47 protein-coding genes and 4 pseudogenes (1 of these 51 running past the window's edge) are annotated in these 57176 nt (G+C 71.9%); 17 read left to right on the top strand and 34 right to left on the bottom strand.

Annotation, left to right across the window (positions count from 1 at the left end; all coding sequences use genetic code 11):
* The 8 genes and pseudogenes from QMZ92_RS29280 to rimP form a co-directional block, all read right to left on the bottom strand.
* On the bottom strand, positions 1 to 129 hold the start of the coding sequence (locus QMZ92_RS29280; RefSeq protein WP_283300577.1) for a serine protease. Its footprint begins 3642 nt before the window's first position; only the first 129 of its 3771 coding nucleotides appear in the window; its start codon is at positions 127 to 129; its stop codon lies beyond the left edge, outside the window.
* 217 nt (positions 130 to 346) lie between these two features.
* Entirely contained in the window at positions 347 to 1276 is a 930-nt protein-coding gene (truB, locus tag QMZ92_RS29275; RefSeq protein WP_283300576.1) for a tRNA pseudouridine(55) synthase TruB, read from the bottom strand.
* Positions 1273 to 1725 carry a 30S ribosome-binding factor RbfA gene (gene rbfA, locus QMZ92_RS29270; protein ID WP_283300575.1) on the bottom strand — a complete coding sequence of 151 codons (453 nt, stop codon included), beginning with the start codon at positions 1723 to 1725 and terminating at the stop codon, positions 1273 to 1275. The genes truB and rbfA overlap by 4 nt, the downstream gene beginning before the upstream one ends.
* A gap of 55 nt (positions 1726 to 1780) precedes the next feature.
* Positions 1781 to 2074: a DUF503 domain-containing protein gene (locus QMZ92_RS29265; RefSeq protein WP_138052797.1), complete on the bottom strand. Its 294-nt coding sequence runs from the start codon at positions 2072 to 2074 to the stop codon at positions 1781 to 1783.
* A gap of 157 nt (positions 2075 to 2231) precedes the next feature.
* Positions 2232 to 5481: pseudogene (infB, locus tag QMZ92_RS36130) on the bottom strand (translation initiation factor IF-2).
* A 154-nt stretch (positions 5482 to 5635) separates the two neighbouring features.
* On the bottom strand, positions 5636 to 5926 hold the full coding sequence (locus tag QMZ92_RS29245) for a YlxR family protein (RefSeq protein ID WP_283300572.1): 291 nt from the start codon (positions 5924 to 5926) through the stop codon (positions 5636 to 5638).
* 210 nt (positions 5927 to 6136) lie between these two features.
* Positions 6137 to 7132, bottom strand: a complete 996-nt coding sequence (gene nusA / locus QMZ92_RS29240; protein WP_283300571.1) for a transcription termination factor NusA — start codon at positions 7130 to 7132, stop codon at positions 6137 to 6139.
* A 2-nt stretch (positions 7133 to 7134) separates the two neighbouring features.
* Positions 7135 to 7659 (bottom strand): ribosome maturation factor RimP, encoded by a 525-nt coding sequence (gene rimP / locus QMZ92_RS29235; RefSeq protein WP_283300570.1) that lies wholly within the window; start codon positions 7657 to 7659, stop codon positions 7135 to 7137.
* 188 nt (positions 7660 to 7847) lie between these two features.
* Between rimP and QMZ92_RS29230 the strand changes: the two genes are divergently transcribed.
* From QMZ92_RS29230 to QMZ92_RS29220, 3 genes are read left to right on the top strand one after another with little or no spacing between them, the layout of a single operon-like run.
* Positions 7848 to 8435 carry a hypothetical protein gene (locus tag QMZ92_RS29230; protein ID WP_283300569.1) on the top strand — a complete coding sequence of 196 codons (588 nt, stop codon included), beginning with the start codon at positions 7848 to 7850 and terminating at the stop codon, positions 8433 to 8435.
* On the top strand, positions 8435 to 8863 hold the full coding sequence (locus QMZ92_RS29225) for a DUF4439 domain-containing protein (RefSeq protein WP_283300568.1): 429 nt from the start codon (positions 8435 to 8437) through the stop codon (positions 8861 to 8863). Before QMZ92_RS29230 ends, QMZ92_RS29225 begins: the two co-directional genes overlap by 1 nt.
* A 17-nt stretch (positions 8864 to 8880) precedes the next feature.
* Positions 8881 to 9768, top strand: a complete 888-nt coding sequence (locus QMZ92_RS29220) for an aminoglycoside phosphotransferase family protein (protein ID WP_283300567.1) — start codon at positions 8881 to 8883, stop codon at positions 9766 to 9768.
* Positions 9769 to 9921: 153 nt separating this feature from the next.
* On the opposite strand, the gene QMZ92_RS29215 is transcribed toward QMZ92_RS29220, so the two are convergent.
* The 11 genes from QMZ92_RS29215 to QMZ92_RS29165 all read right to left on the bottom strand — a co-directional run bounded on the left by QMZ92_RS29215 (position 9922) and on the right by QMZ92_RS29165 (position 26672).
* Entirely contained in the window at positions 9922 to 11616 is a 1695-nt protein-coding gene (locus QMZ92_RS29215) for a proline--tRNA ligase (RefSeq protein WP_283300566.1), read from the bottom strand.
* 125 nt (positions 11617 to 11741) lie between these two features.
* Entirely contained in the window at positions 11742 to 12284 is a 543-nt protein-coding gene (locus tag QMZ92_RS29210; protein ID WP_283300565.1) for a GNAT family N-acetyltransferase, read from the bottom strand.
* 28 nt (positions 12285 to 12312) lie between these two features.
* Entirely contained in the window at positions 12313 to 13158 is an 846-nt protein-coding gene (locus QMZ92_RS29205) for a GNAT family N-acetyltransferase (protein WP_283300564.1), read from the bottom strand.
* 182 nt (positions 13159 to 13340) lie between these two features.
* Entirely contained in the window at positions 13341 to 14495 is a 1155-nt protein-coding gene (ispG, locus tag QMZ92_RS29200) for a flavodoxin-dependent (E)-4-hydroxy-3-methylbut-2-enyl-diphosphate synthase (protein WP_283300563.1), read from the bottom strand.
* A 193-nt stretch (positions 14496 to 14688) separates the two neighbouring features.
* Complete coding sequence (locus QMZ92_RS29195; protein WP_283300562.1) at positions 14689 to 15990, bottom strand: M50 family metallopeptidase; 1302 nt, start codon at positions 15988 to 15990, stop codon at positions 14689 to 14691.
* A complete protein-coding gene (gene dxr, locus QMZ92_RS29190; RefSeq protein ID WP_283300561.1) occupies positions 15987 to 17249 on the bottom strand; it encodes a 1-deoxy-D-xylulose-5-phosphate reductoisomerase in 1263 nt (420 codons plus the stop codon). Before dxr ends, QMZ92_RS29195 begins: the two co-directional genes overlap by 4 nt.
* A gap of 119 nt (positions 17250 to 17368) precedes the next feature.
* Entirely contained in the window at positions 17369 to 19351 is a 1983-nt protein-coding gene (locus tag QMZ92_RS29185) for an acyl-CoA dehydrogenase family protein (protein WP_283300560.1), read from the bottom strand.
* Positions 19352 to 19813: 462 nt separating this feature from the next.
* Positions 19814 to 21259: an aldehyde dehydrogenase family protein gene (locus QMZ92_RS29180; RefSeq protein WP_283300559.1), complete on the bottom strand. Its 1446-nt coding sequence runs from the start codon at positions 21257 to 21259 to the stop codon at positions 19814 to 19816.
* A gap of 177 nt (positions 21260 to 21436) precedes the next feature.
* Positions 21437 to 22318: an EamA family transporter gene (locus tag QMZ92_RS29175; protein ID WP_502962166.1), complete on the bottom strand. Its 882-nt coding sequence runs from the start codon at positions 22316 to 22318 to the stop codon at positions 21437 to 21439.
* Positions 22319 to 22901: 583 nt separating this feature from the next.
* Positions 22902 to 24473 (bottom strand): PucR family transcriptional regulator, encoded by a 1572-nt coding sequence (locus QMZ92_RS29170; protein WP_283300554.1) that lies wholly within the window; start codon positions 24471 to 24473, stop codon positions 22902 to 22904.
* A 102-nt stretch (positions 24474 to 24575) separates the two neighbouring features.
* On the bottom strand, positions 24576 to 26672 hold the full coding sequence (locus QMZ92_RS29165; RefSeq protein WP_283300553.1) for a type IV secretory system conjugative DNA transfer family protein: 2097 nt from the start codon (positions 26670 to 26672) through the stop codon (positions 24576 to 24578).
* A gap of 577 nt (positions 26673 to 27249) precedes the next feature.
* Here QMZ92_RS29165 and gabT point away from each other — a divergent pair.
* Positions 27250 to 28584 (top strand): 4-aminobutyrate--2-oxoglutarate transaminase, encoded by a 1335-nt coding sequence (gene gabT, locus QMZ92_RS29160; protein WP_283300550.1) that lies wholly within the window; start codon positions 27250 to 27252, stop codon positions 28582 to 28584.
* 498 nt (positions 28585 to 29082) lie between these two features.
* On the top strand, positions 29083 to 29568 hold the full coding sequence (locus QMZ92_RS36565; protein WP_502962165.1) for a phosphatase PAP2 family protein: 486 nt from the start codon (positions 29083 to 29085) through the stop codon (positions 29566 to 29568).
* A gap of 220 nt (positions 29569 to 29788) precedes the next feature.
* Here the strand turns inward: QMZ92_RS36565 and QMZ92_RS29145 are convergent, their stop codons facing one another.
* From QMZ92_RS29145 to QMZ92_RS29115, 7 genes are all read right to left on the bottom strand, one after another.
* The gene (locus QMZ92_RS29145; protein WP_283300546.1) at positions 29789 to 30280 is read right to left on the bottom strand and encodes a bifunctional DNA primase/polymerase; all 492 of its coding nucleotides are present in this window, start codon (positions 30278 to 30280) and stop codon (positions 29789 to 29791) included.
* A 234-nt stretch (positions 30281 to 30514) separates the two neighbouring features.
* Positions 30515 to 31927, bottom strand: coding sequence for an NAD(P)/FAD-dependent oxidoreductase (locus QMZ92_RS29140; RefSeq protein ID WP_283300544.1), 1413 nt, complete (start codon positions 31925 to 31927; stop codon positions 30515 to 30517).
* Positions 31928 to 31947: 20 nt separating this feature from the next.
* Positions 31948 to 32760 carry an ABC transporter permease gene (locus QMZ92_RS29135; RefSeq protein WP_283300542.1) on the bottom strand — a complete coding sequence of 271 codons (813 nt, stop codon included), beginning with the start codon at positions 32758 to 32760 and terminating at the stop codon, positions 31948 to 31950.
* The gene (locus tag QMZ92_RS29130) at positions 32760 to 33695 is read right to left on the bottom strand and encodes an ABC transporter permease (RefSeq protein ID WP_283300540.1); all 936 of its coding nucleotides are present in this window, start codon (positions 33693 to 33695) and stop codon (positions 32760 to 32762) included. The genes QMZ92_RS29135 and QMZ92_RS29130 overlap by 1 nt, the downstream gene beginning before the upstream one ends.
* The gene (locus tag QMZ92_RS29125; RefSeq protein WP_283300538.1) at positions 33692 to 34843 is read right to left on the bottom strand and encodes an ABC transporter ATP-binding protein; all 1152 of its coding nucleotides are present in this window, start codon (positions 34841 to 34843) and stop codon (positions 33692 to 33694) included. The genes QMZ92_RS29130 and QMZ92_RS29125 overlap by 4 nt, the downstream gene beginning before the upstream one ends.
* Positions 34844 to 34890: 47 nt before the next feature.
* Complete coding sequence (locus QMZ92_RS29120) at positions 34891 to 36141, bottom strand: ABC transporter substrate-binding protein (RefSeq protein ID WP_283300536.1); 1251 nt, start codon at positions 36139 to 36141, stop codon at positions 34891 to 34893.
* Positions 36142 to 36193: 52 nt separating this feature from the next.
* On the bottom strand, positions 36194 to 37708 hold the full coding sequence (locus tag QMZ92_RS29115) for a gamma-aminobutyraldehyde dehydrogenase (protein ID WP_283300534.1): 1515 nt from the start codon (positions 37706 to 37708) through the stop codon (positions 36194 to 36196).
* A gap of 175 nt (positions 37709 to 37883) precedes the next feature.
* Between QMZ92_RS29115 and ybiA the strand changes: the two genes are divergently transcribed.
* Complete coding sequence (gene ybiA, locus QMZ92_RS29110) at positions 37884 to 38456, top strand: riboflavin biosynthesis intermediates N-glycosidase (RefSeq protein WP_283300532.1); 573 nt, start codon at positions 37884 to 37886, stop codon at positions 38454 to 38456.
* 96 nt (positions 38457 to 38552) lie between these two features.
* On the opposite strand, the gene QMZ92_RS29105 is transcribed toward ybiA, so the two are convergent.
* Positions 38553 to 39290, bottom strand: a complete 738-nt coding sequence (locus tag QMZ92_RS29105) for a DUF4190 domain-containing protein (protein WP_283300530.1) — start codon at positions 39288 to 39290, stop codon at positions 38553 to 38555.
* Between the two features lie 106 nt (positions 39291 to 39396).
* Between QMZ92_RS29105 and QMZ92_RS29100 the strand changes: the two genes are divergently transcribed.
* The 3 genes from QMZ92_RS29100 to QMZ92_RS29090 are packed head-to-tail and all read left to right on the top strand — an operon-like array spanning position 39397 to position 41937.
* Positions 39397 to 40422: an adenosine deaminase gene (locus tag QMZ92_RS29100; RefSeq protein WP_283300528.1), complete on the top strand. Its 1026-nt coding sequence runs from the start codon at positions 39397 to 39399 to the stop codon at positions 40420 to 40422.
* A 10-nt stretch (positions 40423 to 40432) separates the two neighbouring features.
* Positions 40433 to 41140 carry a glycerophosphodiester phosphodiesterase gene (locus tag QMZ92_RS29095; RefSeq protein WP_283300526.1) on the top strand — a complete coding sequence of 236 codons (708 nt, stop codon included), beginning with the start codon at positions 40433 to 40435 and terminating at the stop codon, positions 41138 to 41140.
* Positions 41137 to 41937 carry an SAM-dependent methyltransferase gene (locus QMZ92_RS29090; protein WP_283300524.1) on the top strand — a complete coding sequence of 267 codons (801 nt, stop codon included), beginning with the start codon at positions 41137 to 41139 and terminating at the stop codon, positions 41935 to 41937. The genes QMZ92_RS29095 and QMZ92_RS29090 overlap by 4 nt, the downstream gene beginning before the upstream one ends.
* 12 nt (positions 41938 to 41949) lie before the next feature.
* Here the strand turns inward: QMZ92_RS29090 and QMZ92_RS29085 are convergent.
* Positions 41950 to 42445 (bottom strand): annotated as a pseudogene (locus QMZ92_RS29085) (twin-arginine translocation signal domain-containing protein); the annotation flags it as partial.
* Between the two features lie 196 nt (positions 42446 to 42641).
* Between QMZ92_RS29085 and QMZ92_RS29080 the strand changes: the two are divergent.
* Entirely contained in the window at positions 42642 to 43004 is a 363-nt protein-coding gene (locus tag QMZ92_RS29080) for a DUF1304 domain-containing protein (RefSeq protein WP_283300522.1), read from the top strand.
* On the top strand, positions 43001 to 43582 hold the full coding sequence (locus QMZ92_RS29075; RefSeq protein ID WP_283300520.1) for a TetR/AcrR family transcriptional regulator: 582 nt from the start codon (positions 43001 to 43003) through the stop codon (positions 43580 to 43582). Before QMZ92_RS29080 ends, QMZ92_RS29075 begins: the two co-directional genes overlap by 4 nt.
* Before the next feature lie 124 nt (positions 43583 to 43706).
* Here QMZ92_RS29075 and QMZ92_RS29070 read toward each other — a convergent pair whose 3' ends face one another.
* Complete coding sequence (locus QMZ92_RS29070; RefSeq protein WP_138052833.1) at positions 43707 to 45146, bottom strand: gamma-aminobutyraldehyde dehydrogenase; 1440 nt, start codon at positions 45144 to 45146, stop codon at positions 43707 to 43709.
* Between the two features lie 190 nt (positions 45147 to 45336).
* Between QMZ92_RS29070 and QMZ92_RS29065 the strand changes: the two genes are divergently transcribed.
* The 6 genes and pseudogenes from QMZ92_RS29065 to QMZ92_RS29040 all read left to right on the top strand — a co-directional run bounded on the left by QMZ92_RS29065 (position 45337) and on the right by QMZ92_RS29040 (position 50726).
* On the top strand, positions 45337 to 45831 hold the full coding sequence (locus QMZ92_RS29065) for an Lrp/AsnC family transcriptional regulator (protein WP_269728142.1): 495 nt from the start codon (positions 45337 to 45339) through the stop codon (positions 45829 to 45831).
* 53 nt (positions 45832 to 45884) lie between these two features.
* Positions 45885 to 46331 (top strand): annotated as a pseudogene (locus QMZ92_RS29060) (aminotransferase class III-fold pyridoxal phosphate-dependent enzyme); the annotation flags it as partial.
* A gap of 15 nt (positions 46332 to 46346) precedes the next feature.
* A pseudogene (locus QMZ92_RS29055) lies at positions 46347 to 47357 on the top strand (aspartate aminotransferase family protein); the annotation flags it as partial.
* A 307-nt stretch (positions 47358 to 47664) separates the two neighbouring features.
* A complete protein-coding gene (locus tag QMZ92_RS29050) occupies positions 47665 to 48393 on the top strand; it encodes an ABC transporter ATP-binding protein (RefSeq protein ID WP_138052836.1) in 729 nt (242 codons plus the stop codon).
* The gene (locus tag QMZ92_RS29045; RefSeq protein WP_283300515.1) at positions 48375 to 49511 is read left to right on the top strand and encodes a hypothetical protein; all 1137 of its coding nucleotides are present in this window, start codon (positions 48375 to 48377) and stop codon (positions 49509 to 49511) included. The genes QMZ92_RS29050 and QMZ92_RS29045 overlap by 19 nt, the downstream gene beginning before the upstream one ends.
* A gap of 63 nt (positions 49512 to 49574) precedes the next feature.
* Entirely contained in the window at positions 49575 to 50726 is a 1152-nt protein-coding gene (locus tag QMZ92_RS29040) for an LOG family protein (RefSeq protein WP_283300513.1), read from the top strand.
* 36 nt (positions 50727 to 50762) lie between these two features.
* Here the strand turns inward: QMZ92_RS29040 and QMZ92_RS29035 are convergent, their stop codons facing one another.
* The 5 genes from QMZ92_RS29035 to QMZ92_RS29015 all read right to left on the bottom strand — a co-directional run bounded on the left by QMZ92_RS29035 (position 50763) and on the right by QMZ92_RS29015 (position 56994).
* The gene (locus tag QMZ92_RS29035; protein ID WP_283300511.1) at positions 50763 to 51794 is read right to left on the bottom strand and encodes an ABC transporter ATP-binding protein; all 1032 of its coding nucleotides are present in this window, start codon (positions 51792 to 51794) and stop codon (positions 50763 to 50765) included.
* Entirely contained in the window at positions 51794 to 53437 is a 1644-nt protein-coding gene (locus QMZ92_RS29030; RefSeq protein WP_283300583.1) for an ABC transporter permease, read from the bottom strand. Before QMZ92_RS29030 ends, QMZ92_RS29035 begins: the two co-directional genes overlap by 1 nt.
* Before the next feature lie 92 nt (positions 53438 to 53529).
* Positions 53530 to 54624 carry a thiamine ABC transporter substrate-binding protein gene (locus tag QMZ92_RS29025; protein WP_283300509.1) on the bottom strand — a complete coding sequence of 365 codons (1095 nt, stop codon included), beginning with the start codon at positions 54622 to 54624 and terminating at the stop codon, positions 53530 to 53532.
* 278 nt (positions 54625 to 54902) lie between these two features.
* Positions 54903 to 56009 carry a dual-specificity RNA methyltransferase RlmN gene (rlmN, locus tag QMZ92_RS29020; RefSeq protein WP_283300506.1) on the bottom strand — a complete coding sequence of 369 codons (1107 nt, stop codon included), beginning with the start codon at positions 56007 to 56009 and terminating at the stop codon, positions 54903 to 54905.
* Between the two features lie 469 nt (positions 56010 to 56478).
* Positions 56479 to 56994, bottom strand: a complete 516-nt coding sequence (locus tag QMZ92_RS29015; RefSeq protein WP_283300504.1) for a hypothetical protein — start codon at positions 56992 to 56994, stop codon at positions 56479 to 56481.
* Positions 56995 to 57176: the final 182 nt, after the last annotated feature.

Raw genomic sequence — 57176 nt, 5'->3', positions numbered from 1 at the left:
GTCAAGTCCTTCGACGGCTTCATGGCTGGTGACGACCGTGCCCCGGTCGTCCACGGCGAAGCCGGTCCCGCACGGCCGGCCCGCCGAATCACAGATGCGCACCAGCGTCGCCAGGTCCCCGCGTCCCATGGCTCCGACGGTAGGCCGTTGTTGATCACCGGGAGAAGACCACCGGACGAACGCGCCCCCGAGTGCACCCCCGATGCACTCCGAGCGCCTGCCCGTTGGGGTGAATCCCCGCTGCGGGACGGATAGACACCCTCCGAGGGGGATCGTGGAGCGGGCAGTGGCCCTGCCCGCTCCACGATGGAGCTCTCCCGGCCGCCCGGAGGGGTCTCCGCGGCCGTCAGCCGAAGACCGCGAGGCTCTTCGCCTTGCCCCGTTGCCGCTCGACCAGCGCCAGGAACCGTTCCTCGGGTCCGAAGACGGCCACCGGGCCCTGCGCCGGGTGCTCCGGCATGTCGAGGCGTACGCCGTTGAGCAGCAGCCTGGCTCGTTTGTCGTCGACGTCCCAGCGCGGGAACGCGGCCGCGGCGGCCTCGCCGATCGGCATGACCGTCAGCTCCTCCTGGAGCTGGTCGAGCGTCCTGGCCGCGTCGAGCTTGTACGGCCCGACGCGGGTGCGGCGGAGCGCGGTCAGGTGTCCGCCGACGCCGAGCCCGGCGCCGAGGTCGCGGGCGAGGGCCCTGACGTAGGTGCCGGAGGAGCAGACAACCGAGACGACGAGGTCGGTCACCGGTGTGCCGTCCTCGGCGACGGCATCGCGGACGTCGTGGACGGTGAACTGCGAGACGGTGACCGGACGTGCGGGGATGTCGAACTCCTCGCCGCCGCGCACCCGCGCGTAGGACCGCTTGCCGTCGATCTTGATGGCGCTGACCTTCGACGGCACCTGCATGATGTCGCCGGTCAGTTCGGCGACCCCCGCGTCGATGGCGTCCCGGGCAATACCCGAGGCGTCGGTGGACGAGGTGACCTCGCCCTCCGCGTCGTCGGTGACGGTGTTCTGGCCGAGCCGGATCGTCCCGAGGTACTCCTTCTCGGTGAGTGCCAGATGGCCGAGCAGCTTCGTGGCCTTCTGGACGCCCAGGACCAGCACGCCGGTCGCCATCGGATCCAGTGTGCCCGCGTGCCCGACCCGGCGGGTGCGCGCGATGCCGCGCATCTTGGCGACGACGTCGTGGGAGGTGAAGCCAGCCGGCTTGTCGACGATGACGAGACCGTCCCGGGTGGCGCTCCCGGTGGCGGCGGGGGCGGTGTCGCTGTGCTGGCTCATTCGGAGGCCGCGTCCTCGTCCCTGTCCTCGTCCTCCGGCTTGCGGTAGGGGTCGGGCTCGCCCGCGTAGGTCTTGCCCGTGGACGCCTGACGGACCTCCGCGTCCTTGGCCCGTGCCTTGTCGAGCAGATCGTCGATGGTCCGGGCGTTGTCCGGGAGGGCGTCCGGGACGAACGTCAGGGTCGGCGTGAAGCGGACGCCGGTCTGCCGGCCCACCTCGGACCGCAGGACGCCCTTGGCGGACTCCAGCGCCGCGGCGGACGCCGCGCGCTCCTCGTCGTCCCCGTACACCGTGTAGAAGACCGTGGCCTCCCGCAGGTCGCCGGTGACCCGGGCGTCCGTGATCGTGACGAAGCCCAGCCGCGGATCCTTGATTCGCCGGTCCAGGGTCTCCGCGACCACGACCTGGATGCGATCGGCCAGCTTGCGGGCCCGCGCGTTGTCGGCCACCGGTCCTTCTCCTCTTTCGTGCGGTGGTCCGGGGTCGCCCCCGGACGGTGCAGTCTCAATCATCGTCGCCGTGCAGCCGCCGTCGTACCGACAGCAGCTCCACTTCGGGCCGGGCGGCGACAAGGCGCTCGCACCGGTCCAGTACGTCTGTGAGGTGTCCCGGATCCCCGGACACCGCCGCGAGGCCGATCTCGGCCCTGCGGTGCAGGTTCTGTCCGCCCACCTCGGCCACGGCCACCGCGTACTTGCGCTGGAGCTCGGCCACGATCGGGCGGACGACGGAGCGTTTCTCCTTCAACGAACGAACGTCGCCGAGGAGCAGGTCGAAGGACAGCGTCCCCACAAACATGTATGTCCGGATGTCCCGCCGGTACGGGTTCGGTCTGTGCCCTGCCCGCTCTTGGCAGGTACATCAAGAACCGTACACGCACGGCCGGGGCCGATCGACGGGATTACCTCCCGCCGACCGGCCCCGAGCACCGGTGTGCGTGTCAGCCCGCGCCGTGTCAGCCGCGCGGCTTCTCGCGCATCTCGTACGTCGCGATGACGTCGTCGACCTTGATGTCGTTGAAGTTTCCGAGGTTGATACCGCCCTCGAAGCCTTCGCGGATCTCGGTGACGTCGTCCTTGAAGCGACGCAGACCCTCGATGTTGAGGTTCTCCGCGACGACCTTGCCGTCGCGGATGAGGCGCGCCTTGGTGTTGCGCCGGACCTCGCCGGAGCGGATGAGGACACCCGCGATGTTGCCCAGCTTGGACGAGCGGAAGACCTCGCGGATCTCCGCCGTGCCGAGCTCGACCTCTTCGTACTCCGGCTTGAGCATGCCCTTGAGGGCCGCCTCGATCTCCTCGATCGCCTGGTAGATGACCGAGTAGTAGCGGACGTCCACACCCTCGCGCTCGGCCATCTGGGTGGCACGCCCGGCGGCGCGCACGTTGAAGCCGATCACGATGGCGTCGGAGCCGGTCGCCAGGTCGATGTCCGACTCGGTGACCGCACCGACACCGCGGTGCAGCACGCGGATGTCGACCTCTTCGCCGACGTCCAGCTGGAGCAGCGAGGACTCGAGGGCCTCGACCGAACCGGACGCGTCGCCCTTGATGATGAGGTTGAGCTGCTGGACCTCGCCCGCCTTGAGCACCTTGTCGAGGTCCTCGAGGGACACCCGGCGGGTGCGCTTGGCGAACGCGGCGTTGCGCTCACGGGCGGCGCGCTTCTCGGCGATCTGACGGGCCGTGCGGTCCTCGTCGACGACCAGGAAGTTGTCGCCGGCGCCCGGGACGTTGGTGAGACCCAGGACCAGGACGGGAGTCGACGGAGTCGCCTCCTCCACGTTGTTGCCCTTGTCGTCGAGCATCGCGCGGACACGGCCGTACGCGTCGCCGACGACCATGGTGTCGCCGATGCGCAGGGTGCCTCGCTGGACCAGGACGGTCGAGACGGCACCGCGGCCGCGGTCGAGGTGGGACTCGATCGCGATGCCCTGCGCGTCCTGCTCCGGGTTGGCCCGCAGGTCCAGGGCGGCGTCCGCCGTCAGGACCACGGCCTCCAGCAGGTTCTCGATGTTCAGACCCTGCTTGGCGGAGATGTCGACGAACATGGTGTCGCCGCCGTATTCCTCGGCCACCAGACCGTACTCGGTCAGCTGACCGCGCACCTTCGTCGGGTCCGCACCCTCGACGTCGATCTTGTTGACCGCGACCACGATCGGCACGTCGGCCGCCTTGGCGTGGTTCAGCGCCTCGATCGTCTGGGGCATCACACCGTCGTTGGCCGCCACCACGAGGATCGCGATGTCGGTCGACTTGGCACCGCGGGCACGCATGGCGGTGAACGCCTCGTGACCCGGGGTGTCGATGAAGGTGATCCGGCGCTCTTCCTCGTTGACCTCGGTCGAGACCTGGTACGCACCGATGTGCTGCGTGATTCCGCCGGCCTCGCCCGCGACGACGTTCGTCTTGCGGATCGCGTCCAGCAGCCGGGTCTTACCGTGGTCGACGTGACCCATGACGGTCACCACCGGCGGACGCGCGACCAGGAACTCCTCGCCGCCCTCGTCCTCGCCGAACTCGATGTCGAAGGACTCGAGCAGCTCGCGGTCCTCCTCCTCCGGGCTGACGATCTGAACCGTGTAGTTCATCTCGCCGGCCAGGAGCTGCAGCGTCTCGTCGGAGACGGACTGCGTGGCCGTGACCATCTCGCCGAGGTTCATCATCACGGCGACGAGCGACGCCGGGTTGGCGTTGATCTTCTCCGCGAAGTCGGTGAGGGAGGCACCGCGCGACAGACGGACGGTCTCGCCGTTGCCGCGAGGCAGCATCACACCGCCGACCGACGGGGCCTGCATGGCCTCGTACTCCTGGCGCCTCTGCCGCTTGGACTTGCGGCCACGGCGCGCCGGACCGCCGGGACGGCCGAACGCACCCTGCGTGCCACCGCGGCCGCCGGGGCCACCCGGACGTCCGCCGAAGCCGGGACGGCCACCGCCGCCACCGAAGCCTCCGCCGCCACCACCGGGACGCGGGCCGCCGAAGCCGCCGCCGCCACCGGGACGACCGCCGCCGCCACCACCGCCACCGGGACGACCGGCGAAGCCGGGACGTCCGGCACCGCCGCCGCCACCGGGACGACCACCGGGACCACCGGGACCACGGCCGCCGGGACCGGGACGCGGACCGGCAGCGGGACGCTGCGGCATCATGCCCGGGTTCGGACGGTTACCGCCGGGGCCACCGGGACCACCGGCTCCACGCGGAGCCTGCGGACGCGGCATGCCGCCCGGGGTGGGACGGGAACCACCGGGAGCCTGCGGACGGGGACCGCCCTGGCCGCCGCCCTGCGGACGCGGGCCACCGGGGGCACCCTGACCGCCGGGACGCGGCGCACCGCCCGGACGGGGCGCCTGCGGGCGCGCCATACCGGTCGAGCCACCGGAGGTGAAGGGGTTGTTGCCCGGACGCGGGCCCGNCACCGGGAGCCTGCGGACGGGGACCGCCCTGGCCGCCGCCCTGCGGACGCGGGCCACCGGGGGCACCCTGACCGCCGGGACGCGGCGCACCGCCCGGACGGGGCGCCTGCGGGCGCGCCATACCGGTCGAGCCACCGGAGGTGAAGGGGTTGTTGCCCGGACGCGGGCCCGCGGGACGGGCACCGGGACGCGGGGCCTGGCGCTCGCCACCGGAGCGCGGGGAACCGGGACGGGCACCGCCGCCCTGGCCCTGGCCGGGACGGGCGGCCGGACGCGGGCCGGGAGTGGCACCGGGCCGGGGACCGGCAGCCGGGGCCGCCGGGGGCGCGGTGAACTCCGGCGCGGCCGGAGCGGCCGGAGCCGGCTTCGGGGCCGCCGCGGGCTTGGGACCCGGGGTCGGCCGCGGGCCGGGGGTCGGGGCCGCGGGAGCACTCTTGGGAGCCTCGGCGGCGGCCGGCTTGGGAGCCGGTGCGCCGGGCTTGGGAGCTGCGGGACGCGCCGCCTGCGCCGGGGAGGGCGCGGCGGGCGAGGGGGCGCCACCCGCGCGGCTTGCCGCTGCGGGGGAGGGCGCGGACTTGCGCGGCGCCGCGGGCTTGCCGGCAGAGCGCTTCGCGGGGGCAGCCCCGGAACCCTGCTGGAAAGCATCAGTCAGTTTGCGTACAACCGGCGCCTCGATCGTCGAGGACGCCGAACGGACGAATTCACCGAGTTCTTGGAGCTTGGCCATGACGACCTTGCTCTCCACGCCGAACTCCTTGGCGAGTTCGTATACCCGGACCTTAGCCACTTCGCTCCTTTTAGGTCCGGGTTACCGCCGGACCGTCGCTACTTCATGGGCGTACTCATCGCGTACTCATCGAGTGCTCATCGCAATCTCGACCTACTTCCAACTCGCGAGGTACCTGACCGCACGGGGATCCGTGCGGTGCTGCTCTTCCTTCTTACGGTGCTGCCTGCGCCGCCGTCGCCTCGATTTCCCGGCGGACGTCCGCGGTGTCGAGCGGCCCCTGGGCCCTGAGGGCCCTCGGGAACGCCCGGCGACGGACCGCCAGGTCGAGACAGACCGAGGCGGGGTGCACATACGCACCCCGGCCGGGCAGCGTACCGCGATGATCGGGGACGCATACGCCCTCGACCGCCACGATGCGCAACAGATCGCGCTTTGCCGCTCGCTCCCGGCACCCCACGCAGGTTCGCTCAGGGCATGCGCGGACATGCGTCCGACCAGACACGACCAAGTCTACCTCCCCGCGCCGACCTCACCCCTTTGGGGCAAGAATCGAACAATTGATGGCTCAAAACTCTTGGCGACTCCGCGGTCACGGAACGAGTCTGCGACCGGATCCGTTCCCCGGCACCCCCGGGCCGGTGACCGAGCGCGACCCCCGCTCCGTCCCGCTCGTCCGGCCGGAAGCTGCTCCGCGGGCCACCCGGCGTCCGGTTCAGTCCTGCTCAGCGGCCTGCTCGGTGTCCGGCCGGATGTCGATCCGCCAGCCGGTGAGCCGCGCGGCGAGGCGGGCGTTCTGCCCCTCCTTGCCGATGGCCAGTGACAGCTGGTAGTCGGGGACCGTCACCCGGGCGGACCTGGCGCCGAGGTCGACGACCTCGACCTTGGACACCCGGGCCGGGGACAGTGCGTTCGCGACCATCTCCGCCGGATCGTCCGACCAGTCCACGATGTCGATCTTCTCACCGTGCAGCTCGGCCATGACATTGCGCACCCGGCCGCCCATCGGGCCGATGCACGCGCCCTTGGCGTTCAGGCCGCTGCGGGTGGACCGCACGGCGATCTTGGTCCGGTGACCGGCCTCACGGGCGATGGCCGCGATCTCGACCGAACCGTCGGCGATCTCCGGCACCTCGAGCGCGAAGAGTTTTTTCACCAGATTGGGGTGAGTCCTCGACAGGGTGACGGACGGGCCGCGCACTCCCTTCGCCACCCGTACGACGTAGGTGCGCAGCCGCAGGCCGTGCGAGTAGTCCTCGCCCGGCACCTGCTCCTGCACCGGCAGGATGGCCTCCAGCTTGTCGTCCAGCTTCACCAGAACGTTCTTGGGGTCCTTGCCCTGCTGGACCTGGCCGGCCACGATGTCGCCCTCACGGCGGGCGTACTCGCCGAAGGTGACGTCGTTCTCGGCGTCGCGCAGCCGCTGCTGGATGACCTGGCGGGCGGTGGACGCAGCGATCCTGCCGAAGTCGTGCGGGGTGTCGTCGAACTCCCGGGGCTCCTGGCCCTCGTCGAGTTCCGACGGGTCCTCCTTCGCCCACACCGTCACGTGCCCGGTCTGCCGGTTCAGCTCGACCCGGGCGTGCCGGCGACTGCCCTCGGTGCGGTGGTACGCGATGAGGAGGGCCGACTCGATGGCGTCGACCAGCAGGTCGAAGGCAATCTCCTTCTCCTGTGCCAAGCCCCTCAGGAGCTTCACGTCGATGTCCACGGCTACGCCTCCTCTTCTTTCTGAATGCCGTTCTTGTCCTTGCGGTTGAACTCGAGCTCCACACGCGCCTTGGCAATCTCGTCGAAAGCGAGTCTGCGGGCGGTGGGCTTGCGCCCCTTGACTCCCGGTACCTCCAGGCCGAGACCCTCGTCGTCGACGTCGAGGATCCGCGCGACCAGCTCCTCGCCCGGCTTCCCGTCCGGGGTGGTCAGCTGGAACCGGGCGAGCCGGCCCTTGGCGCGCACGTAGTGGCGGTGTTCGCTGAGCGGGCGCTCCGCTCCGGGGGAGGTCACTTCGAGCTGGTACTCGCCCTCGCCCATGGCGTCGCTCTCGTCGAGCCTGTCGGAGATGACACGGCTGAGCTCGGCACAGGCGTCGAGATCGACGCCTTCCTCCGAATCCACGACGACGCGGAGCACACGGCGGCGGCCGGCCCGGGACAGTTCGATCTCTTCCAGATCCAGGTCCGCGGCGCTGACGAGCGGTTCGAGCAGTCCGCGCAGCCTCTCGCTCTGGGTGGTGCTCATCCGGGTGACTCCTCGGCCGCGTGTGCTGTTGTGGGTTTCGTCGTGTGTCAGCACAAAGGGTATCCGGTCGCGGGGGGTGTTGCCGTCCACCCACCGATGACCCGCAGGTACGCTCGCCTGCGGTGATCACATCAAGGCGTCACCCACCCGATCGGGTGAACGCGTCCCAGGGCCCGAGGAGAGACCAGGTGGAGCGCACGGGAACGACGCGCAGACGTGCCCTCTTGGCCACCGGGGCGGCCGCCGCGGCGGTGCTGACCGGGTGTTCGCGGGACGAGCCCGGGGCACGGCGCGCCACGCCCCGGAGCGAGTCGGTGGAGACCGTGCTGCGCCGGCGCAGCGCCGAACTGAGCGGCGCCCTGCTGCTGCGCTACGACGCGGTGCTGACGGCTCATCCGGCACTGGCGGCCCGACTGACGCCGCTGCGGGCCGAGGTGGTGCGGCATGTCGAGGCGCTCGCGCCCACCGGGTCGCGGCCGCGGCCCGGGACCCCGCCGGCCCGGTCGGTGTCCCGGCCCCCGTCGCCCTCCTCCCCCGCACCGTCCGCTTCCGGGCCCGCGCGTCCCGGCCCGTCGGTCGCGGCGAGCCCCGCGGTGCCCCCGGTGCCCGCCGACGCCGGGGCTGCCGTTCGCGAACTCGCCGCGGCCGAGCGGACCACCGCCGACGGGCACACCGCCGCGCTGAGCGGCGCCCCGCCGGAGTACGCACGGCTGCTGGCCTCGGTCGCCGCGGCCGGTGCGGTCCATGCCTATCTGCTGACGGAAGGGTCCCGTTGATGAGCGACGCGCTGGCCGCGGCACAGGCCGCCCTCGCGGCCGAGCACGCCGCCGTCTACGGCTACGGCGTGGTCGGCGGCCGGGTCGGCGAGGCCCGCCGGGCCGAGGCCGTTGCGGCGTACGCCTCGCACCGGGCCCGCCGGGACGCCCTGGAGCGCACGGTCCGTGATCTCGGCGGGAAGCCCCCCGCCGCGCAGGCCGCCTACGCACTGCCCTTCGCGGTACCCGACACGGCGGCCGCGGTCCGGCTGGCCGCCGTCCTGGAGGACCGGGTCGCGGGCGTCTACTCCGATCTGGTGCGGGCCGCCGGGGGGCCGCTGCGGCACGACGCCGCGGCCGCGCTGCGCGAGGCGGCGGTGCGGTCGGTGCGGTGGCGCGGTACCGGCGTAGCCTTTCCCGGGCTTGCCGAGCGAGCCGCGGCGCAGTGAAAGGGAACAACGCACGCATGGGTTTCGAACCGCCCCGGCGTCTGGTGCGGGCGCTCGGAGACAACGACTGGACCGGGCAGCTGCCGAAGCTCGTCGAGGACACCGCCGTCCGCGACGGGCTGGAGATCGAGCGGGTGATGGTGCCGGGCGGCCGGAGCAGTCTCGTCGTCCTCGTACGGCGGCGTGACGGCACGCCCGCAGCCCTCAAGCTCGTGCCGCCGTTCGCGGGGCCGGCGCTGGAGCGGGCGGCACTCGCGCACTGGAACGGATTCGGCGCGGTGCGGCTGTTGGGCGGTTCCGGAGGCGCGCTGCTGCTGGAGCGGCTGCATCCCGAGCTGTCCGTGCGCTCGCTCCCGGAGGCCAAGGCACTGCTCGAGGCCGCGGGCACGATGCGCCGGCTGTGGGTGGAACCGCCGTCCGGCCATGGCTTCGAGACGGTGGCCGAGCGCACGGCCCGTCAGGTGTCCGCGCTGCCGGAACGTGCGGCCGCAGCACCGCAGGCACTGGTGGACGAGGCGCTGGTGGACGAGGCGCTGGCCGCGCGTGAGGAACTGCTCGCGCACTCACCCGAGTCGCTGCTGCTGCACGGGAACTTCCGCCAGAGCAAGGTGCTCGCGGGCGACCGCACGCCCTGGCTGGCGGTCGGGCCGGAGCCGTTGGTCGGCGAGCGGGCGTACGACCTGGCGCGGCTGGCCAGGGACCGGGTGGAGGACCTGGTCGCCGCGGCCGCCGGCGCTTCCGCGGCTCGCCGCCGGGTGAACCGGCTCGCGGACTCGCTCGACGTCGACCGGGACCGGCTGCGCGGCTGGACGCTGTTCCGCGCGGTGGAGTCGGGCACGCGGGCGATCGCCGAGGGGCGGCACGCCGAGGGTGAGCTGTCGCTGGAGTTCGCCGGCTGGCTGTGAACCCACGGCGCCCCGGCGGCAGTGCGGGCGGGCCGGCGACCGGCCGCCGTCCACGCCGGGCATCAGAGGGCACGGCGGCGGACGAGGCCGGGGGCCGGGCCGGTGTGCACCGGCCCGGCCCCCGGCCTCGTCGTCGGCGCAAGCGCCGCAGCGTCAGTCGGTGAGGCGCGCGACGGCCTCCTCGACGGTCAGCTCCTCGCGCTCGCCCGTGCGGCGGTCCTTCAGCTCCACGACGCCCTCGCCGGAGCGGCGGCCCGCCACCAGGATCTTGGGGACGCCGATCAGCTCCGCGTCGGTGAACTTCACGCCCGGGGAGACACCGGCCCGGTCGTCCACGAGCACCCGCAGGCCCGCCGCGCCGAGCTTCTCGGCCACGTCGAGTGCGAGCTCGGTCTGCAGCGCCTTGCCGGCGGCGACGACGTGAACGTCCGCCGGGGCGATCTCGCCGGGCCAGCACAGGCCCTGCTCGTCGGCGTGCTGCTCGGCGAGGGCGGCCACGGCGCGGGAGACGCCGATGCCGTAGGAGCCCATGGTCACGCGGACCGGCTTGCCGTTCTGGCCCAGGACGTCGAGCTGGAAGGCGTCCGTGTACTTGCGGCCAAGCTGGAAGATGTGGCCGATCTCGATGGCGCGGTCGAGCTTCAGCCCGGTGCCGCAGGAGGGGCACGGGTCGCCTTCCTCGACGACGACCACGTCCAGGTAGTCGTCGACCTCGAAGTCACGGCCGGCGACGACGTTGCGGGCGTGCTTGTCCTGCTTGTTGGCGCCGGTGATCCAGGCGGTGCCCGGGGCGACGCGCGGGTCGGCGATGTAGCGGACCTTCTCCAGGCCCTGCGGGCCGACGTACCCGCGCACCAGGTCGGGGCGGCCGACGAAGTCCTCGGCGGTGACCAGCTCGACGGCCGCCGGGGCCAGGTGATCCGTGAGCTTGCCGAGGTCGACCTCGCGGTCCCCGGGCACGCCGACGGCGACGATCTCGCCGTCGACCTTCACGAGGAGGTTCTTGAGCGTGGCGGAGGCGGGCACGCCGAGGTGGTCGGCGAGCGTCTCGATGGTCGGGGTGTCCGGGGTGTCCAGCTCCTCGACGGGGCCGTGCTCGCCGGTGACCGGCTTCAGGTCGAAGGTGACGGCCTCGGTGTTCGCCGCGTAGTCGCAGGAGGGGCAGTAGACGAAGGTGTCCTCACCGGCGGCGGCCGGGGCGAGGAACTCCTCGGAGGCCGAGCCGCCCATGGCGCCGGAGACGGCGGAGACGATGCGGTGCTCCAGACCGAGGCGCCGGAAGATCTTGATGTAGGCCTCGCGGTGCAGCCGGTACGACTCCGCCAGCCCCTCGTCGGTGGTGTCGAAGGAGTACGAGTCCTTCATCTGGAACTCGCGGCCGCGCAGGATGCCGGAGCGCGGACGAGCCTCGTCGCGGTACTTCGTCTGGATCTGGTACAGGATGACCGGGAGGTCCTTGTACGAGGTGCACTGGTCCTTCACCAGCAGGGTGAAGATCTCCTCGTGGGTGGGCCCGAGCAGGTAGTCCGCGCCCTTGCGGTCCTGGAGGCGGAACAGCTCGGCGCCGTACTCGTCCCAGCGCCCGGTGGCCTCGTACGGCTCCTTGGGCAGCAGCGCGGGCAGCAGCACCTCCTGCGCGCCGATGGCGTCCATCTCCTCGCGGACGACCCGGGCGACGTTCTCCAGGACGCGCATGCCGAGGGGCAGCCAGCTCCAGATACCCGCCGCGTTCCGGCGGACGTAGCCGGCACGGACCAGCAGCTTGTGGCTGAGCGTCTCGGCGTCCGCCGGGTCGTCGCGCAGTGTCTTGACCATCAGACGGGACATGCGCTGGACCTGGGCTGCCATGGATTGTCTCCTGCGTACAAGTGCGTACAAGAAAGGGTGATGTCCAGGAGGTTAGCCGGGCGGTGCCAGCGGGTGGAAATCAGTTCCGTTCCGTACGCCCGTCGCGTGTGCGTGCGGTACGGCCTTCAGGCGCCGCGCAGCAGTGGCAGCGGGGCCCCCATCACCGCGTACGGCTTCGGGGCGCTGGGGAAGATGACCTGGCGCGCCAGGTCCTGGTAGCCGAGGGCGCGGTACAGGCCGCGTGCCGGGCTCTCCGTGTCGATGGCGGACAGGATGGAGCGGGGCTGGGCGGCGCCGTCAGTGATGGTGGTGATCAGCCGACGGCCGATGCCCCTCCCCTGGTAGGCCGGGTGGACATGGAGCTCGGTGATCACGAACGAGTCGTCCAGCCAGTCGTCGGAGCCGTTGCTGCGCAGATACGGCTCCACGACCGTGGACCACCAGTGGGTGCGGTCGTTCGGCATCCCGTACACGAACCCCACCAGTCGGCCCGCGGGAGTCGTCGCGCCGAGGGCGTAGGCCCCGGGGCTGAGCAGGTGCCGGAGCACGATGTGGCGGCGGATACCGATCTCCTCCGCGGTGAGGCCGAAGGCGAGGGCCTGCACCGAGAGGGCGTCGTCCACGCGTGCGGCGAGGTTGACCGGCGCGACCTCGACATCGTGTTCCATGCGGGAACCCTACTTCTCCGCCGGCCGCTCAGAACAGCACGCTCATGAACGCACCGACCTCGCGGAATCCCACCCGTCGGTACGCCGCGCGGGCCGCGGTGTTGTAGTCGTTCACGTACAGGCTGACGACCGGTGCCACATCGGCGAGGGCGTAGCGGATCACGGCCGCCATCCCGGTCTCGGACAGGCCGCGTCCGCGGTACTCGGGGGCGACCCAGACGCCCTGGATCTGGCACGCCAGCGGTGTGGCGGCGCCGATCTCGGCCTTGAAGACCACCTTGCCGTCGTCGATCCTTGCGAAGGAACGGCCCGTGCCGACGAGTTCGGCGATCCGGGCCTGGTAGAGCAGTCCGCCGTCGCCGGCCATCGGGGAGACGCCGACCTCCTCGGTGAACATGGCCACGCACGCGGGCATGATCACCTCCATCTCGTCCTTGCGGATGCGCCGCACGTACGGGTCGGGCTCGATGTCCCGGGGCAGCGACTCGGTGACCATGAGCGGCTGGTGGGCGCGGACCTCGCGGGCCGGGCCCCAGCTGGGCTCCAGCAGCTTCCACAGCGTGGAGGTGGTCTCGGCCGGCCCCACGATGGACGAGCAGCGGCGGCCGGCCCTGCGGGCGCGGTCGGCGAAGGCGCGGACGGCCTCGGGGGTGGCGCAGATGGGAACGAGATTGGCGCCCGAGTAGCAGAGCGAGCGGAGCCGTCCGTCCGCGTACCAGCCCCACATCTCGCCGCCGAGGCGCCAGGGGTCGAGTCCTGCGACCTGGACCCGGGCGGTGACGAACGCGTTGGCGACCGGGTCGCTCTCCAGGACCACGAGGGTGGCCCCCAGGTCGTCGGGATCGAGGACCCGGGTGGTCGTCTGCGTCAACACGAGAGGGCCCTCCATCACTCCTTGCGGGCAACGACAGGTGCCGCTCGGTCGGCCGGCTCCTGGACGTATCCGTGGTGGTGTACGGCCTGCCGGTCTGTGCACTGTACCCGGATACCCGGGAGCGGGCCCCTCACGCGAAAGGGCCGGGCCGCCTGCGCGGACCCGGCCCTTGCGGCGGTCGGTCAGCTGACGGAGACCTCGGGCTCCCCGGAGGCCACGCCGTCCTTCTCCATCTGCTCGGCGATCTTCATCGCCTCCTCGATCAGGGTCTCGACGATCTTCGACTCCGGGACCGTCTTGATCACCTCACCCTTGACGAAGATCTGGCCCTTGCCGTTGCCGGAGGCCACACCCAGGTCGGCTTCACGGGCCTCGCCGGGGCCGTTCACGACGCAGCCCATGACGGCCACGCGCAGGGGCACCTCCATGCCCTCGAGGCCCGCGGTGACCTGGTCGGCCAGCTTGTAGACGTCGACCTGGGCGCGGCCGCAGGACGGGCAGGAGACGATCTCCAGCCGGCGCTGGCGCAGGTTCAGCGACTCCAGGATCTGGATGCCGACCTTGACCTCCTCGGCCGGGGGCGCGGACAGCGACACGCGGATGGTGTCGCCGATGCCCTCGCTGAGCAGCGCGCCGAAGGCGACGGCGGACTTGATGGTGCCCTGGAAGGCCGGGCCGGCCTCCGTCACGCCGAGGTGGAGCGGGTAGTCGCACTGCTCGGCCAGCTGCCGGTAGGCGTTGACCATGACGACCGGGTCGTTGTGCTTGACCGAGATCTTGATGTCCCGGAAGTCGTGCTCCTCGAAGAGCGAGGCCTCCCACAGCGCCGACTCGACGAGCGCCTCGGGGGTGGCCTTGCCGTACTTCTGGAGCAGCCGCCGGTCGAGCGAGCCCGCGTTCACACCGATGCGGATGGGAGTCCCGGCGTCCCGGGCCGCCTTGGCGATCTCCTTGACCTTGTCGTCGAACTGCTTGATGTTGCCGGGGTTGACGCGGACCGCGGCACAGCCCGCGTCGATGGCCGCGAAGACGTACTTCGGCTGGAAGTGGATGTCAGCGATCACCGGGATCTGCGACTTCCGGGCGATGGTGGAGAGCGCGTCGGCGTCGTCCTGCGTGGGGCACGCGACGCGGACGATCTGGCAGCCGGACGCGGTGAGCTCGGCGATCTGCTGCAGCGTGGCACCGACGTCGGAGGTCCGCGTCGTCGTCATCGACTGCACCGACACGGGTGCGTCGCCACCGACGGCGACCGAGCCGACCTGGATCTTGCGGCTGGCCCTCCGGTCGGCGAGCTTGGTCGGAACGGACGGCATCCCGAGAGAAATCGCGGTCATCTGCTGTGCAACCCCAAGGTGTGGATCGAGGCCCCGACAGGGCGGGCTCCAGCCTTCGACATTACGCCACGGGTCCGCGGCCGAGCACACCGCGGCGGCAATCCACCCGAAGGGACGCGGCCGGACGCCATACGGTGTCCGGCCGCGGTTTCCGCCCGGGGTCCGGGCGGAAACCGCGGGCGAACACGAGCCCTCAGGAGATCTTCACCGGGTTCACGATGTCCGCCACCAGCACGAGCAGCGTGAAGCAGATGAAGATCCCCGCGACCACGTAGGCGACGGGCATCAGCTTCGCCACGTCGAAGGGGCCGGGGTCGGGCCGACGGAAGACCCGGGCGGTGTTGCGGCGCACGGACTCCCATAGCGCTCCCGCGATGTGCCCGCCGTCCAGCGGCAGCAGCGGCAGCATGTTGAACAGGAACAGCGAGAGGTTGAAGCCGGCGAGCAGCATCAGGAAGGTGGCGACGATGTTCTGGGTGGGGGCGTCGAGGTTGAGCACCTCGCCGCTGATCCGGGCCGCGCCGACCACCCCGACCGGGGAGTCGTCCTTGCGCTCGCCGTCGCCGAAGGCCGCCGCCCAGAGGTCCGGCACCTTGGCCGGGAGCGAGACGATCGCCTGGACCCCGTTCTCGAACATGTCGCCCATGCGGTCCAGGGACTGCCCGAAGGTCTGCGGCACGATCTCCGTCCTCGCCGCGAAGCCGAGGTAGCCGGCCGGCACGAACTCGCCGGGGACGACCTGCCCGTCGGCGTCCTTCTTGGCCACCATGTTCTTCAGCAGGGTGGCCTGGAGGACCTTCTCCTCGCCGCCGCGGTCGACCGTGATGGTGGCGGGGCCGATGGTGTCGCGGATGCGGCTGGACAGCTCTCCCCAGTCGGTGACCGGCACCCCGTTGAAGGCGACGATCCGGTCGTCCTTGAGCAGTCCTGCGGCCGAGGCAGGGGATTCGGGGTCCGTGGACCTGCAGGTGCTGCGGTCCTCGCTCTGCGGGATGACGCACTGCTGGACACCGGCGACCTGCGTGGTCTGGGTGGCGAAGCCGAACGACATCGAGACGCCCAGGAAGATCGCCACGGCGAGCACCAGGTTCATGAAGGGGCCCGCGAACATCACGATGACGCGCTTCCACGGCTTGCGCGTGTAGAAGAGCCGGGTCTCGTCGCCGGGCTTGAGCTCCTCGAAGGCCGCCGTGCGGGCGTCCTCGATCATGCCCCGCCAGGGGGAGGTGGAGCGGGCCTCGACCCGGCCGTCCGGGCCCGGCGGGAACATCCCGATCATGCGGATGTAGCCGCCGGCCGGGATGGCCTTGATCCCGTACTCGGTCTCCCCCTTGTGGCGCGACCAGATCGTGGGGCCGAAGCCGACCATGTACTGGGGCACGCGGATGCCGAAGAGCTTGGCGGTCGAGAGGTGGCCGAGCTCGTGCCAGGCGATGGAGAAGAGCAGTCCGACAGCGAAGAGCGCTATGCCGAGGACCGTCAACAGAATCGTCATGCGCGAGCCTCCGCTGTCGCCTTCTCTTCCAGTACGGCCAGTTCCCGGGCGCGGGCGCGCGCCCAGGTCTCCGCTTCCAGGACGTCCGTGACCGTCAGCGAGGTTCCCCTCCCGGGGGTGCCGTGTTCGCCGACGACTGCAGTGACCGTATCCATGATTCCGTTGAACGGCAGCCGTCCCGCCAGGAAAGCGTCCACGCACTCCTCGTTCGCGGCGTTGAACACCGCGGGGGCGGTGCCGCCTCGCTCACCGACCTGCCGGGCGAGTGCCACGGACGGGAAGGCCTCTTCGTCGAGCGGGAAGAACTCCCAGGTGGAGGCCGTCGACCAGTCGAAGGCGGGAGCGGCCTCCGGCACCCGCTCCGGCCAGCCGATCCCGATGGCGATGGGGCCGCGCATGTCCGGCGGCGTGGCCTGGGCGAGCGTGGAACCGTCCGTGAACTCCACCATCGAGTGAACGTAGGACTGGGGGTGGACCACGACCTCGATGCGCTCGAACGGGATGTCGTAGAGGAGGTGCGCCTCGATGACCTCCAGGCCCTTGTTGACCAGGGTGGCGCTGTTGACCGTGATCACCGGCCCCATCGCCCAGGTGGGATGGGCGAGAGCGTCCTCGGGGGTGACCCGGGAGAGCTCGGCCCGGGTGCGGCCGCGGAAGGGGCCGCCGGAGGCGGTGACGACGAGCTTGCGGACGTCGGCGCGGGTGCCGGCGGCGAGGGCCTGGAACAGCGCGGCGTGCTCGGAGTCGACGGGGATGATCTGACCGGGCTTCGCGAGCGCCTTCACCAGGGGGCCGCCGACGATGAGCGACTCCTTGTTGGCCAGCGCGAGGGTGCGGCCCGCTTCGAGTGCGGCGAGGGTGGGGGCGAGGCCGATGGACCCGGTGATGCCGTTGAGGACGGTGTGGCACTCGGAGGCGGCGAGCTGGGTCGCCGCCTCCGGCCCGGCCAGGATCTCGGGGAGCGGCTCACCCGTTCCGTACCGTGCCCGCAGGGCGTCCCGGAGCGCGGGGACGGCGTTCTCGCGGGCGACGGCGACCGCCCGCACCCGCAGGCGGTGCGCCTGCTCGGCGAGCAGGTCGACCCGTCCGCCGGCGGCGGAGAGCGCGGTGACGCGGAAGCGGCCGGGGTTGCGCAGGACCAGGTCGATGGCCTGCGTGCCGATGGACCCGGTGGAGCCGAGGACGACGATGTCCCGGCGGCCTTCGGACGGATCGAAGACGATGTGCGGGTCGGCGAGTGGGGCTGGGCTGTCGCTCATGCCCCCATTGTGTCCGCTGCCGGCGCGGGCCCCGACAGCGCGTCCCCTGCGCGCCGCCGGTGCGGGCGCCGCCCGGAGGGGGCGGGCCCGCAGCGGCGACCGCACGACGGTCCGGCCGGTCAGCGGAACGGGCGGTGGACGTTCTCCCGCGTCGCCGGGCCGGGGGTCGCGTCCGCGATCCAGGGTCCGTCGCCGCTCGGGTCGAGGACGCCCTCCTCGAGCCAGGTGTAGGAGCCGGCGAGGACGTCCTTGACCACGGACCGGTCGAGGTCGTCGGTGTTGGTCCACAGCCGTCCGAAGAGCTCCTCGACCCGGATGCGGGACTGTTGGCAGAAGGCGTCAGCCAGCCGGTACGCCTCCCGGCCGTGCTCCCCGGTCCTGCGCAGCAGTTCGGCTCGTACGCAGGCGGCGCTCATCGCGAACAGCTCCGCGCCGATGTCGACGATCCGGCCGAGGAAGCCCTGCTTGGTCTCCATCCGGCCCTGCCAGCGGGACATGGCGTAGAACGTGGAGCGGGCGAGCTTGCGCGACGTGCGCTCCACGTACCGCAGGTGCACGGAGAGGTCCGCGTGCCCGCGCGGGTGGAACTCGGCGTACGAGCGGGGCAGTTGGCCCGGGCCCGCGACCAGCCTGGGCAGCCAGCGGGCGTAGAACGCCGTGGCCGCCGCGCCCGCCCTGGCCTTGTCGCCGAGCGACTTGTCGGGGTCGATGATGTCACCGGCCACGGAGAGGTGCGCGTCCACCGCCTCACGCGCGATCAGCAGATGCATGATCTCGGTGGAGCCCTCGAAGATGCGGTTGATGCGCAGGTCACGCAGCAACTGCTCGGTGGGGACGGCCCGTTCGCCACGGGCGGCGAGGGACTCCGCGGTCTCGAAGCCGCGTCCGCCGCGGATCTGGACGAGCTCGTCCGCGATGAGCCAGGACATCTCGGAGCCGTAGAGCTTGGCGAGGGCGGCCTCGATCCGGATGTCGTTGCGGTCCTCGTCGGCCATCTGGGACGCCAGGTCGACGACGGCCTCCATGGCGAAGGTGGTCGCCGCGATGAAGGAGATCTTCGCACCGACGGCCTCGTGCTTGGCGACCGGCTTGCCCCACTGCTCGCGGACCGCGGACCATTCGCGGGCGATCTTCAGGCACCACTTCCCGGAGCCGACGCACATCGCGGGCAGTGACAGGCGTCCGGTGTTCAGGGTGGTCAGGGCGATCTTCAGTCCGGCGCCCTCGGGGCCGATGCGGTTCGCGGCGGGCACCCGGACCCGGTGGAAGCGGGTCACGCCGTTCTCGATGCCGCGCAGGCCCATGAAGGCGTTGCGGTTCTCGACCGTGATGCCCTCGGCGCCCGCCTCGACGACGAAGGCGGTGATGCCGCCCTTGTGGCCCTCGGACTTGGGGACCCGGGCCATGACGACGAGGAGGTCGGCGACGACGCCGTTGGTCGTCCACAGCTTCACGCCGTCGAGCACGTAGTCGTCGCCGTCGGGCACGGCCGTGGTGGCCAGGCGCGCCGGGTCGGAGCCCACGTCCGGCTCGGTGAGCAGGAACGCCGAGATGTCGGTGCGGGCCAGGCGCGGCAGGAACGTCTCCTTCTGCTCCTGGGTGCCGAAGATCTTCAGCGGCTGCGGTACGCCGATCGACTGATGCGCGGACAGCAGCGCGCCGATGGCGGGGCTCACGGAGCCGACCAGGGCCAGGGCCTTGTTGTAGTACACCTGGGTGAGGCCGAGGCCCCCGTACTTGGCGTCGATCTTCATGCCGAGGGCGCCGAGTTCCTTGAGTCCCTCGATCACCTCGTCGGGAATCCGGGCCTGGCGCTCGATGAGCGCGCCGTCGATCTTCGTCTCGCAGAAGTCGCGCAGTCTGGCGAGGAACTCCTCGCCGCGCTGCACGTCCTCGGAGGCCGGCAGCGGATGGGGGTGGATCAGGTCGAGCCGGAAACGTCCGAGGAACAGTTCCTTGGCGAAGCTGGGCTTGCGCCAGCTCTGCTCGCGCGCGGCCTCGGCGACCTGGCGTGCCTCACGCTCGGTGACCTTTGGTGCCTCTGTGGCCTCGGGGGACACAGTGACCTTCGGGGTGTCCTGCGGAGTGGATGGTGCGGACATGAGGGACTCACCTCGCCGCTGTCGGAGGGCGGCCGGACCGGAATTACCGACCGGTGCTACTCGTCCGTATCTACCCGATTACCGGCCACCCCACCAGTCCTGCGGGGCACCCGGGTGGATCGTGACCGGCTACCACAGGAGGACGGCCGGGGCATCCGCACCGTGAATTCCCCACAGTGGCCCTGACCTGCTGTTCCTCTCCAGTGCCGGGCCTTTCGTCCTGATCCTCGCCGCCCTCTTCCTCGGCGCCGGGATCAGAGCCGTCCACGCTATGGCCCGGACAGCGGCGGGCGCACCCCACGCCATGGCCTCCCCGCTGGACCCCCAGCTCCCACGAGGCACGCGCGTACCACGCCTGACCACGTCCGGAGAGACTTCGCATCGCGGCTGGTCAGACGGGATGAAAAAGAGGACGGCCGGAGCCCCCGCACAGTGGGCTCCGGCCGTCGGTCGGGAACGTATCTACAGGGCGAGTCCGGTGAGGACCAGCACCCGCTCGTACGTGTAGTCGTCCATCGCGAACTTCACGCCCTCGCGGCCCACGCCGGACTGCTTGGCGCCGCCGTAGGGCATCTGGTCGGCGCGGTAGGACGGGACGTCGCCGACGATCACGCCGCCGACCTCCAGCGCCCGGTGGGCGCGGAAGGCGGTCTGCAGGTCGTGGGTGAACACTCCTGCCTGGAGGCCGTACTTGGAGCTGTTGACCGCCGCGAAGGCCTCGGCCTCGCCGTCGACGCTCTGGACGGTGAGAACCGGCCCGAAGACCTCCTCGCAGGCGAGGGTGGCGTGCGCCGGAACACCGGTGAGCACGGTCGGGGCGTAGGAGGCGCCGTCGCGCTTGCCGCCGGTGTGGAGCTGGGCACCGGCCCCGACCGCCTCGTCCACCCAGGACTCGACGCGCCTGGCGGCGTCCTCGCTGACCAGCGGGCCGACGTCGGTGGACGGGTCGGACGGGTCTCCGGTGTTCTGTGCCTCGACCGCGGCGACGATCCTCGGCAGCAGCCGGTCGTACACCGAGGCGTCGGCGATCACGCGCTGGACGGAGATGCAGGACTGGCCGCCCTGGTAGTTGGAGAAAGTGGCGATACGGGTCGCTGCCCAGTCGAGGTCCTCCTCGGAGGCGAAGTCGGCGAGGACGACAGCCGCACCGTTGCCGCCGAGTTCCAGGGTGCAGTGCTTGCGCGGCACCGAGTCCATGATCGCGTAGCCGACCTTGTCGGAACCCGTGAAGGAGATGACCGGGAGGCGCTCGTCCTGGACGAGGGCGGGCATCTTGTCGTTCGGGACCGGCAGCACCGACCAGGAGCCAGCGGGCAGCTCGGTCTCGGCGAGCAGCTCGCCGAGGATCAGACCCGACAGCGGAGTGGCCGGAGCGGGCTTGAGGATGATCGGCGCGCCGACGGCAACGGCCGGGGCGATCTTGTGGGCGCACAGGTTCAGCGGGAAGTTGAACGGCGCGATGCCGAGGACGACGCCCTTCGGGAAGCGGCGGGTGAGGGCGAGGCGCCCCTGGCCGCCGGCGTCCGTGTCGAGGCGCTGGGCCTCGCCGCCGTTGAAGCGACGGGCCTCCTCGGCGGCGAACCGGAAGACGGAGACCGCACGGCCGACCTCGCCGCGGGCCCACTTGACGGGCTTGCCGTTCTCGGCGGAGATCAGCTGGGCGATCTCCTCGGTGCGCTCGACGAGGCGCCGGGAGACGTGCTCGAGGGCGGCGGCGCGGACATGGGCCGGGGTCGCGGCGAACTCGTCCACGACGGCGTGGGCGGCGGCAACGGCCTCCTCGACCTGGGCGTCGGTCGGGACGGCGACCGTGCCGACGAGACGGCCGTCCCAGGGGGAGGTCACGTCGAAGGTCGTCTCGCCGGTGGCCTGGCGGCCGGCGAGCCAGAAGGCGTGAGTGGAAGTCATTTGGGGATCCCGGCCCTTCCGAAGTAGTGGGTTGCCTCTTCTCACACGTTAGGGCGGCCGGGCCGGAACGTGGGTTGTCCGCGTTGGAGTGGTCGGCCGGATCGCCCTGCCGCTTTGGCGAGTGCGCGGGTCTCCCCCGCGACCCGCCGCTCGGGGATGCGCGGGGCCCCGCAGGCGTCAGCGGCGGCGTTCGGTACTGACGATCAGGCAGACGCCGGCCACCACGACCGCGCCGCCGACGACGATCGGCCAGGTCAGCCGCTCCCCGAGGATCAGCGCGCCGAGGAGTACGGCGACGACCGGGTTGACGTACGCGTAGGTGGCCACGAGCGAGAGCGGAGCGGAGTGCAGCAGCCAGGCGTACGCCGTGAACGCGACCAGCGAGCCGAAGACGACGAGATAGGCGAGGGCGGTCCAGGAGCGGCCGGAGACCTCGGCGAGCACGAAGCCCCGCTGTTCACCGCGGCCCAGCCCGACGAGCAGACAGCCGACGCCGCCCGCGACCATCTCGTAGGCGCTCGCGGCGAACGGGTTGGCCGGCATGGGGATGCGGGAGGAGGAGAAGGAGCCCACCGACCACATGACGGTCCCGGCGATCACGGTCAGCACGCCCCAGAGGCGTACGTCGCCGCTCAGCCCCGGCAGGGTCAGCACGGCGAGCCCCGCGAGCCCGAGGAGGACACCGCCGTACGCTCCGGTGCCGGGCCGCTCGCCGGACACCCGCCGCAGGACGACGACCCAGGCCGGGACGACGGCGACCAGCAGCGCGGCGAGTCCGGAGGGGACGGCCGTCTCGGCGAGGACCACGAGCCCGTTGCCGCCGAGGAGGAGCAGCAGCCCGACCACGGCGGCGGAGACCAGCTGGGCGCGGGTGGCGCGCAGCGCGGACGGCCCCTGGCGCCAGGCGACGATCGCCGCGAGAAGCAGCCCGGCGACGACGAACCGCGCTCCGGCCGACAGGAACGGCGGCATGGTCTCCACGGCCACGCGGATGCCGAGGTACGTGGAACCCCAGACGACGTAGACGATGGCGAGCGCCGCCCAGACCGGGCCTGGTATCCGGCGGCCGGACGCGGGCGCGGAGTCGGCGGCGGGTGCGGCTCCGGGTTCGGAGAGGAGGGCGGCAGCGGGGCCGGCTCCCGCTGCCGTGCCGGGTGAGACGCCCGCTTCCGTGCCGGGTGGGGTGTCCGCTTCGGCGGCGGGCCGGGCCGGGGGTCTCCTCGCGCCGGGCGAGCCGGGAGTGGGGTTGCCGGGAGTGGGGTTGCCGGGAGTGGGGTTGCCGGCGTCTGCCGCGGGTTGTGTCATCGGTCCTTCCCGTCTCGTGGACGGCCGGACGGATGCCTCCCCCGCCCGACTGGTGATCACGAGGGTGGACCTTAGGCAGTTCAGCGGCCGAACACCATGTTTTCTGCCCGAATTCGGGCAGCAGAGAGGGAATTTCTCTGGGGCGGATCACGCAGAGCGGCGGTCTGCCGGGATGCGACTCCCGGCCGGGCGGCTCCAGGGGACGGCGGTCGGGGCCGGTGGTCGAGGGGCAGTGGCCCCGGCCTCTGCCCCCGTGGCGGCGCCATGGCCCGGAGCGCGGGCCGTCGGTTGCGGGCAGGGGGCACAGCTCCGGGCAGGGGCAGCGCGGCTCCGGACCCTACTCCGGGGCCGGAGCCGGCAGCGGGGCCTCGGTCGCCTTGAGGGCCAGCCAGAGCTCCATGCGCACGTCCGGGTCGTCCAGGGAGCGGCCGAGGATCTCCTCGACGCGCCGCATGCGGTAGCGCAGGGTGTGGCGGTGGACGCCCAGGTCGGCCGCGGCCGCGTCCCACTGGCCGTGGCGGGAGAGCCAGGCGCGCAGGGAGGCCACGAGGTCGCCGCGGCCGGTCGCGTCGTGCTCCCGCAGGGCTCGCAGCATCCCGTCGGCGAAGGCGCGCACCGCGTCGTCCGCGAGCAGCGGCAGCACGGAGCCGGCCGCGAGCTCCTCGTGCTCGACGAGCGCCCGGCCCCGCCTGCGGGCGACGGAGAGGGCCTGTTCGGCCTGCTTGTACGCCGTGGCGGCCGCGATCGGGCCGGTCGGCGCGGACATGCCGACGACCACCCCTGCCTCCTCCGTCTCGCGTTCGGTGTACGGCTCGCACGCGAGCGCGACCGCTCCTCCGTCGGAGGCGAGGACCACCAGTCTGCCGTCGCTCTCCCACACGGTCAGCACGGACTCTCCGGCCCGGGATGCGGTCGCCTCCAGCGCTTCGGCGAAGGAGTGCACGGGATGCTCGGCCGCCGGGTCCGGTTCGCCGGACGGCTCGGCGACGAGCAGCCGGAACGGGGCGTCCAGGAGCCCTCCGTACAGGTCCCCGGCGACCGTCCTGGCGTGGTCCGGCTGGCCGGAGAGCATCAGCCTGAGCACCGCCGCGCCGAGCCGCTGCTCGGCGGCCTGCAGCGAACGCGACCGTTCCGTCGTGAGCGTCAGCAGGGCCACCGCGGAGTGCACGGCATAGCGCTCGGCGGTGCCGAGCGGCGCTCCGGTGCCGACCGCGAGCGCGCCGCGGACCCGCCGCCCGGTGCCCAGCGACTGGAGTTCGACGCGGTCCTCCGTACCGCCGACGACCGCGCTGGCGGGAGCCGGGCGTTCCCGCAGGCGCTCCACGTCCCCGGTGAGCCGGGCCGCGCGCCGGACGGCCCATTCGGGCGCGGCGGCGACCACGGCACCGGAGGCGTCGTAGAGCGCGGCCCAGCCGTCCACGTGCGCGGCGAGCCTGGCGAGCAGGGCCGCGGGGCCCTCGGCGAGCGCGGCGCGCGTCAGCTCCCGCTGGGCCTCGAAGCCGGCGGTGACGGCTCGGTACTGATCGGCCGCGATGGCCGCGGAGACCGCCTTGCTGATGGCCAGGAAAGGCGTGCGCCGGGGCACTTCGAGGAGGGGGAAGTCCTCGGCCTCGGCCGCCTCCAGCAGCGCGTCCGGGATGTCGTCGTAGTTGACCCCGACGGCAAAGCCCAGTCCGGCGACACCCGCACCCACGAGCCGCCGCACATAGCGGCGCATCGCCTCCCGGTCGGCGGCGTCGAGGGTCATCGCGGTGACGAGCAGCAGCTCGCCGCCCTCCATGTACGGCACGGGGTCCGCCAGCTCGCTGGCGTGCACCCAGCGCACGGGGGTTCCCAGACGGTCCTCCCCGGCCCGGACGGCCAGCTTGAGCGCGGAATGCTGGACGAGGGAAGCGAGGGTGACCGGCATGGGACCGCGGACTTTCGGCAGAGGATGGATGCTTCTGGGCCAATTTCGCCGTCCCGTATGAACGGCATAGCTCGATTCTGCCACCGCGTACGGGTACCCGGCTCAGTTCCGCATATCCACCAGGAGCGGCGGGGTGTGCTCGCCGCGGACCGACGTCAGGGAGAGCACGGCGTGCCCGGCCGGCACGGAGTGCGCCAGCTCGGAGGCCGACCAGCGCTCCCGCTCGACCTCACGGACCGTCACCGCCTCGGCCGTGGCGGCCTTGCCCGTCACGACCCGGCGCATGAAGTGCAGCGCCTTGGTCAGCGGCTCGTCGGAGATGATCTGCCGGTTGGTCACGTCCTTGGTCTGCACCCATTCCTTGCCCCAGGACTCGGCGAACCGGCCGCCGTCCCAGGGCCCGAGCCCGGCGAACGCCATCCGGCAGCCGACCGCACCCAGCAGCGGCCCTCGCAACGCCTCCGGCACGTCCTCCAGGGTCCGCAGCGTCAGCACCACCCCGGCGTGCGCGGAGCGCAGCCGCTGCACGGCCCTGACCGAGTCGGGCGTGACCGTGTGGGTGGCGTCGTCCAGAACCAGGCAGGCGAACAGCGAGCGGTCCGAGCGGCTGAGGGCGGCTTCGGTGAACTGGGCGAGGACGAGCCGGGCGATGATCCTTGACGCCTCGGCGTGACCCCGTTCCGGGAGGTCGATCCGTACCCTCAGCGGGTGCTCGACGGCCCGCAGCGAGAACTGCCGGCCGGGCGCGCCGGTGCGGAAGAACCCGGCGAACGCCGGCCGGTCGAGGTACCCGATCCGCTCCGCGAGCAGCACCCCGATGTCGTCCGCACGCTCCGACTGCCGTGCCCGCGCGTCCAGTTCCCTCAGCTGCGCCGCCTCGCCCGCGGCCTGCAGGGCGGCACGCAGCCCGTCCAGCGCCCCGGGCACGCCACCGAGGAGGTCGCGCAGTTCGGGCACCGCCGGGAAACGGCCGTGGACGCCCCGGTACGGCCCGATGAGCTGCGCGAGGGCGGTGGCGGCCCGCCGGCCGTCGGCCGAAAGGTCCCCGACGAGCGCCTCGGCGAGGTTCCGGGCGGCCTCGTCGGGGTCGTCGCTGCCGCCGTAGAGGTCGAGGTCGTGCGTGGAATCCGGCCGGCCAGGGGCGATGACCAGGTCGAACGCGTCGTCGGGGGCCAGCGCCGTGCCGTGCGCGGTGACGGCGACGACGGCGGCACGGTTCGCCAGCGCCTGCAGGCACATGGCCTCCACCACGGGCCGCACGAGCCGCACGGTCTTCCCCGACCCGGACGGCCCGACGGCGAGCAGCGAGGTGCCGAGCAGCGCGGGTTCGAGGGCGACTCCGGTGGTGCGGCGGGCATAGGGGTTGCGGGGGTGGTCGGCGGCGGTGCCGATCCTGACCTGGTGCGTGGCGAGGTCGTGCACCGCGGTGCGCACCGGCAGATCCCGTGCCCCGGAGGGATGCGCACAAGCCGCCGCGCCCTCGGCGCGGACCACGTCGGTGAAGGCCGCCAGCCGCTCGGGCCTGGCCCGCACCCCCTGCCAGGCACGGCGGATCCGCGCGTAGTCGACGTCGCCGAGCGAGCCGTCGCGCGTCGCCTCGGCGAGGGTGCGGGCCGTGTCGTCCAGCCCCGAGGTACGCAGGTCCGGCCAGTCGACGGGGTCCTCCCGCGGCGGGGGCGGCGGGGCGGGCACGTCCCTCCTGCGCGAGTAGCGGCGCCAGATCTCCGGCACATGGCCGATCCGGGCGAAGAGGACGAGCAGCCCTCCGCCGACGAGGGCGTAGTACACGTAGCTCGCCGTGGCCCACAGGGACGGGTCGGCACGCCAGGAGTCCGGGGTGAGCACGAGCAGCGGCCAGAGCCAGTAGCGGCCGAGGTAGCCGTTCCACAGCAGTGACCAGAGCAGCCAGCCCGCGAGCAGGGCGATCAGCGCGCCCGCGAAGAGCCTCCTCGCCGGGACCGGTTCCGGCTCCTCGGCCGGGCGCGGCCGGTGCCCCAGCCGCCAGACGCCCGGCTCGGCGTCGGGGCGCGGGGTGCGCAGCCAGTCGGCGACGGAGGCGCGGGCCGCCGGGGGGCGGGACGGCACCGGCGGGGCGGCGGACGGCATCTGCGGTGGGCCCGCGGGACGCGGGACCGGCCGTGCGCTGCCGGTGCCGCCCGATCGGGCTCCGCGTGCGTCGTACGTACCTTCGGTCTCCATGAACCCCTGCCCCCTGACCAGCCAGGTCCGCGCGTCTGTGCCACCGTCAATCTACTGCCCGCCGCCGGGGAGTTCAGCGATCCCGCACCGCGAGCGCGGCGGCCGGTGCGCACCGGCGGGAGCCGCCCGGTGCGCACCGGCGGGAGCCGCACCCGCCGTCGCGGGCGGGGCCTGCGGGGAAGCGGTCACGGCCCGGCCCGCGCGTGGCCCGCACGGCGGCGGACCGGCTGCGGCTCGGCGGTGGCCCGGACGCGCCTGCTCCTCCACGTCTCCCGGCCGGGTCTGCTCCTCGGCGGCACGTCTCTCTCCCGGGAGGGTGCCTCCCACCGGCTGCGTCCGGGGCGGCCGGCCGGCCGCTCCCCCGGCCCCGCAACGGAACCGCGCTCCAGGGCACCGCGCCCGTAGCCCACCTTCCGCCCCGCACCGCGCGTCCGCACCACGCCGGCCACTGGCTCTATGTCCGCCACGGACAAGGACACGCCCCCACCACTACCGAACGGAGCATGCCGGACCCCCTGACCCGGACCTAGCCTGCGAAGAAAGAAGAAGTGCGTCCGGAACACCCCCAGGAGCCCTCATGAGCGCAATTCCGCAGGAGCGCCGCGTCGTCACCGCCATCCCCGGCCCCAAGTCGCAGGAGCTGCAGGCCCGCCGTCTCTCCGCGGTCGCGGGCGGCGTGGGCTCCGTGCTGCCGGTGTTCACCGCCCGCGCCGGCGGCGGCATCATCGAGGACGTCGACGGCAACCGTCTGATCGACTTCGGGTCCGGTATCGCCGTGACCACCGTGGGCGCCTCCGCCGAGGCCGTCGTACGCCGGGCCTCCGCGCAACTCGCGGACTTCACCCACACCTGTTTCATGGTCACGCCCTACGAGGGCTACGTCGAGGTCTGCGAGGCGCTGGCCGAGCTCACCCCGGGCGACCACGCCAAGAAGTCGGCGCTGTTCAACTCCGGCGCCGAGGCCGTCGAGAACGCCGTCAAGATCGCGCGGGCCTACACCAAGCGCCAGGCCGTCGTCGTCTTCGACCACGGCTACCACGGCCGCACCAACCTCACCATGGCGCTGACCGCGAAGAACATGCCGTACAAGAACGGCTTCGGCCCCTTCGCCCCCGAGGTCTACCGCGTCCCGGTCGCCTACGGCTACCGCTGGCCCACCGGCCCGGACAACTGCGGCCCCGAGGCCGCCGCCCAGGCCATCGACCAGATCACCAAGCAGATCGGCGCGGACAACGTCGCCGCGGTCATCATCGAGCCGGTCCTCGGCGAGGGCGGCTTCATCGAGCCGGCCGAGGGCTTCCTCCCGGCGATCGCGCAGTTCGCCAAGGACAACGGGATCGTCTTCGTCGCGGACGAGATCCAGTCCGGCTTCTGCCGCACCGGCCAGTGGTTCGCCTGCGAGCACGAGGGCATCGTCCCGGACCTGATCACGACCGCCAAGGGCATCGCCGGCGGTCTGCCGCTGTCCGCCGTCACCGGCCGCGCCGAGATCATGGACGCCGCGCACGCGGGCGGCCTCGGCGGCACCTACGGCGGCAACCCGGTCGCCTGCGCCGGTGCGCTCGGAGCCATCGAGACCATGCGCGAACAGGACCTCAACGGCAAGGCCAAGCGCATCGAGGAGGTCATGAAGGGCCGCCTGTCCTCGATGGCGGAGAAGTTCGACATCATCGGCGACATCCGCGGCCGCGGCGCCATGATCGCCATCGAGCTGGTCAGGGACCGCGCCACCAAGGAGCCGAACCCGGAGGCCGCCGGCGCCCTCGCCAAGGCCTGTCACGCGGAGGGTGTCCTCGTGCTCACCTGCGGCACCTACGGCAACGTGCTCCGCTTCCTGCCCCCGCTGGTGATCGGCGAGGACCTGCTGAACGAGGGTCTGGACGTCATCGAGTCGGCGCTCGCGGGCGTCTGAGCGGGTCGGGCGGGGCGTAACCGCCCGTAATCGCGCGCTCTCTGTGAAGAACGTGTGGGGGGGCAATGGCGGGATGGCATTCCCGCTGTCGGTCCCCCCGCTGCTGCCGTACGGTTTCCGCAGATGAGAGAGACACCCCGCTCGCAGGGAACTGCGGGCGACTCCATGGCGCGGCCTCCCCAGCCCCGCCTTGGCCGTGCCCTCGCGCACACCACCGGAGCCTCGTGCTCCGGATCTCCTCTCCGATCGGATGGCCGCCCGCCCCAAACCCCCCGGGGCGCGCGGCAAACCGATCCTCACGGCCGCCCCGGAACCACCCCCCCTGTTCCGGGGCGGCCGGCCCCTTTCCTCGGCTTCCGCGGACTCGATCCCCTCGGCCCGCTCAGCGGCCCCGCCGTCGTCGCGGCCCTGTGCGCGGCCCTCTTCGCCCTGATCACCTGGCAGGTCGTTGGCCACGGGCCGCTGCGCGCACTGGACGAACACGTCGACCGGGCTCTCGTGGGCGAGGGCCCCGCAGGCCTCGCCGAAGTCCTCGCCGATCTCGGCAACGTGCAGGTCGCACTGCCGGTCCTGGCCGCGGCCGTCGGCCTGGCACTGTACCGGCGCCGGCGGGTCCCCGCGGCGGCGGTCGTCGTCGCCATGGCTCTCGTACCGGCGCTGGTGGCGCCGCTGAAGGAGCTGACCGACCGGCCCGGCCCGCTGACCCCGGAGACGGGCTACTTCCCGTCGGGCCACGCCGCGACCGCGATGGTGGCGTACACCGGCGCCGCCCTCCTCGTCGGCCGGCGGGCGATGCCCGTCGCCGTGCTGCTCACGGTGGCGACGGGCGTCGGTCTGGTGCTGCGCGGCTACCACTGGCCTCTGGACGTCCTCGGCAGCTGGTCTCTCTGCGGGGTGCTGCTGGCCGGCGCGGTCCTGGTCAGCTCCGGGGACAGACGTCGAAGTCGCGCTGGAACTCCCAGCCGCCGAACCGGTCCCGGTTGATCGACCAGGTCATCGGTCCCGCAGCGCGGGCCAGGTGCCGTGCGACTGGCAGGAGCCGCGTTTCGCCTTCCTGGTCAGGCAGTCCAGTGCCTGGTGACCTCGGCGGACGGGTGTGCCCGCTTCCGGCCGTGGTGGTCGCCGGGAGGCCGGTGCCGACCTGGTCGGGACGGAGGGCGGGGAAAGAAGGCCTCCCCCTGCCCACTGTCTCACTCCCGCTGTCTCACTCCCGCGCGGGGCCGGCGGCGACGGCCGCGGCCTCGTGCATCGACAGCTCCAGCATCGCCGGGTCGGTGAGGGTTCCCGAGCCGTCCGGGAGAACCACCCAGCGCACGCCCCCGGCGGTGCGCCCCGGATACGGCAGCACCACCCAGGCGCCGGGCCCCGCGGCGTGCGTGCCCGTGCCGACCCAGCGCTCCGAGGAGCCCGGCGGCACGAAGAAGCCCATGCGCGGCGCCGGGTTGCGGCCGCGCCGGGCGGCTCCGAAGTGGGCGAGGACCGGTCCCGGCCGGTCCGTGAGCCGCTTCAGGACGTCCAGCGTCGGGCCGGCGATCCCGCCGGGCAGGACGAGCACGTCCCAGTGCCTGCCCGTGGGGAACAGGGCGACACCCCTCGGGTCGCTCTCCCACCGCCTGCGCCAGTCGTCGGGGTCGGGCGCTGCCGACACCAGCCAGTCCACGCCCGCGCCGACCCCATGGCCCCCGGTTTCCTTCATCTTCCACAGCCTCCGTTCCGTGCGCCTCGCCGCGTCCGCGGTCCGTGCGTCCACCCGGTCAGAGCGGGAAGGGCCCGCGCCATGACGCGGGTTCGGGCAACCGGTGGAGGGATTCCTCCGGAACCGGACGGGGACACGGGACGGGCACGCCGACCGAGGCGCGATCGGGACACGGCACCGGGCTGGGAAGCGGAACGGCCGGGCCCCTCGGGGCCCGGCCGTACGGCGGAGGCGTCAGCTGTCGAAGCCGAGGCCGAGGCGGTCCATCGTCCTCAGCCACAGATTGCGCCGGCCGCCGTGGGCATCGGCCCGGGCCAGCGACCACTTGGTGATGCCGATCCCGGCCCAGGCCACCGGCTCGGGCGGGAAGGGCAGCGGCTTCCTGCGGACCATCTCCAGCCCGGTGCGCTCGGTCCGCTCTCCGGCGAGCAGATCGAGCATCACGTCGGCACCGAAGCGGGTGGCGCCGACGCCGAGTCCGGTGTAGCCGGCGGCATAGGCGACCCTTCCGCCGTGCGCGGTGCCGAAGAACGCCGAGAAGCGCGAGCAGGTGTCGATCGCGCCGCCCCAGGCGTGGGTGAAGCGCAGGCCCTCGAGCTGCGGGAAGCACTCGAAGAACTGTCCAGCCAGCTTCAGGTACGTCTCCGGCCGGTGGTCCATCTCGGCGGAGACCTTCCCCCCGAACGGGTAGATGGCGTCGTAGCCGCCCCACAGGATCCGGTCGTCGGCGGTGATCCGGAAGTAGTGGAACTGGTTGGCGCTGTCGCCGAGGCCCTGCCGGTTGCGCCAGCCGATCGCGGCACGCTGCTCGGGCGAGAGCGGTTCGGTCATCAGGGCGTAGTCGTACACCGGGACGGTGTACGGGCGGATCCGCTTGACCAAGGACGGGAAGACGTTCGTGCCGAGGGCGACCCGGCGGGCGATGACCCGTCCGTAGGACGTGCGCACGGCCATGCCGGCGCCGGCGGAGGAGAGGCCGAGGGCCCGGGTGTTCTCGTAGATCCTGACGCCGAGGCCGAGACAGACCCGCTTGAGGCCCCAGGCCAGCTTGGCCGGGTGGAGCATGGCCACCCCCTCCCGGTCCCACAGGCCGCCGAGGAAGGTCGGGGAGTCCACCTCGGCGCGCACGGCGTCCCGGTCAAGGAGTTCCAGACCGCCGAAGCCGAGCCGACCGGCCTCCTCGTGCGTCTCGCGGAGCTCGTCGAGCTGGTGGGGCTCGGTCGCCACGTCGATCTCGCCGGTGCGCTCGAAGTCGCAGTCGATTCCGTGTCGGGCGACGGCGTCCTCGATGGCGTCGAGGTTCCGCGCGCCGAGTTCCTCCAGCCTGGCCATGTCGTCCGGCCAGCGGGCCAGGCCGTTGGCGAGCCCGTGGGTCAGGGAGGCGGCGCAGAAGCCGCCGTTGCGGCCCGAGGCGGCCCAGCCCACCTCGCGGCCCTCGATCAGGACGACGTCCCGCAGCGGGTCGCGCTCCTTGGCGAGGAGCGCGGTCCACAGTCCGCTGTAGCCACCGCCGACGACGAGCAGATCGGTCTGCTCGTCGCCGGTGAGGGCGGGCAGCGGGGCGGGCTTGCCGGGGTCTTCCAGCCAGAAGGGGACGGGCTGGGCGTCGGAGAGTGATGAGGCAAAGGTCATGGCTGCTGGGGCCATGGTTTCCACTCCTTCGGGTGCTACTTGGGCAGTGCGGTCTTCCTCCGCCGGCCGCTGATGATCTGGCCGGCGACGACGACGATGACCGCCAGGGCGAACATGGCCGTACCGATGACGTTGATCTGGACGGGCGTGCCGCGCTGGGCCGAGCCCCAGACGAACATCGGGAAGGTGACGGTGTTGCCCGAGTTGAAGTTGGTGATGATGAAGTCGTCGAACGAGAGGGCGAAGGCGAGCATCGCGCCCGCGGCGATGCCGGGCGCGGCGATCGGCAGCGTGACCCTCAGGAAGGTCTGCACGGGCCCCGCGTAGAGGTCCTTGGCCGCCTCCTCCAGCCTCGGGTCCATCGACATCACCCGTGCCTTGACCGCCACCACGACGAAGCTGAGGCAGAACATGGTGTGCGCGATGAGGATGGTCGTCGGGCCCAGCTCCGCCCCCAGGTTGAGGAAGAGCGTCAGCAGGGAGGCCGCCATGACGACCTCGGGCATCGCCATGGGCAGGAAGATCAGGGAGTTGATCGCCCCGCGGGCCCGGAAGCGGTAGCGGACGAGCGCGAAGGCGATCATCGAGCCGAGGACCGTGGCGCCGATCGTCGCCCACAGCGCGATCCACAGGGACAGGCTGAGCGAGTCGCACACGCCGGCGACGCCGCACGGGTCCTGCCACGCGTCGGTGGAGAACTCCCGCCAGGAGTAGTTGAAGCGCCCGGCCGGCTTGTTGAAGGAGAACACCATCACGATGACGTTCGGCAGGACCAGGTACGCGAGCGTGAGCACACCCGCGATCACCACCAGGTTGCGCCGTATCCACGTCGTTGAGATTCGCAACATCAGACGAGATCCTCCGTACCGGCCCGGCGGATGTAGACCGTCACCATGATCAGCACGATGGCCATGAGAATGAACGACAGCGCGGCCGCGGTCGGATAGTCGAGCACCCGCAGGAACTGCGACTGGATGACGTTGCCGACCATCCTGGTGTCCGTGGAGCCGAGCAGTTCGGCGTTGACGTAGTCGCCGCTCGCCGGGATGAAGGTCAGCAGCGTTCCGGAGACGACGCCCGGCATCGACAGCGGGAACGTCACCTTGCGGAAGACCGTCGACGGCCTCGCGTAGAGATCCCCCGCCGCCTCGTGGAGCCGCGGGTCGATCCGCTCCAGCGAGGTGTAGAGCGGAAGGATCATGAACGGCAGGAAGTTGTACGTCAGACCGGTGACCACCGCGAGCGGGGTGGCCAGTACCCGGTTCCCCTCGGTCATCCCCAGCCAGCTGGTGACGTCGAGGAAGCCGACGGTGTTCAGGACGTCCACCACCGGGCCGCCGTCCGCGAGGATCGTCTTCCACGCGAGCGTCCGGATCAGGAAGCTGGTGAAGAACGGCGCGATGACCAGCACGAGCAGCAGATTGCGCCAGCGTCCCGCCTTGAACGCGATGAGGTACGCCAGCGGATAGCCGAGCAGCAGGCACAGGATCGTGGCCGTACCCGCGTACAGCACCGACCGCAGGAACTGCGGGTAGTACTCGCTCAGGGCGTCCCAGTACGTCTGGAAGTGCCAGGTGACCTGGTAGCCCTCCTCCAGGGAGCCGGTCTGCACGGACGTCGAGGCCTGGTAGACCAACGGCAGGGCGAAGAAGACCAGCAGCCACAGGATGCCCGGCAGCAGCAGCCAGTAGGGCACGAGCTTGCGGCGCACCGGCTGCTTGCGCGGTACCGGCCCCGTCCCGGCCGGGGCGGGCGAGGCGGGGGGTGCCTCGGTGACGGTCATGCTGTCTCCTCCACCGTCTCCACGCCCGCGTCTATGTCCTGGGCGGCGTCGAGGCCGAACGTGTGCTCCGGGTTCCAGTGCAGGACGACCTCGGCGCCGGGTACCAGGCGCGGGTCCCGCTCGACGTTCTGCACGTACACCTCGAGCTCGGGGCAGACCGGGCTGTCGATGACGAACTGGGTGGAGACGCCGATGAAGCTGGAGTCCGCGATCTTCCCGGTGAACCGGTTGCGGCCCTCGGTGATCTCACCGGCGTCGTCGGCGTGCGCCAGGGATATCTTCTCGGGCCGTACACCCACGAGGAGCTTGCCCCCGGCACTGGGCATGGTGGCGCAGCGCGCGGACGGCAGCCTCAGCTTGGCGTCGGCGGCGGTGACGACCACCTGGCCGCCTGCGGCCTCCGCGACCTCGGCCTCGATGAGGTTGGAGGTGCCGAGGAAGTTGGCCACGAACGTCGTCTGCGGGTTCTCGTAGAGGTCGGAGGGGGCGCCCAGCTGCTCGACCCGGCCCCCGTTCATCACCGCGACCGTGTCGGCCATGGTCATGGCCTCCTCCTGGTCGTGGGTGACGTGGACGAAGGTGATGCCGACCTCGGTCTGGATGCGCTTGAGCTCCAGCTGCATCTGGCGGCGCAGCTTGAGGTCGAGCGCGCCGAGCGGCTCGTCCAGCAGCAGCACCTGCGGGTGGTTGATGAGCGCGCGGGCGACGGCGACGCGCTGCTGCTGCCCGCCGGAGAGCTGATGGGGCTTGTGCTTGGCCTTGTCGCCGAGCTGGACGAGCTCCAGCATCTCGTCGACCTGCTTCTTCACGGACTTGATGCCGCGGCGGCGGAGCCCGAACGCCACGTTCTCGTGGATGGTCAGGTGCGGGAAGAGGGCGTAGCTCTGGAAGACGGTGTTCACCGGCCGCTTGTACGGCGGGAGGTCGGTGACGTCCTTGTCGCCGAGGAAGACGGTGCCGGTGGTCGGGTCCTCCAGGCCGGCGATCATCCGCAGGGTGGTGGTCTTGCCGCAGCCGGAGGCGCCGAGGAGGGCGAAGAACGAGCCCTCGGGGACGGTCAGGTCCAGCGGGTGCACGGCCGTGAACGAGCCGTAGGTCTTGCTGATCCCGGTGAGGCGGACGTCTCCGCCCGCTGTCTTGTCAGTCATGGATCGCGGTCCCAGGTGTCGAGAGGGGAGCAGGGAAGCAGGAACGGTCAGGCGCCGATGAGCTTGGCGAACTTCTCTTCGTACGCCGTCTCTTCCTCGCTGCTGAGCGAGCGGAAGGCATGGGACTTCGCGGCCATGGCCTTGTCCGGGAGGATCAGCGTGTTCTTGGCGAGCGCCGGGTCGATCTTGGCGAGTTCGGGGCCGACGCCCTCGACCGGGCAGACGTAGTTGATGTAGGCGGCGAGCTGGGCCGCGACCGGGAGCTCGTAGTAGTAGTCGATGAGCTTCTCGGCGTTGGTCTTGTGCCGCGCCCTGGCCGGGACCAGCAGGTTGTCGCTGGAGGTCATGTAGCCGGCGTCGGGGATGACGAACTCGATGTCGGGGTTGTCCACCCGGAGCTGGACGAGGTCCCCGGCCCAGGCCAGACAGGCGGCGATGTCGCCCTTGTCCAGGTCAGAGGTGTAGTCGTTGCCGGTGAAGCGACGGATCTGCTTGGTGTCGACGGCCCGCTGGACCTTCGCGATCGCCGCGCTGTAGTCGTCGCCGGTGACCTTGCCCGGGTCCTTGCCCATGTCGAGGAGGGTCATCCCGATGGTGTCGCGCATCTCGGACAGACAGGCGACCCGGCCGCGCAGCGACTTGTCCTCCAGCAGCTGGGAGACGCTCTCGATCTTCCGGCCCCCGGTCGCCTTGGAGTTGTAGGCGATGACGGTGGAGATGCCGGTCCAGGGGTACGAGTAGGCCCGCCCGGGGTCCCAGTCCGGGCTGCGGAACTGCGGCGACAGATGGGCGTACGCGTTCGGCAGGTTGGCGGGGTCGAGTTTCTGCGCCCAGCCGAGGCGGATGATGCGGGCCGCGAGCCAGTCGGTGACGTTGATCAGGTCACGCCCGGTCTCCTGGCCGGCGGCGAGCTGCGGCTTGATCTTCCCGAAGAACTCGACGTTGTCGTTGATGTCCTCGGTGTACTTGACGCTGATCCCGGTGCGCTTGGTGAACGCGTCGAGCGTCGGGCGGCTCTTCTCGTCCTCGCTGATGTCGATGTACTGGGTCCAGTTGGAGAAGGTGATCCGCTTCTCCTCGGCCGAGTGGTCGTCGGAGGCCGCTGCTCCTGCGCCCTCGCGCTTGGCGGGCGGGATGCCGCAGGCGTTCAGCGCGCCCATGCCACCTATGGTGAGCGCGCCTACGCCCGTCGCTCGTAGCATGGAGCGGCGGGAGAGCGCGCCCCGGCCGTTCCTCAAGCTCCGCCGCATAGCGGCCAGCTGGGCCTCCGAGAGGCGCTCGGGCTGGTACTGCTTCATGCGCTGTGTTGCCTTTCGGGATGGGTCGCCGTCGGTCGTACGGCTGTGGCTGCTATCGGTCCCCGAAGATCGTGCGGTGCCAGTCCTTCCGGACCACCGCGGTGTTGTCGTACATAACATGCTTGACCTGCGTGTACTCCTCGAAGGAGTACACCGACATGTCCTTTCCGAACCCGCTGGCCTTGTAGCCGCCGTGGGGCATCTCGCTGATGATCGGGATGTGGTCGTTGACCCATACGCAACCCGCCTTGATCTCGCGGGTGGCGCGGCCCGTCCGGTACACGTCACGGCTCCAGGCGGAGGCGGCGAGCCCGTACGGGGTGTCGTTGGCTAGCGCGATGCCCTCGTCGTCGGAGTCGAAGGGCAGGACCACGAGGACGGGACCGAAGATCTCGGACTGGACGACCTCGCTGTCCTGGGCGGCGCCGGAGATCAGCGTGGGCAGGTAGTAGGCGCCCTTCGCCAGGTCACCGCCGGGTGCCCTGCCGCCGGTGACCACGGTGGCGTACGAACGGGCCCGGTCGACGAAGCCGGCGACCCGGTCGCGCTGGGTGTGCGAAACGAGCGGGCCGAGGTCGGTGGACGGGTCGAAGGGGTCACCGAGCCGGACGGTCGCCATCAGGTCGGCGACTCCGGCGACGAAGGCGTCGTGGAGCGGGCGCTGGACGTAGACGCGGGTGGCCGCGGTGCAGTCCTGACCGCTGTTGATCAGCGCGCCGGCGACCGCCCCGTGCACCGCGGCGTCGAGGTCCGCGTCGTCGAACACGACGAACGGGGCCTTGCCGCCGAGCTCCAGGTGGAGCCGCTTGACGGTGGCTGTGGCGACCTCGGCGACCCGCTTGCCGACGGGGGTCGAGCCGGTGAAGGAGGTCATGGCCACGTCCGGGTGTCCGACCAGGCGCTCGCCCGCTTCCCTGCCGGTGCCGGTGACGATGTTGAGGACACCGTCGGGGATGCCCGCCTCGGTGGCGGCCTCGGCGAACATCAGCGAGGTGAGCGGCGTGATCTCGGCGGGCTTCAGGACGATGGTGTTGCCGGCGGCGATGGCCGGGAGGACCTTCCAGGCAGCCATCTGGAGCGGGTAGTTCCAGGGCGCGACGGAGCCGACGACACCGATCGGCTCCCGGCGTACGTACGAGGTGTGGTCGCCGCTGTACTCGCCCGCCGACTGGCCCTGGAGGTGGCGCGCGGCCCCCGCGAAGAAGGCGGTGTTGTCGACGGTTCCGGGGACGTCGAACTCCCTGCTCAGCTTGATCGGCTTCCCGCACTGCAGCGATTCCGCCCGGGCGAGGTCCTCCGCCTGCTCGGCGAGCACGGACGCGAACCGGTGCAGGGCGTCGGAGCGCTCGCCGGGCGTCGCGCCGGCCCAGCCGGGGAACGCCGCACGGGCGGCGGCGACGGCCGCATCGACGTCGTCGGAGCCCGCCAGGTCGTAGACGAGCACCTGCTCCCCGGTGGCGGGGTCTACGATTGCGTGGTTACGTCCCGATGTGCCCGGACGTAGCTCTCCGTCGATGTACTGTGCGCCGCTCTTGAAACGGTCCTGCACCTGGAAGCGGTTGCCCATCACGCTCTCCGTAGTTCCAGATCGAAGTGAGTGCCGATCCTGACAGAGTCAAGCCTCTTCAACAAGGGATTCCGTAGTTGCCTTTTGGTTACGCGACGGATTCGGTCGACCATGTGTCGCGTCAGGAGGTAAATACCCGTACGGAGTGTCAGTGGTGGATGCCAGACTCGCCTGCATGGGGATCACCGACGCATCCGTCGAGGGGCTGACACGGCAGGTCAGGAATGGTGGACGGGTCAGATATCTGCACTTCTGGGGCCACCGGCCGCGGCCCGACGGCGCCATCGGCGCCGGCTGTCTGAGCCAGTGGTGGCCGGCGCCGTTCACGGTTGACGGAATCGAGTATGCGACCGCCGAGCACTGGATGATGGCCCGCAAGGCCCACCTCTTCGATGACGCGGAGGCGGAGGTCAGGGCCGTGGCGGCCGCGAGCCCGGCCCAGGCGAAGAAGGAGGGCCGGCTCGTGCGCGGCTTCAGCGACGCGGCCTGGGAGCGTGAGCGCTTCGGCATCGTCGTCGAGGGCAACGTCCACAAGTTCTCGCAGCACCCGGAGCTGTCCGCGTTCCTGCTGGGCACGGGCGAGCGGGTGCTGGTCGAGGCGAGCCCGATGGACCGCATCTGGGGCATCGGCCTGGCGGCCGACGACGAGCGGGCGAACGACCCGGCGCGCTGGCGCGGGCTGAACCTGCTGGGCTTCGCGCTGATGGAGGTGCGGGAGCGGCTGAGGACGGGCCGGCCGACGGAGTAAGGCGTCTCGTGGCCGTGGGCGCGTCTCCCGGGTGAGACGGGCGGCGGCCTCGGCCCCGCGACGGGCGGGACCGGGCGGCGCGGGGGGCCGCCCGGTTCAGCGCGTCGCCGTGGCCACGGTCAGCGTCGTCGCCCAGGGGTCTTCCTCGGACCGCTCGAGGAACTCCGGATCGTTGGCGACCGCCCAGATCAGGAGGCCGAGGAAGGCGGCACCGACCACGATGCCGATCGCACCGAGGATGATCCCGGCGAGTGCCATCCCGCCGTTGTTCGCCTCGCCGCGCCGGGCACGGGCGCGGCCGATGAAGCCGAAGATCAGCGCCAGGACGCCGAGGACGATCCCGAGCCCGTAGAGGCAGAACCCCACGACGGCGATGATGCCGAGCACCAGCGCGGTGATCCCCATGCCGTTCGCCGGGGCCGGTGCCCACCCGCCGGCGCCGTAGCCGGGATGACCCGGGTAGCCGGCGTGCGCCCCGTAGGGCGATCCGCCGAAGGTACCGCCCGGTGCTCCGGCCGGGTAGCCGTACGGGCCCGGAGCCGTCTGCCCGGGGCCGCCCGGGGCGATCGGCGGCGGGGGCACGGCATTCCCGTCCCCTGCGGCGCCCGTCCCGGCAGCGGGGGCGGCGAACGGGTCGCCGGTCGGCACGGAGGTGACCGTGGGGTGGTCGTGGACGCCGGGAGGACCGCCCGGCGCCGCGCTGCCCGGCCCGGGCCGGGCCTTCTTGCCCAGCTCCACCTTGTTCTGCGGGTCCTGCGGGGAGCGGCGCTCCGGCGGGGCCCACGGGTCCTCGGGCCCGTTCCCGCCCGGCTGCTGGTCGCTCTGGTCTGACATGAGGCTCCCCCATCGTGGACTTGTCATGCTACGGGCCGCTCCGCGCGAGGCTCGCCCCGCCTACGATGATCCCTGACCGGCACGGACAGCACACACGGAGGACCCGGTGACCGATCTGCTTCCCTTCATCGAGGGCCTTCCCAAGGCCGAGCTCCACGTGCACCACGTGGGCTCGGCGTCACCGCGGATCGTGTCCGAGCTGGCGGCCCGGCACCCGGACTCCAAGGTTCCCCTCGACCCCGGGGCCCTCGCCGAGTACTTCACCTTCACCGACTTCGCACACTTCGTCGAGGTCTACCTGTCGGTCGTGGACCTGGTCCGCACGCCCGACGACGTCCGTCTGCTGACGTTCGAGGTCGCCCGGGACATGGCCCGGCAGAACATCCGGTACGCGGAACTCACCGTGACCCCGTTCAGCTCGACCCGCCGCGGCATCCCCGAGCAGGGGTTCATGGAGGCGATCGAGGACGCCCGCAAGGCCGCCGAGACCGAGCTCGGCGTCCTGCTGCGCTGGTGCTTCGACATCCCCGGCGAGGCGGGCCTGGACGCCGCCGAGGAGACGGCCCGGCTGGCCGTCGACCTGCGCCCCGAGGGCCTGGTGTCGTTCGGTCTCGGCGGGCCCGAGATCGGCGTGCCCCGGCCGCAGTTCAAGCCGTACTTCGACCGCGCCATAGCCGCCGGGCTGCGATCCGTTCCGCACGCCGGCGAGACCACGGGACCGCAGACCGTCTGGGACGCGCTGAACGACCTGCGGGCGGAGCGCATCGGCCACGGCACCAGCGCTCCGCAGGATCCGGAGCTGCTGGCGTACCTCGCCGAGCACCGGATCCCCCTGGAGGTCTGCCCTACCTCCAACATCGCCACGCGGGCCGTCGCCACGCTCGACGAGCACCCCGTCAGGGAGATGGTCGCGGCCGGCGTGCTCGTCACCGTCAACAGCGACGACCCGCCGATGTTCGGCACCGACCTCAACAACGAGTACGCGGTGGCCGCCCGGCTGCTCGAGCTCGACGAGCGGGGCGTCGCCGCCCTCGCGAAGAACGCCGTGGAGGCGTCGTTCCTCGACCCGTCCGGAAAGGCTCGGATCGCGGGCGAGATCGACGCGTACACCGAGCAGTGGCTCGCGAAGTGAGGCCCGCCGCATGCGCCGTGTCACGGTCGTAGGACATCGCGGCGATCCGTACGTCGCGCGGGAGAACACCCTGCCCTCGCTGCGGGCCGCGATCGACCGGGGCGCTGACGCCGTGGAGGTCGACGTCCGGCTGACCCGCGACGGTGTGCCCGTGTTGCTCCACGACGACACCCTCGAGCGGCTCTGGGGACACGACCGGCCGCTGGCCCGGCTCTCCCACGCGCAGCTCAACGGGCTGACCTCCGGCGGGGTGCCGACCCTCGAGGAGGCACTGGCGGCGGTCGGCGGCCACCGGCTCATGCTGGACCTGCCCGGCGCGGACGAGGCGGCCGTGCGCACGATCATCGGCGCAGTGCACGGAAGTGGCGCCGCCGACCGGGTCTACTACACGGGCGGTCCCGTCGGCATGCTCGCGGTCCGGGACACCGACCCGGACGCGGAGATCGCGCTGACCTGGACGACGCTCGCCCCACCGCGTCCCGTGCTGCTCGCGTCGCTGCGGCCGCGCTGGCTCAACTACCGCTTCGGGCTGGTGAGCCGGGAACTGGCGAACCGGGTCCACGCGAGCGGCTATCTGCTTTCCGTGTGGACCGCGGACACCCGTGGGACGATGCGCAGGCTCGTGGGTCGCGGAGTCGACTCGATCACCACGAACCGCGTGGACGCGCTCACCCGCGTCCTGCGAGGTTCCCGGACCGGGAAAGGACACACGTCGTGACAGGGCCCGAGGACACCGGCCAGGACAGGATCCGCACCGACATCGCCCACAACGCCCGCGTCTGGAACTACTGGCTGGGCGGCAAGGACAACTACCTGATCGACCGTCAAGTGGGCGACATGGTCACTGGGATGTATCCGAGCATCGGTCATGTCGCGCGCGCCGACCGGGCGTTCCTCGGCCGCGTCGTGACGTATCTCGCCGGTGACGCCGGGGTGCGCCAGTTCCTCGACATCGGCACCGGACTGCCGACCGTGGACAACACCCACGAGGTCGCCCAGCGCATCTCCCCGTCCGCGCGGATCGTGTACGTCGACAACGACCCGATCGTGCTCACCCACGCCCGCGCACTGCTCACGAGCACCCCCGAGGGCCTCACCGAGTACATCGACGCCGACGCCCACCGGCCCGGCGACATCCTCGGCGCCGTGGAGGGGACGCTCGACCTGTCGCAGCCGGTAGCCGTGATGATGCTCGGCATCCTGAACTTCGTCCTCGACACGGACGAGGCCCGCTCGATCGTCCGGCGCGTCATGGACGCCGTTCCGTCCGGCAGTTTCCTCGCGCTCACCCACCCGACGCTGGAGCTCGGCGGCGAGGGCAACGCGGAGGCGATGGAGTTCTGGAACAAGCACGCGACACCGCCCATCACGGCCCGGACGCGTGCCGAGTTCGCGGGCTTCTTCGAGGGACTGGACCTGCTGGAGCCCGGCATCGTCTCCTGCGCCCGCTGGCGCGACGGCGGGGCGACCACCGTCGAGGTCGCGCAGTTCGGCGCGGTGGGCCGCAAACGCTGACGCCCGTACGGAGGCGATGCCGGTGGTCCCGGACTGCCAGGGCACGCCGTGCCGCCGGCCCTCGTCGAAGGCGGGCGCTCGCAGCTGGGGGTCCAGGTGCTCGGCGACGTTCGGCTGACGGTCCCGGTCCGTCTCCCGGCCCCGGCCCGAGGCGTACGAAGCGGGCGGCCATCCAGTCGCTGACGACGAGGTCCCACCCGGCGACCTGATGGTTCGTCAGGGCCGAGCCGATCTCGCCGAAGAACTCGTCGTTGTCGTTGATCTCCTCGCTGTAGCGGACCGAGATGCCGGTGCGCCGGGTGAAGGCGTCGAGGGTGGGGCGCCGGGAGGTGTCCTCGCCGTCGGTGTCGATGCAGAGCGGTCAGTTGGCGGAGTCGAGGGTGCGGTCGTGGCCCGAGAGGTCGCGTCCCGCGCGGTCGGCGGGCCCGACGTGAGCCGGGGGAACCCCGCAGCCGGCGAGCGTGACGCCCCCGGCACCCAGTGCGCGCAGCGCGGAGCGGCGGGACAGGAGGCGGGGCGTACCGGCGTCGCGGACTGCATCGGCTCGGCGGGCACGGTCGGCGGGATGCCGGGCGCGGGGAGCGGGCGGCAAGGGACGGTGCGTCGAGCGGATGGCCGGGCACCGGCACCCCATCGATCATGGACGGGTGTCTATACTTCCTGGACAGCCGTTCAAGAAATCCAAGAAATGGGAGGAGCCCGTCGTGACCGCGACCGCTCATGTCCTCGTGGCGCTGGTGGCCGTACTGCACCTGTACTTCCTGGTGCTGGAGATGTTCCTGTGGGAACGGCCGCGGGGCCGGCGCCTGTCGGGCTTCGACGCGGAGACCGCGCGGGCCACCGCGCCCCTGGCCGCCAACCAGGGGCTCTACAACGGCTTTCTGGCCGCCGGGCTGGTCTGGGGCCTGGCGGCCGCGCCCCCGACGGGCCACCGGGTCCAGGTGTTCTTCCTCGTGTGCGTCGTGATCGCCGGGCTGTACGGCGGCGCCACTGCCAACCGCCGTATCTACGCCGCCCAGGCGCTCCCCGGCGCCCTGGCCCTGGCGGCGGTGTGGGCGGCGGGATGAGCGGGGACCCCAGGACGGGGACGAGCGGGGACCCCAGGACCGACCGGACCCGCGCCCGGCTGCGCGCCGCCCTGCTCGACGAGTGCCGGGAGCGGCCGCTGGCGGAGGTGAGCGTGGCGGGGCTGGTCCGGCGGGCCGGCCTGGGCCGGGCCACGTTCTATCTGCACTACCCGGACCTGGACGCCCTCGCGGTGGACGCCTGCGCGGAGATCGTCCGGGACGCGGTGGAGGCGCTGCACGCCTGGCGCGGGGTGCCGGATCCCGAGGACCCGCCGTCCGCGCTGACGGAGTTCTTCAGCGGCGTCGTCCCGCACACGGCCCTGTACCGCGCCCTCCTCCGCGAGGGCGGCGGCGGCCCGCTCGGCGATCTCCTGCACCGCGAGTTGAGGGAGCGGAGCCGCCGTGAACGGGAGCTGGTGGGCGCGCCCGCCCCCGACCTGGTCGCCTCGGTCGTCGCGTCCGCGTTCACGGGCCTGCTCGCCGACTGGCTGCACGGCAGCGTCGACGCCGGCCCCGAGGACATGGCGGCCCGGGTCTGGCGCCTGCTGCTGGCGCTGCACACGACGCCGCTGGGTTGACCGCGCACCGGTGGAGCACCTCCCCGGGGGTCCGGGGTATGCACGAGGCCACCGGGGCCGATGCCCCGGTGGCCTCGTGCGGTGCCGCGGGAGGCGCGGCGCTCCCGCGGGACGCGTCGGGCGTCTACGCGTCCAGGGACGTCATCACGTGCTTGATGCGCGTGTAGTCGTCGAAGCCGTACGCCGACAGGTCCTTGCCGTAGCCCGACTTCTTGAAGCCGCCGTGCGGCATTTCGGCGACCAGCGGGATGTGGGTGTTGATCCACACACAGCCGAAGTCCAGCACCTTGGACATGCGCATCGCGCGGGCGTGGTCCTTGGTCCACACCGAGGACGCGAGGGCGTACTCCACGCCGTTCGCGTACTCGACGGCCTGCGCCTCGTCGGTGAAGGACTGGACGGTGATGACCGGGCCGAAGACCTCGTTCTGGACGATCTCGTCGTCCTGCTTGAGGCCGGAGACGACGGTCGGGGCGTAGAAGTAGCCCTTGTCGCCGACGCGCTGACCGCCGGCCTCGACCTTCGCGTGGGCCGGGAGCCGGTCGATGAAGCCGGAGACCTGCTTCAGCTGGTTCTCGTTGTTGAGGGGACCGAACAGCACGTCCTCGTCGTCGGGCATGCCGGTCTTGGTGTCCTGCGCGGCCTTGGCCAGCGCGCTCACGAACTCGTCGTGGATGGACTCGTGCACCAGCACGCGGGTCGCGGCCGTGCAGTCCTGGCCCGCGTTGAAGAAACCGGCGACCGAGATGTCCTCGACGGCCTTCGCGATGTCGGTGTCCTCGAACACGACGACCGGCGCCTTGCCGCCCAGTTCCAGGTGGACGCGCTTCAGGTCCTTCGACGCCGACTCGGCCACCTGCATGCCGGCCCGTACGGAACCGGTGATGGAGGCCATCGCCGGGACCGGGTGCTCGACCATCATCCGGCCGGTGTCGCGGTCGCCGCAGATGACGTTGAAGACGCCCTTCGGCACGATCGAGCCGATGATCTCGGCGATGAGGACCGTGGAGGCGGGGGTGGTGTCCGACGGCTTCAGCACCACGGTGTTGCCGGCGGCGAGGGCCGGGGCGAACTTCCAGACCGCCATCATCATCGGGTAGTTCCACGGAGCGACCTGCGCGCAGACGCCGACCGGCTCGCGGCGGACGATGGAGGTCAGCCCCTCCATGTACTCGCCCGCCGAGCGGCCCTCGAGCATCCGCGCCGCGCCCGCGAAGAAGCGGATCTGGTCGACCATGGGCGGGACCTCTTCGCTGCGGGTGAGCCCGAGCGGCTTGCCCGTGTTCTCCGACTCGGCCGCGATCAGCTCCTCGGCCCGCTCCTCGAAGGCGTCCGCGATCTTCAGCAGGGCCTTCTGGCGCTCGGCCGGGGTGGTGTCGCGCCAGGCCGGGAAAGCCGCGGCGGCGGCCGCCATGGCGGCGTCCACGTCCGCCTGGCCGGACAACGGGGAGGTCGCGTACGCCTCGCCCGTGGCCGGGTTGACCACCTCGATGGTCCGCCCGTCAGCGGCGTCCCGGAACTCTCCGTCGATGTAATTGCGCAGACGACGCAGTTCGGTGGTCACAGCCACCCCTCCTCAGATGTCCGATGGGTGAGACACCCCCACACTACGCGGCCCAGGCTAGCCCGACGAGTGACGCTTTCGACAGACCCAACGCCGCTCGACTTCGAAATCGGTAACTTTTCCATCCCAGAACAACGAATTTCATCGCTCGCCGGTTGCAGAATCTACGACTCCGGTGCACAGTGTGCTCGTGGCCAGTCGAAGTACAGACTCCAGGACCGGGGGCGGCGGTACCTCCCCCACGATCGATGCCGTCTCCCTGGCGATCATCGAGCAGCTGCAGGAGGACGGGCGCCGGCCCTACGCCGCGATAGGAAAGGCCGTCGGCCTTTCCGAGGCGGCGGTCCGGCAGCGCGTCCAGAAGCTGCTCGACCAAGGCGTGATGCAGATCGTCGCCGTCACGGACCCGCTCACCGTGGGCCTGCGGCGCCAGGCGATGGTCGGGATCAACGTCGAGGGCGACCTGGACCCGGTGGCAGACGCGCTGACCGCGATGTCCGAGTGCGAGTACGTCGTCATGACGGCGGGCTCGTTCGACCTGATGGTGGAGATCGTCTGCGAGGACGACGACCACCTGCTGGAAGTGATCAACCGGCGCATCCGCACCCTCCCCGGCGTGCGCTCCACCGAGAGCTTCGTCTACCTCAAGCTCAAGAAGCAGACCTACATGTGGGGAACCCGATAGCCGTGAGCAAGGACCGCAGCGACCTCTCCAAGTCCGCCTACGACCACCTGTGGATGCACTTCACCCGCATGTCGTCGTACGAGAACTCCCCTGTGCCCACCATCGTGCGCGGTGAGGGCACCTACATCTACGACGACAAGGGCAAGCGCTACCTCGACGGCCTCGCGGGCCTGTTCGTGGTCCAGGCCGGCCACGGCCGCAGGGAGCTGGCCGAGGTGGCCGCCCGGCAGGCCGAGGAGCTGGCCTTCTTCCCGGTGTGGTCCTACGCCCACCCGAAGGCGGTCGAGCTCGCCGAGCGCCTCGCGGGCGAGGCCCCCGGCGACCTCAACAAGGTCTTCTTCACCACCGGCGGCGGCGAGGCGGTCGAGACCGCGTGGAAGCTCGCCAAGCAGTACTTCAAGCTCATCGGCAAGCCGACCAAGTACAAGGTGATCTCCCGCGCGGTCGCGTACCACGGCACCCCGCAGGGCGCCCTGTCCATCACCGGCCTGCCGGGGCTGAAGGCCCCGTTCGANAAGGTCTTCTTCACCACCGGCGGCGGCGAGGCGGTCGAGACCGCGTGGAAGCTCGCCAAGCAGTACTTCAAGCTCATCGGCAAGCCGACCAAGTACAAGGTGATCTCCCGCGCGGTCGCGTACCACGGCACCCCGCAGGGCGCCCTGTCCATCACCGGCCTGCCGGGGCTGAAGGCCCCGTTCGAGCCGCTGGTGCCCGGTGCGCACAAGGTCCCGAACACCAACATCTACCGCGCGCCGCTGCACGGCGACGACCCGGAGGCCTTCGGCCGCTGGGCCGCCGACCAGATCGAGCAGCAGATCCTGTTCGAGGGCCCGGACACCGTCGCCGCGGTGTTCCTGGAGCCCGTGCAGAACGCCGGCGGATGCTTCCCGCCGCCGCCCGGGTACTTCCAGCGGGTCCGTGAGATCTGCGACCAGTACGACGTGCTGCTGGTCTCCGACGAGGTCATCTGCGCCTTCGGCCGCCTCGGCAAGACCTTCGCCTGCGACAAGTTCGGCTACGTACCGGACATGATCACCTGCGCCAAGGGCATGACCTCGGGCTACTCCCCGATCGGCGCCTGCATCGTCTCCGACCGGCTCGCCGAGCCGTTCTACAAGGGCGACAACACGTTCCTGCACGGCTACACCTTCGGCGGCCACCCGGTCTCCGCTGCCGTCGGCCTGGCCAACCTCGACCTGTTCGAGCGCGAGAAGCTCAACCAGCACGTCCTGGACAACGAGGGCGCGTTCCTCTCGACGCTGCAGAAGCTGCACAACCTGCCGATCGTCGGCGACGTCCGCGGCAACGGGTACTTCTACGGCATCGAGCTCGTGAAGGACAAGAACACCAAGGAGTCCTTCAACGAGGAGGAGACCGAGCGGGTCCTCTACGGCTTCCTCTCCAAGGCGCTGTTCGACGCCGGCCTGTACTGCCGTGCCGACGACCGCGGCGACCCGGTCGTCCAGCTCGCCCCGCCGCTGATCTCCACCCAGGAGACCTTCGACGAGATCGAGCAGATCTTGCGCGNCCGACGACCGCGGCGACCCGGTCGTCCAGCTCGCCCCGCCGCTGATCTCCACCCAGGAGACCTTCGACGAGATCGAGCAGATCTTGCGCGGCGTCCTCACCGAGGCCTGGTCGAAGCTGTAGGGCCGGGCCCCGGCCTGCGCGAGCGGCCCGGACGCCTCCCTTCGAGTGAGAAGGGAGGCGTCCGGGCCGCGTGCCGTGCGTACACCCGGCTCCGAGTCCCTACGGTGCTGTGACCGATCGGCCTCGGGGTCGTTCGCCCGTGCGGGGGAACGGAACCCACGGATCTGAACCGAGGTGTACGCCATGGTGGTCCCGCCGGACAACGATGTGCTCTGGGCGCGGTCCCTGAACCACGCCTTCGGCGGCTCGCCCGCCCTCTGCGGAGTCTCCCTCGGAGTGCGCGAGGGGGAGATCCTCGCGGTGAACGGCCCGCGCGGCAGCGGGAAGACGACCCTCCTGCGCTGCCTCTCGGGGCAGATCGTGCCGCACCAGGGCGAGGTGTGGTTCAACAGCACACCCGTCCACACCATGGGGGCGCTGAACCGCGAGCGGCTGAGGCGCGAGCGCTTCGGCTGGATCGGGCCGGAACCCCAACTGGTGCCCGAACTGACCGCCTGGGAGAACGCGGCGCTGCCACTGCTGCTGCGCGGCTCCTCGCACCGCAAGGCCAGGACCGCCGCCCTGGAATGGATGGAGCGGCTCGACATCGGGCGGTGCGCCCGCAAGCGGCCCCGGGCGCTGCTGCAGTCTCAGCGGCAGCGGATCGCCCTCGCCCGTGCCCTGGTCACCACCCCCGCGGTGCTGTTCGCCGACGAGCCGACCGCCACACTGCACAGCTCCGACCGGGCCCAGGTTCTGCGCACCCTCACCACCGCCGCCCGGTCACACCGCATCACCCTCGTGCTCGCGACCCATGACGAGGAGGTCGCGACCCTCGCCGACCGTGGAGTGTCGCTGGTGGACGGCCGGCGTGTCACCCCGGTGCGGGACGCGGAGGCGGAAGGCCGGGCCGAGTGCTCGCTCTCCGTCTGAGCCGCGGCTCCCACCCCCTCGTCCTGCTGCGCCGCCTCCTGGTGGCGACGGCCTCGGCGGGGGTGGGCTTCCTCCTGCTGTGCACCCTGTCCTACGCGATGTCCGGCCCGCACCCCTCCGATCCGGCGCTGCAGCGGCTGGCCTGGTGTCTCGCCCCGCTGGCGGCCACGGTCCAGTTCGCCGTGGCGGTGGCCCGCACGGATCCGGGTACGCGATCCCGCCAGGGCCTGTCCGCCGTCGGACTCGGACCGGTGCGCATGAGTGCGCTGGCGGCCGCGTCCACCGCCGTTTCCTGCGTCCTCGGCAGCATGGTGGCCCTGCTGTTCTTCCTGCACCTGCGTGGCGACCTGAGCGGAACGCCGTTCGACGGCGACGCGGCGGAACTTCTCGCCGCGGGCGAGCCGTTGCCGCTGGGGGCGGTGGTCCTGCTGCTCGCACTCGTCCCGGTCCTCGGCGCCGGGGCGGCCGCACTCGCCCTGCGCCCGCGCCGCCGGAGGGACGGCGAACTCCCCGACGACGAACCCGAGCACGCCACTGGGACGCCGGGCGGCCTCCCCTGGGGCGTCGCGCTGACGGCCGTGGGCGTCGCGATCGAGGCGTACACGGGCCGGGGCCCTGACAGCACCGGTGGCGCCTCCGGCGGGGTGCTCGCCGGCTGGACGCTGACCGCGGTGGGGCTCGCGACGGCCGGCCCCGGCATCGTCCACGTGTGCGGGTGGGTGCTGCAGTCCCTGCGGCCCGGGGCGATGCGACTGCTCGCAGGGCGGGCGCTCATGGACGACGCACGCCGGATCGGGCGGCCTCTAGGCATCGTGTGCGCCGTGGTGTCCGCCTTCGTCGCGGCCTCCGCGCTCGCCGGGGAACACCCGCAGCCCTTCGGACCGCTGACCGCTCTCGGGGCGACGCTCGTCGTGGCCTGCACCCTGGCGACGCTGCTCACCTCGGCCGTCGAGGCACGGCAGGCCCGAGCGGGCACCCGGGCCGGTCTGCTCGAACTGGGCGCCTCCGTGGCCCTGCTGCACGCCACCGCCATGCTGCGGGCCGTGGTCCTGCTGGTCGTCTTCGCTCCGCTCACCTGGGCGGTGGCGGAACTTGCGGCCCTGCCGCTGCGGCGCTGAGCCCGGGGCGGGGTCACCGACCCGGACACGAAGGCCCCGGGCCCGGGGCATATCGTGGCCGCCATGGTTCACGGACAGAGGCCGCGGCTCGGTTCGTCGTTCGACGACGACCGGGAGATCGAGACGCTCGATGAGTTCGACAGGGTCGTCGCGCGGCGGGGCAGCCTCGCGGGGCACCGCGTCCAATCCGTCGACCTGAGCGGGCGCACCTTCGCTCTCCTCTCGTGCGACACCACGGCCGCCGCCTTCCTCGGCTGCGCCATGGAGCCGGACGCCACGGCCAAGGTCCGCGCGGACGGTGCCCTCGTCTTCCCTCCCCTGCCGGACCTCCCGTTCGACCCCTACCGGGGGCTCCTCTACACCCCCGACGAGCTCTTCGACGGCCTCGCCGACGGCGGTTACGAGGTCACGCCCGACGCGCTCGCCTACGACTGGTTCCAGCTCACCAAGGCGGACCGGGACATCTACGCATCGATGCTCAGGGCCCTGCACGACGACGCCGTCTCGGACGCCCTGGACGAACTCCTCGACGGGGTGCCGGTCGTCGGGGTGATGGGGTGGCACGCGATGAGCCGCGGCACCGACGAGTACGCCGGCGCGGCCCGGCTCGGCCGCGCCCTCACCCGCGCCGGCCTGACCGTCGCCACCGGCGGCGGGCCCGGGGCGATGGAGGCGGCGAACCTCGGCGCCTACGCGGCCCCGCACCCCGACGAGATGCTGGACGAGTCCCTCGAACTCCTCGCCAAGGCACCGTCGTTCACCCCCTCCGTCAGCGACTGGGCGGCCGTCGCCCTCGAGGTCCGCTCGCGCTGGCCGCAGGGCGGCGACTCGGTCGGCATCCCCACCTGGTTCTACGGGCACGAGCCGCCCAACCCGTTCGCCGGGCACATCGCCAAGTACTTCGCCAACGCCACTCGCGAGGACGGGCTGCTCGCCCGCTGCACCGCCGGTGTCGTCTTCCTCCCCGGCGCCGCGGGCACGCTGCAGGAGATCTTCGACAACGCGACCCCGAACTACTACGAGTCGCGGGGCGAGCCGACGCCGATGGTCCTGGTCGACCGCGCCCACTGGACGGAGCGGCTCCCGGCCTGGCCGCTGCTGCGCTCCCTGGCGGAGGGCCGCGCGATGGAGACGCGTATCGCCCTGGTCGACTCGGTGGAGGAGGCCCCCGGGGCACTCGCCCGGCTGACGACCGCCGCACGTCAGGCCGGCTGAGGCCCGGGCGGCCGGCGGCAGCCTGCTCCGGCCGGATCAGTCGCCGGTGTCGGGTCGCAGGACCACCACGTCCTCCGCGGCGAACGCGACCCCGACCTCGGCGCCCGGCTCGGGAGCGTCCCTGAGCCCGCACTCGGCCTCCAGCGGCGGCGCGTCGTCCGGCCGCAGCCGTACGGCGACATGGTGGCCGCGGAAGGTCAGGGACTCCACCGCGCACGGCAGTCCCGTGCCGCGCGGCCGAAGCCGTACCGCGGACGGCCGTACCAGCAGCCTGCAGGCGCCCTGGGGTGAGCCCATGGGAACCGGGACACCGCCCCAGGGGGTCTCGGCCGTGTCCCCGGTGACCGTCGCGGGCACCACGTTGGCGAAGCCGAGGAACCGGGCGACGAATTCCGAGACGGGCCGCTGCCACACGTCCCGGGGTGTGCCCGACTGGGCGACACGTCCGTCGCGCATGACCACGACCCGGTCGGCGAGCGCGAAGGCCTCCCCCTGGTCGTGGGTGACGGCCAGCACCGTGGTGCCCAGCCGGCGGAACACCGCACGCAGTTCGACGACGAGCCGTTCCCTGAGAGTGCGGTCGAGCTGGCCCAGGGGCTCGTCGAGCATCAGCAGCCGCGGGCTGGGCGCGAGTGCCCGGGCCAGGGCGACGCGCTGCTGCTCACCACCGGAGAGCGCGCCGACGGCCCGTCGTGCGGCGCCCGGGAGCCCGACCAGTTCCAGCAACTCCTCGACTCGCAGACGCCGCTCGGCCTTCGGCACGCCGTGCATCCGCAGCCCGAAGGCGACGTTGCCGCCGACGTCGCGCTGCGGGAAGAGCTGGTGGTCCTGGAACATCAGGCCCACCCCGCGGCGGTGCACCGGCACTCCGGTCTGGTCGCTGCCGCCGAGCAGCACCCGGCCGCCGTCCAGGGGCTGCAGCCCGGCGACGGCCCTCAGCAGGGTCGACTTGCCACTGCCGCTCGGTCCGAGCACAGACACGATCTCGTGGTCGGCGACCTCCAGGTCCACTCCGTCCAGCGCCGCCCGCCCCCCGAAGCGTACGGTCGCGTTCTCCAGCGCCAGCATCAGAACTCCCCTGCGGAACGGTCGGGACGGAGCCGGTCGAGCAGCAGCAGGGCCACCGCGCAGACCAGCATGAGGATCGTCGAAAGCGCCATTGCCTGGCCGTAGTTGAGCTCGCCGGGACGGCCGAGGAGTCGCGCCACGGCGACCGGGAGCGTCGGGTTGTCCGGCCGGGCGATGAAGACGGTGGCACCGAACTCGCCGAGTGACACGGCGAAGGCGAAACCGGCGGCGACGAGCAGCGCCCGGCGCACCAGCGGCAGGTCCACCTCGCGCCATGCCCGCAGGGGCGAGGCGCCCAGCACGGCCGCCGCCTCCCGCAGCCGTGCGTCGACGGCCCGCAGCACGGGCAGCATCGTCCGAACGACGAAGGGCACTCCCACGAGCGCCTGGGCCAGCGGCACGAGGATCCAGGAGGTGCGCAGGTCCAGCGGCGGCTCGTCGAGGGCGATGAGGAAACCGAAACCGACGGTGACGGCGGAGACCCCGAGCGGCAGCATCAACAGCGCGTCGAAGCCGCGGACGAGCCGGCCGGCTTTGGAGGATCCCCCGGACGACGTCCGGGGGAGAGTGAGCGCCGCGGCCGCGAGGCCGCCGACGACGAGCGCGATCGCGGTGGCGGCGAGCGCGTACTGGAGGGAGTTCCACACGGCCTCGACCGGCGGGACGAGGAACGTGCCGCCGCTCGCCCCGGCCGACTGCAGGGCCCGGTAGAAGGTGAGACCGTACCCGCCTGGTCCGTCGAAGGACCGTTCGACCAGCACCGCGAGCGGTGCCACGATCAGCAGGACGACCGTGGCGAGCACCCCGCCCAGCAGGGCCCATTGCCCGGCGCCCCTCGGACGGTGCGCGGCGAGCGCCGGATCGACAAGTCGCAGCGCGGTCTCCCGTCGCCGGACGGTCCGGGCGTGCACGGTGAGAACCGCGCCCACGGCGGCGAACTGCACCAGGGTCAGCACGGCGGCCGTGGAGAGGTCCAGCACCTGGGCGGTCTGCCGGTAGATCTCCACCTCGAGCGTGGAGTACGCCGGGCCGCCGAGGATCTGTACGACGCCGAACGAGGTGAACGTGAAGAGGAACACCATCAGCGCGGCAGCGGCCACGGCCGGGGCCAGCGCGGGCAGGGTGACCCGGCGCCAGGCCCCGAAGCGGCTTGCGCCGAGGACCCGTGCGGCCTCCTCCTGGCGCGGGTCGAGCTGGGCCCACAGGCCGCCCACGGTGCGTACCACCACGGCGTAGTTGAAGAACACATGGGCGAGGAGGATCGCCCAGACCGTCGTGTCGAGCCGCACCCCCCACAGCTCGTCCAGCAACCCGCCCCGGCCCAGGAGCGCCAGGAATGCGGTGCCGACCACGACGGTGGGCAGCACGAACGGCACGGTGACGACCGCCCGCAACAGCTGTTTCCCGGGGAAGTCGCAGCGGGCCAGGACGTAGGCGCCGGGGAGCGCGATCAGCAGGGTCAGCCCCGTGGACGCGAGCGCCTGCCAGAGGGTGAACCAGAGCACCTGGAGGATGTCCGGACGGCCGACGACCTCGGCGATCCCGCCGAACCGCCAGGAGTCCCCCACCCGCAGTCCGCGGCCGACGATCGAGGCCACGGGGAGGGCGAAGAAGAGGGCGAAGAACGCGACGGGCAGGGCCATCAGGGCCGAGCGAGCGGCGGTGGCGCGCAGGGCCGCCGGGCCGCGCGAGGGGTTCCGCCCGCGCGGCCCGGCGTTCCCGCCGGACTGCCCGGCTACTTCAGGACGAGCGAGGACCACGACTGGATCCACTGGTCGCGGTTCTTGGCGATCCTCTCCGGAGCCATCGTCCGCGGCTCGGCGATCACCTCGCCGAACTCGGTGAACAGCGGGGGCAGCTTCGCGTCCTCGGCCACCGGGTTGACGAACATGTTGAGCGGCATGTCCTCCTGGAACTTCCTGCTGATCAAGAAGTCCAGCAGGGCCTTTCCGCCGGCCTCGTTCCGCGCGCCCCTGAGCAGGCCGGCGGCCTCCGTCTGGCGGAAGCAGGTGCCGGTGGAGACGCCGGTCGGCGCCGCCTTCGGCCGCGGCTCGGCGTACAGCACCTCGACCGGCGGGCTGGAGGCGTACGAGACGACGAGCGGCCGGTCGCCCTTGGCCGCCCTGCCGCCGGCGGAACCGGAGAACTCCTGGTTGTAGGCGATCTCCCAGCTGTCGACGACCTTGACGCCGTTCGCCCGCAGCTTCTTCCAGTAGTCCTGCCAGCCCTTGTCCCCGTACGCGGCAGCGGTGCCGAGCAGGAAGCCGAGGCCCGGCGTGGAGCGTTCGGCGTTCTCGACGACGAGGAGGTTCCGGTACGCGGGCTCGGCGAGGTCCTCGAAGGTCTGCGGCGGGGCGAGCTTTCTGTCGGCGAAGTACTTCTTGTCGTAGTTGACGCAGATGTCGCCGCTGTCGACCGGTGTGACCCGGTGCCTGCCCCCGTCGAGCCGGACGGCCTCGGGAACCCGCTCGAGGCCCTCGGCCTCGTACGGGGTGAACAGGTCGTTGTCGAGGGCCCGCGAGAGCGTGGTGTTGTCGACGCCGAAGAACACGTCGCCCTGCGGGGAGCCCTTGGTGAGGATCTCCTTGTTGAGTGCCTCGACGGCGTCTCCGCTCTTCAGCACCTTGACCGTGTACCCGGTCTCCGCGGTGAACTGCTTGAGCACGGCCGGCGAGGCGTTGAAGGAGTCGTGGCTGACGAGTGTCACGGTCTTGCCGCTGCCGCCGGCTCCGGCGGAGTCGTCCCCGGACGACCCGCCGCAGGCCGCGAGCGTGCTCACGCCGAGGGCCGCGGCCAGCGCGGTGACGGTGATCTTCTTGGTGGTGCTCACTGATTCCTCCTGGGCATGACCAGGAAGAGACGCGGCCCTGCCCGGCCGCGGGATCCTCGGGATCCGGGAGCCGGGCAGGGCGCAACAGCTTGAGTCTCGTCCGAACTTCCTACCCGGAATGACCCGGGCGAGGTTCAGAGGGTCTGCGGTCTGACGGTCACCGCACTCTCAGCGCTGTGGCGCTCCCCTGTCGGAATATGCAGATGTTCGGGCCAGCGTACAGGGGCGCGTCGGACGCTCCGCAGGGACCGGGGCGGCCCTGCGCCTGGCACCTGGCACTAGCGCTCGGAGGCGGCGAGCTGACCGCAGGCCCCGTCGATCTCCTGACCACGGGTGTCCCGGACGGTGACCGGGACACCGTGGGCGGCGATGGCCTCGATGAAGGCCTTCTCGTCCTCGGGCCGGGAGGCCGTCCACTTGGAGCCCGGAGTCGGGTTCAGCGGGATCAGGTTGACGTGCACCCGCTTGCCCTTGAGGAGTCGCCCGAGCAGGTCACCGCGCCATGCCTGGTCGTTGATGTCCCGGATCAGGGCGTACTCGATCGAGATGCGGCGGCCGGACCTCTCCGCGTACTCCCAGGCCGCGTCCAGGACCTCCCGGACCTTCCAGCGGGTGTTGACGGGGACGAGGGTGTCGCGCAGTTCGTCGTCCGGCGCGTGCAGGGACACGGCGAGGCGGCACTTGAAGCCCTCGTCGGCGAAGCGCAGCATCGCCGGCACGAGGCCCACCGTGGAGACGGTGATCCCGCGCTGCGACAGGCCGAGGCCGTCGGGCTCCGGATCGGTGAGCCTGCGGATGGCGCCGACCACGCGGTTGTAGTTGGCGAGCGGCTCGCCCATGCCCATGAACACGATGTTGGACAGCCGGGCCGCGCCTCCGGGGACCTCACCGTCGCGGAGGGCCCGCATGCCGTCCACGATCTGGTGCACGATCTCGGCGGTGGACAGGTTCCGGTCGAGACCGGCCTGGCCCGTGGCGCAGAACGGGCAGTTCATCCCGCAGCCGGCCTGCGAGGAGATGCACATCGTCACCCGGTCCGGGTAGCGCATCAGCACCGACTCGACGAGCGTGCCGTCGTGGAGCCGCCACAGCGTCTTGCGGGTGGTGTCGTCGTCACAGGAGACGTGCCGGACCACGGACATCAGGTCGGGCAGCAGCTCCGACGCGAGCCGCTCGCGCGCGGCGGCGGGGATGTCGGTCCACTGCTCCGGGTCGTGCGCGTAGCGCGCGAAGTAGTGCTGCGACAGCTGCTTCGCCCGGAACGGCTTCTCGCCGATCGCGGCGACGGCGTCCTTCCGCTCGGCGGGCGTGAGGTCGGCGAGGTGCCGCGGGGGCTTCTTGGCTCCGCGGGGGGCGACGAAAGTGAGTTCTCCGGGCTTGGGCATGGTCGTACCAGTGTCGCAGATCGACTCGGGTGACCCGAGTCCCCCGGGCGGCGGGGGAGGCGGGCACCGGAGCGGTCGCGGCGGACCCGGCCGGGCGGGGATGGCAGTCTCCCGGTACGGAACGACCGGGCCGGGCGCGGGCGGGACGAACCGGACGGCGACGGGCCGGGACCGGGTTCGGGACCGGGACCGGGTTCGGGACCGGGACCGGGACCGGGACCGGGTTCGGGTTCGGGTTCGGGTTCGGGTGCGAAACGACATCGGGCGCGCACCGACCACAGGCGTTGGGCGGGGGATGGTGAGGACCGTCGACGGCCGCTGGGCGGGGGCCGGCCCCCGTGACGCCGTCCGCGGCATGCAGGCGGCCGAGGCGGCGGTCACGACTGCCGTGGTCGTGACCACGGTGATGAGACCGGCGGGGCCCGTCCCCCGGCCCGTACGGATCCGCGCGCCAGCGGCCCGGTCGGCGTCAGCTGAGCGGCGGCAGCGCGTCGTACACAGCGGCGAGGTCGGCGGGGATGTCCGTGCCGTCGTCGACGGAGGTGCGGCCGTCGTGGACCAGCACCCGGGTGAGCCCGTCCATGACCGGCGGCCCGGTGGGCCGGGTCGGCAGCCGGGAGAAGTCGACCTCGTCGAGGGCTGTCCGCAGTTCGGCGAGGGCCGCCGGGGCCATTCGGCCGGGGCGGTTCCTCTTCCCCGGTGCGACCAGGAGGTACGTACCGTCGTCGTACACGACGATCGAATGGTGCCGCCCGTCGATACCGCCGCTCTCGGTGAGGGTGACGAGCGCGGACGCACGGTCTGGCGTCGTGGCGGACGGGGTGGTGGCGGACGGGGGCACGGGGGCACTCGGCGCGGGCTGCTCCGAGCGGGCCGGGGTGGCCGTCCCGTCCGGACGGGGGTCGGTCTCGTCGTCCACTCCCCCGCACCCGCACACGAATACGAGTACGAGCAGCAGAGCCGTTCCGCCGGCCTTCCGCCTCATGGCCCCTCCTCGCCGCCGGGCTCCCCTTGGGTTCTAGGCGTCGTTGCAACACCCCAGTTCAGGGGATGCAATGGGCTTCAAGATCCGGGACCGGTCCGTCATCCAGGGGCGCCGTCCCTTGTCCGAGGAACGGCGCCTCTACCTTCAGCTCATGCAGCATGGTGTGAGCAACGCGGAGGCAT

The sequence above is a fragment of the Streptomyces sp. HNM0645 genome, assembly GCF_030056615.1.
Classification (GTDB): domain Bacteria; phylum Actinomycetota; class Actinomycetes; order Streptomycetales; family Streptomycetaceae; genus Streptomyces; species Streptomyces marianii.
Note: the sequence above shows the minus strand (reverse complement) of the source record. Positions and strands in the feature narration are given on the sequence as shown.

Excerpts from the sequence above, each read along its gene's own strand:
- truB (WP_283300576.1), bottom strand. The coding sequence starts at position 1,276 with ATGAGCCAGCACAGCGACACCGCCCCCGCCGCCACCGGGAGCGCCACC.
- QMZ92_RS29265 (WP_138052797.1), bottom strand. The coding sequence starts at position 2,074 with ATGTTTGTGGGGACGCTGTCCTTCGACCTGCTCCTCGGCGACGTTCGT.
- rimP (WP_283300570.1), bottom strand. The coding sequence starts at position 7,659 with ATGAGCACCACCCAGAGCGAGAGGCTGCGCGGACTGCTCGAACCGCTC.
- QMZ92_RS29225 (WP_283300568.1), top strand. The coding sequence starts at position 8,435 with ATGAGCGACGCGCTGGCCGCGGCACAGGCCGCCCTCGCGGCCGAGCAC.
- QMZ92_RS29220 (WP_283300567.1), top strand. The coding sequence starts at position 8,881 with ATGGGTTTCGAACCGCCCCGGCGTCTGGTGCGGGCGCTCGGAGACAAC.
- QMZ92_RS29215 (WP_283300566.1), bottom strand. The coding sequence starts at position 11,616 with ATGGCAGCCCAGGTCCAGCGCATGTCCCGTCTGATGGTCAAGACACTG.
- QMZ92_RS29210 (WP_283300565.1), bottom strand. The coding sequence starts at position 12,284 with ATGGAACACGATGTCGAGGTCGCGCCGGTCAACCTCGCCGCACGCGTG.
- ispG (WP_283300563.1), bottom strand. The coding sequence starts at position 14,495 with ATGACCGCGATTTCTCTCGGGATGCCGTCCGTTCCGACCAAGCTCGCC.
- QMZ92_RS29195 (WP_283300562.1), bottom strand. The coding sequence starts at position 15,990 with ATGACGATTCTGTTGACGGTCCTCGGCATAGCGCTCTTCGCTGTCGGA.
- dxr (WP_283300561.1), bottom strand. The coding sequence starts at position 17,249 with ATGAGCGACAGCCCAGCCCCACTCGCCGACCCGCACATCGTCTTCGAT.
- QMZ92_RS29185 (WP_283300560.1), bottom strand. The coding sequence starts at position 19,351 with ATGTCCGCACCATCCACTCCGCAGGACACCCCGAAGGTCACTGTGTCC.
- QMZ92_RS29180 (WP_283300559.1), bottom strand. The coding sequence starts at position 21,259 with ATGACTTCCACTCACGCCTTCTGGCTCGCCGGCCGCCAGGCCACCGGC.
- QMZ92_RS29170 (WP_283300554.1), bottom strand. The coding sequence starts at position 24,473 with ATGCCGGTCACCCTCGCTTCCCTCGTCCAGCATTCCGCGCTCAAGCTG.
- QMZ92_RS29165 (WP_283300553.1), bottom strand. The coding sequence starts at position 26,672 with ATGGAGACCGAAGGTACGTACGACGCACGCGGAGCCCGATCGGGCGGC.
- gabT (WP_283300550.1), top strand. The coding sequence starts at position 27,250 with ATGAGCGCAATTCCGCAGGAGCGCCGCGTCGTCACCGCCATCCCCGGC.
- QMZ92_RS29145 (WP_283300546.1), bottom strand. The coding sequence starts at position 30,280 with ATGAAGGAAACCGGGGGCCATGGGGTCGGCGCGGGCGTGGACTGGCTG.
- QMZ92_RS29140 (WP_283300544.1), bottom strand. The coding sequence starts at position 31,927 with ATGGCCCCAGCAGCCATGACCTTTGCCTCATCACTCTCCGACGCCCAG.
- QMZ92_RS29135 (WP_283300542.1), bottom strand. The coding sequence starts at position 32,760 with ATGTTGCGAATCTCAACGACGTGGATACGGCGCAACCTGGTGGTGATC.
- QMZ92_RS29130 (WP_283300540.1), bottom strand. The coding sequence starts at position 33,695 with ATGACCGTCACCGAGGCACCCCCCGCCTCGCCCGCCCCGGCCGGGACG.
- QMZ92_RS29125 (WP_283300538.1), bottom strand. The coding sequence starts at position 34,843 with ATGACTGACAAGACAGCGGGCGGAGACGTCCGCCTCACCGGGATCAGC.
- QMZ92_RS29120 (WP_283300536.1), bottom strand. The coding sequence starts at position 36,141 with ATGAAGCAGTACCAGCCCGAGCGCCTCTCGGAGGCCCAGCTGGCCGCT.
- QMZ92_RS29115 (WP_283300534.1), bottom strand. The coding sequence starts at position 37,708 with ATGGGCAACCGCTTCCAGGTGCAGGACCGTTTCAAGAGCGGCGCACAG.
- ybiA (WP_283300532.1), top strand. The coding sequence starts at position 37,884 with ATGGGGATCACCGACGCATCCGTCGAGGGGCTGACACGGCAGGTCAGG.
- QMZ92_RS29105 (WP_283300530.1), bottom strand. The coding sequence starts at position 39,290 with ATGTCAGACCAGAGCGACCAGCAGCCGGGCGGGAACGGGCCCGAGGAC.
- QMZ92_RS29095 (WP_283300526.1), top strand. The coding sequence starts at position 40,433 with ATGCGCCGTGTCACGGTCGTAGGACATCGCGGCGATCCGTACGTCGCG.
- QMZ92_RS29075 (WP_283300520.1), top strand. The coding sequence starts at position 43,001 with ATGAGCGGGGACCCCAGGACGGGGACGAGCGGGGACCCCAGGACCGAC.
- QMZ92_RS29050 (WP_138052836.1), top strand. The coding sequence starts at position 47,665 with ATGGTGGTCCCGCCGGACAACGATGTGCTCTGGGCGCGGTCCCTGAAC.
- QMZ92_RS29040 (WP_283300513.1), top strand. The coding sequence starts at position 49,575 with ATGGTTCACGGACAGAGGCCGCGGCTCGGTTCGTCGTTCGACGACGAC.
- QMZ92_RS29035 (WP_283300511.1), bottom strand. The coding sequence starts at position 51,794 with ATGCTGGCGCTGGAGAACGCGACCGTACGCTTCGGGGGGCGGGCGGCG.
- QMZ92_RS29030 (WP_283300583.1), bottom strand. The coding sequence starts at position 53,437 with ATGGCCCTGCCCGTCGCGTTCTTCGCCCTCTTCTTCGCCCTCCCCGTG.
- rlmN (WP_283300506.1), bottom strand. The coding sequence starts at position 56,009 with ATGCCCAAGCCCGGAGAACTCACTTTCGTCGCCCCCCGCGGAGCCAAG.
- QMZ92_RS29015 (WP_283300504.1), bottom strand. The coding sequence starts at position 56,994 with ATGAGGCGGAAGGCCGGCGGAACGGCTCTGCTGCTCGTACTCGTATTC.